Origin of the sequence: Devosia geojensis, from assembly GCF_000969415.1 — a bacterium.
GTDB classification, from domain to species: Bacteria; Pseudomonadota; Alphaproteobacteria; order Rhizobiales; family Devosiaceae; genus Devosia; species Devosia geojensis.
In genome coordinates, this window is the sequence record NZ_JZEX01000058.1 from 1 (window position 1) to 56066 (window position 56066).

The window sequence follows — 56066 nt, forward strand, 5'->3', positions numbered from 1 at the left end:
TCAATCCCTCCCCTCAAGGGGGGAGGGAGGCGAAAGAACTGCCGATTCCGCCAAAAGCCCGGCCACGCAGCCGGCATGTCCGCAAAACTGTCCCCGACGGGGCCGAGTCCGCTACAATGCTCGACAGGAAGCCGATTTGCCGCCCGAAATGGCGGACCCTCAAAAATTCACTTTATTAATCAAAATGTTAGCTGTATTCAAGGCTTGATTTCGCGTAAAATCCGGCCGAATTCAACCCACATTCGATTGAAATGTCGTCGAACTGTCGCGCTTCGGTTTAATCAGGTCGATGCGAGCAGGATGGGTCCCAGCACCACCAGCGCCGCTGCGGCCACGAAACGCAGCGCCCCCATACCGCGCAGGTTCGCATTGCGCAGCACCGTCGAGAACACGAAGAACAGGACCAGCGCGATGGCGAGCCGGTTGAGGCTCGCGAGCGAAAGCTCCGCGCCCTGGGTAAACCGCATATAGCCCCAGGTGCCGGCAAAGATGCCGAAGGCGGCCGCGATCAGTACGGTCACGGCCTTGGCGAACACCAGGAGCGCCATGTCGAGCGCCGCGCTCCAGGCGGCGAGCGCCAGTCCGCTGGCCGTGAGGAAGGTCGCGCCGACCACGACCAGCCAGCGCATGTCGACGATGACGGGAATCGCCGCCGGCGGATCGTACGCCCGCAGGTTTCCTACGACCGGCAGGCTTCCGCCATACTCGCGCAGCGCCGCCGAGACGAAGAACAGCGCCAGGGCGCCGGCCGCGAACAGCAGGAACGCCACCACCATCACCTTGACGAGATCGATGGTGTCCTGGCTCATCGCGGCTACCGGGGCAGGGGAGGGACTGAAGTGGTACGCCGGGTGGGGGTCGAACCCACGACCATTCGATTAAAAGTCGAATGCTCTACCACTGAGCTACCGGCGCCAAGGGCGGCGTGGGCCGCATTCGGATCGCGGCGGAACATAGCCAACGCGACACCCCTGTCAACCGCATTCCGCACCTAGGGCACAAGCGGGGTGCCCGTATAGGGCATGGGCTGGCAGGAAACGGAGGCGCGCTCCAGCCGGCCGCAGAGCGTCGTCGCCTCGGCAAGGTCAGCCGCCGGACCAAGAACGATGCGCTTGCCGCCGCCCATTTCGTCGGCGACGAGCGGCGCCAGTCCCAGGATCGTCGGCCCAAGCGTGCGCGCGAGATCGTCCCAGGTCGCACCGACCTGCGCGGGGGTGATGCTCGGCCCTACGGCTATGCCGAAGCGGCCTTCCCCGTTTGGAGTGAAAGCAGCCGTCTCGACGGGAGCGGGCATGGGCTGGTCGTCAGCCGTCGACGCGAAGAGCGGCGTTCGGACGACCCGCATCGCGCCGCCCTCGGCATCGATCAGTTCATCCGCCGGCGTTCCGATCGAGGCCGTCGTGGTGCGGTCTACCGCCGGGCCGGCGGAGAGGGCCTCGAGCAGATGCGGCAGGCTCGCTTCCAGCGCTCCAATGCGCCGCGTCGCCGCCGTGCCGGCCCGTTCGCTGAGCGAGAAACGCGCAACCAGCTCGCCATTCTCGCGGCGCAGCTCGGCTGTTTCCTGTCGCAGGCTGGCAAGATCCGCGCGCAACTCCTCCACCGACACGCCACCGAAGCGGGTCGCGTGCAGGCCCGAGAGGGCCGTCGCCGGCACCAGCGCCGAAATGTTGGCCGCGATCACGGCAAGCCCCATCGAGGCCAGGGCCACTACGCCCCAGCGCGTCACGTCAGACGCTCGAAACTGTTCCGCTGTCCTGGCCACCCCCGCCCCCCCGAAAGCACCCGCCGAATCGGCTCGCCTCAGTTTACACTGACTTGCCGGGCGTTATCGCTTCGCCAACGCTTGCGTGCCATAAAGCGGTGAAAATACACCGCGATGAACTAAGTCCATTTCGGAGCGCTCTTCATGACGGAACTGGTGTCGATCATCCTGGCGGCGGGCGAGGGCACGCGCATGCGCTCGCGCCTGCCGAAGGTGCTGCACCAGGTCGGCGGATTGCCGATCGTCGCGCATGTGGCGCGGGCGGCGCGGGCCGGCGGCTCGCAGGAGGTGGCGGTAGTCACCGGCCCCGGGCACGAGGCCGTGCGTGAGACGCTTGCCGCGATCGACCCGGGCATCCGTTTCTTCGAGCAGGTCGAGCGCAAGGGAACCGGCCATGCCGCCTCTATAGCGCGGGACCTCTGGAGCACTGCACAGGGTTACATCGCCGTGGTCTATGGCGATCATCCGCTGCTGCGCGCCGAGAATTTCACGGTGGTGACCGATCGGCTCGATGCCGGCATGGACGCGGCGATTCTCGGTTTTCAGCCGGCGGACCCGACAGGCTACGGCCGCTTCATCACGGATGGGGAGCGCCTGCTCGCCATCCGCGAACACAAGGACGCGAGCGAAGAAGAGCGCAAGATCGGCCTCTGCAACGCCTGCATCCTGGCCTTCCGCGCCGAGGTGTTCCGCGAGCTCATTGGCAAACTGGGCAACAATAATGCGCAGGGCGAGTATTATGCCACCGACCTCGTCGAACTGGCGAATGCCGCCGGCTACAAGGTCGGCTATGGCATCGCGCCCGAAGCAGATGTGATGGGTGTCAACGACCGGGCGCAGCTCGCCCGGGCCGAGATGCTGTTCCAGCAGCGGCGGAGGGCCGAGATGATGCGGGCGGGAGTGACCCTCATCGATCCGGCCACAGTCTACTTCTCCCACGATACGCAGATCGCCGAGGACGTCCTCATCGAGCCGAGCGTCTGGTTCGGGCCGAATGTGACCGTGGCGAGCGGCGCGGTGATCCATGCCTTCTCCCACATCGAGGGCGCGAGCATCGGCCCCGGTGTCTCGGTCGGCCCCTTCGCGCGGTTGCGGCCGGGGGCGACGCTCGAGGAGAAGGCAAAGATCGGCAACTTCGTCGAGATCAAGAAGGCCAGGGTCGGCAAAGGGACCAAGATCAGCCACCTCAGTTATGTCGGTGATGCGACGGTCGGCGCCGAGGTCAACATCGGGGCCGGGGTGATCACCGTCAACTATGACGGGTTCAACAAGCACGACACGATCATCGGAGACGGCGCGTTCATCGGATCGAACGCCTCGCTCGTCGCGCCGGTGTCCGTGGGTGCGGGCGCGTTGGTCGCAAGCGGCAGCGTCATCACGGAAGATGTGGAGGCGGACGCCCTGGCGCTCGGGCGCAGCCGCCAGACAAACAAGCCGGGGCGTGCCAGGGACGTCTTCGCACGGGCAGCGGCGGCCAAGAAGGCCAAGTCGGAAGGGAAATAGCCCATGTGCGGCATCGTCGGCATCATCGGCGTCGAGCCCGTTGCGGGGCGTCTGGTCGATGCGCTGAAGCGGCTCGAATACCGCGGTTATGACAGCGCAGGCGTCGCAACGCTGGAAGAAGGGGAGATTGCTCGCCGGCGCGCGCCGGGCAAACTGGCCAACCTTGCCGGCAGGCTTGCCGACGAGCCGCTTTCCGGCCGGATCGGCATCGGCCACACCCGCTGGGCAACGCATGGCGCGCCGACCGAGCAGAACGCCCATCCGCACGCGACGGCGCGTGTCGCCGTGGTGCACAACGGCATCATCGAGAATTTCCGGGACCTGCTCGCGGACCTCGCCAGGGACGGCTATCAGCCGCAGACGCAGACGGACACGGAATCCGTGGCGCTCTGGGCAACGCGCGAGCTCGACAACGGGGCCGATCCGGAGCTCGCCGTTTCGCGCACCCTGAAGCAGCTGCGCGGCGCCTTCGCGCTCGCCTTCCTCTTCAAGGGTGAAGAGGCGCTGCTGATCGGGGCGCGGCGCGGGGCGCCGCTCGCCATCGGGCATGGAAAGGACGAGATGTATCTCGGCTCCGACGCTATGGCGCTTGCGCCGTTCACCTCGCGCCTCACCTACCTCCAGGACGGCGACTGGGCGGTGGTGACCGCAGAGGGCGTCACCATCCGCGATGCACACGATGCGGTGGTGGCGCGCGACATGCAGGTCTCGCAGGCTTCCGCGCTCCTGGTCGACAAGGGCAACCACCGCCACTTCATGGCCAAGGAGATCTACGAACAGCCCGAGACCATCTCGCACACGCTCAGCCACTATCTCGATATGGCGAGCGGAACCGTTTCGCTGCGCGAGGACCTGCCGTTCGATTTCGATGATCTGTCACGCATGACCATCAGCGCCTGCGGCACGGCGTACTATGCCGGGTGCGTCGGCAAATACTGGTTCGAGCGGCACGCGCGGCTGCCGGTCGACATCGATGTGGCGTCCGAATTCCGCTACCGCGAGCCGCCGCTGGAGAAGAACGGGCTCTCGCTCTTCATCTCGCAATCGGGCGAGACGGCGGACACGCTGGCGGCGCTGCGCTATTGCGCGGGGCAGGGCCAGCACATCGCCTCGCTCATCAACACGCTGGAATCGACCATCGCGCGCGAAAGCCAGGTGGTGTTCCCCATCCTGTGCGGGCCGGAGATCGGGGTCGCCTCGACCAAGGCGTTCACCGCCCAACTCGTTTCGCTCGCCAGCATCGCCATCGCCGCCGGGCGCGCACGCGGCGCGCTGACGCCGCAAGTCGAGCGGGGATTGGTGGAGGCGCTGATCGGGCTGCCGAGCGCCGTCTCGCAGGCGCTCGCGGCCGAAGAGCAGATCGTCGAGATCGCCCGCCACCTCTCGCGCGCCAAGGACGTGCTCTATCTCGGGCGCGGGCCCATGTTCCCCATCGCCATGGAAGGGGCGCTGAAGCTCAAGGAAATCTCCTACATCCACGCGGAAGGCTATGCGGCGGGCGAATTGAAGCACGGGCCGATTGCGCTCATCGACGAGGACATGCCGGTGATCGTCGTCGCGCCGTCCGACGAGCTGGCGGAAAAGACGCTTTCCAACATGCAGGAGGTCGCTGCGCGCGGCGGGCGGATCATCCTCATCACCGACGAGGAGGGGGCGAGGACCGTTGGGCACGGCGTGGCCGAGACCATCCTGATGCCGAAGGTCGACAGCTTCGTTTCGCCGATCGTCGCGACGGTTCCGGTGCAGCTCCTCGCCTACCACACGGCCGTCGCCATGGGCACGGACGTCGACCAGCCGCGCAACCTGGCCAAGAGCGTGACCGTTGAATAAGCCGTTCTTCAAGCGCGAGCCGGAGCTCAACGTCTTCGGCGAACCGCTGGAGCCATGCTCGCTGCTGCCGCTGACGGGGTTCTTCCGTTCCGGCTATTGCTCGGCCGGCCCCGAGGATGTTGGCCGGCACCTCATCTGCGCCGAGATGTCAGAGGCTTTCCTCGCCTTCTCCAAGACCGTCGGCAACGACCTTTCGACGCCACACCCGGAATTCTCCTTTCCAGGCCTCAAGGCCGGCGACCGCTGGTGCATGGTTGCCGACCGCTGGGTCGAGGCGCTGGCGGCCGGCATGGCACCACGGGTGTTCCTGCGCGCAACGCACCGGGGCGCGCTGCGGCATGTGGAGCTCGAGACGCTGAAGAAATTCGCGGCGGATGTGGAGTAGGTCAAATCTTTGCTATCGGCACGCCGAATCGGTGGGCAGCCCTCTCGAAAACTTTGTCGAAGGTAGCCAAAGTGCATCCGGCCTCGGCAGCGATTGCCAAGTGGAGTGCGTCGGATGCACGTAGTCCCGTATCGGCGATGCTGGCCATCTGCGCAGCCGACTCGAAGTGTTCCGGATGGAGGGGCAGCATTTCGAGCGTTCTGTGCCTGAAAGCTGCGAACGCCGTGGCGGTTCTATCCCTCTCCTCCGACAGGAGCTTGCCGGTGCGGACCTTGCGAGAAAGCCCTGAAGCGAACTCGGTCAGGTTCCATGGGCTGATAGCTAAGACTTCGTGCGAGTTCGCCGCCAGCCACGTCAGTGCACGGTCGCTTTCCGGTTCGATAGTGTGGGCTGCAATCAGGACGGACGTATCAAGATAGATCATCAGTAGCGGTCTTCGTCGCGCATCTGGCGCACGAACTCGCCGGCACCTTTGCCTCGGCCCGAGAGGGATTCGAGATGCCGTCGCAAAGCTTCGACATTTACTGGTCTCTTACCCGGAGCCTCTGGCGGCACCAAGCGTGCCACGACCCTACCGCGGCGTGTTATCTCCACCGTTTCGCCCTGGCTAGCATTCGTTACCAACTCACTCAGCCTTGCCTTGGCATCCGCTAGGTTTACATGCTTCATCGTGGCCTCCTGACCAACTAACTAGTCATATAACAAGCGCCGCTTGTATTTCCAAGCGTCACCCCGCCCGGATCAGCGGGATGGCGAGGTCCTTCCTGAAGAGATAGAGCAGGGTCCGCACTGCTTCGCCGTCGGGCCCGGTGAGGCCCGGATTGCGCTGGAGGGTGGCGATGGCGTCGTCGTGGGCCCATTCGAGAAGGTGCCGGTGGACGTCCGGCACGGCGAGGCGGTAGCCGGGCATGCCGGACTGGCGAGTGCCGAGCAGGTCGCCTTGGCCGCGCAGCTCCAGGTCGCGCTCGGCGATGACGAAGCCGTCTTCGGTCGATTTGATGGTATCGAGCCGGGCCTTGGCGGTTTCGCTCAACGGTTCCTTGTAGAGCAGCAGGCAGGCGGAGCGGTTGAAGCCGCGCCCGACGCGGCCGCGCAGCTGGTGGAGCTGGGCGAGGCCGAAGCGCTCGGCATGCTCGACGATCATGATGGAGGCGTTGGGCACATCGACGCCGACCTCGATGACGGTGGTGGCGACGAGGAGCTTGAGCTCATTGGCCTGGAAGCGGGACATCACGTCCTGCTTGGCGGCCGCGCTCATGCGGCCGTGGACGAGCGCGACCTGATCGCCAAAGACTTTCTTCAATTCGGCGAAGCGGTCCTCGGCGGAGACGACCTCCAGGTTTTCGCTCTCCTCGACCAGCGGGCAGACCCAGAAAGCCTGCGCCCCTTCATCGAGCCGGGCCTGGAGGCGGGAAACGATCCGGTCGTAGTCGGCAATCGACATGACGGCGGTGTCGATCGGCTGGCGGCCGCGCGGCTTGTCCTTGAGGACGGAGACGGCCATGTCGCCGAAGTGGGTGAGCACGAGCGTGCGCGGAATGGGGGTCGCGGTCATGACCAGGAGGTCAGCATCGCGGCCCTTCTCGGAAAGCGCGAGGCGCTGGTGCACGCCGAAGCGGTGCTGCTCGTCGACGACGGTGAGGCCGAGGTTGTGGAAGACGACATCGGACTGGAAGAGGGCGTGGGTGCCGACGGCGATGGCGGTGCTGCCGTCGGCGAGACCGGCGAGGGCCGCGCGGCGCTCGGCGGCGGGCATTTTGCCGGTGAGGAGCACGATGCCGAGGCCGGCGGCGTCGCAGATGGGCTTCAGGGTGCGGAAATGCTGGGCGGCGAGGAGTTCGGTTGGTGCCATCAGGCTCGATTGTGCGCCGCCCTCGGCGACGGCAGCCATCGCCATCAGGGCGACGACGGTCTTGCCCGAACCGACATCGCCCTGCAGCAGGCGGGACATGCGTTCCGGGGCGGCGAGGTCCGCCTTGATCTCCTCGACCGCCTGGCGTTGGCCGTCGGTCAGGGAAAAGGGGAGGTTCGCTTCGACCTTGGCCGTCAGCTCGCCGGTGAAGCTGCGGGCGACGCCGCGGGCGGCGGTGAGGGTCGAGCGCACCAGCAGCAGCGCCAACTGGCCGGCAAGGTACTCGTCATAGGCGAGCCGCATGCGGTTGGGGCCCCAGAGCTCGACGTCGGCGGGGGTCTCGGGCAGGTGGACGGCATGCATGGCGGCGTAGAAGTCCGGCCAGTGGAACCGTGTCTTGGTCGCGGGGGGGATCCATTCGGGCAGCTCGGGCACCGTCGGAACGATCTGACGGACGAGCTTGGTTAGCGCCTTCGAATGCAGGCCATGGGTGAGGGGATATGTCGGCTCGACGAGAGGCAGGGTGGCGAACTCGCTGGGCTCCACCACATAGTCGGGGTGGGTGATCTGCTTTTCGCCGTTGAAGAAGCCGATCTGGCCGGAGACGTACCGCTCCTCGCCGACGGGCAGGGTCTTCTCGACCCAGCCGCCCTGCGCGCGGAAGTAGACGAGCTGGATGTCGCCGGTCTCGTCATGGGCGAAGACGCGGTGGGGTACGCCGGCACGGCCGCGGGGCGGTGCCTGATGCCGATCGATATGCAGCTTCAGCGTCACCACCTGGCCGAGATAGGCCTCGGCGATACCGACCATGCGGCGGCGGTCGACGGCGCCCGAGGGCATGTGCATCAGGACATCGAGCGCGATAGCGTCTTGGCCCTCGGGCGCTCCGAAGAAGCGGGCGAGGAGTGCGGCAAGCTGCGGTCCCACGCCCTTGATGGAGCGGAGGGAACGGAACAGCGGGTCGAGGGTCGCAGGGCGGGGCACGATTCGGCAAACCTCCTCTCGAGCGAACCTAAGACATCATTTTCGAAAAGCGACCACATTTCGCATCGGGATCGCCACAGGCGAACCTGCGGAACCAAATGGCAACAAGGGCGCTGACAAGCCGGAGCAATGCGCGTAAAGAGAGCGTCGATATCGAAAGGCTCCCCCGATCATGGCAGTTCCAGAAACGGCCGGTGAACACATTGCCATGCGCCGCAAGCGCTTGCGCTATCGCGCCTGGCACCGCGGCACACGCGAGATGGACCTGGTTCTCGGGCCCTTCGCCGACGCGCATGTGGACGCTTTCGACGCGGCGAAACTCGACCGGCTCGAAGCGCTGATGGAGGAGCCGGACACGGATCTCCTCAAATGGGTGCTGGGTCAGGAGCCCGTGCCGGCCCACGTCGATGGCGAATTCCTGGCGTTGGTGGTTGCCGATCACAAGAGGCGGGCGGGGGTATGAACGAACACGTTGTCAAAACGCCGGATCGCACGATCTCCAACGTGCCGGACGGCATGCAGCCGATGGTGCTGGCACGTCTCATCGAGGAGCGGATTAAGGCCGCGCCTGACGATGCGGCAAGCCTCGTCTTCGTCGCGCGGGATGGGCGGCGCATGCAGCGGCTCGCCGAGGTGCTGACGCAGATGCTGCCGGGGCACACGATCCTCACGCTGCCGGCGTGGGACTGCCTTCCCTACGATCGCGTCTCACCCAACAACGTTACGATCGCGGCGCGGATGAGCACGCTCGCGGCCCTGACCAACGCCTCGACCAAGGGCGCGGTGGTGCTGACGGCGGTCAACGCGCTGATCCAGCGCCTGCCGCCGCGGGACGTCGTTGCGGGCATGAGCTTTTCGGCAGCGGCGGGACGCGTGGTCGAGAGCGACAAGCTCGTCGCCTGGGCCGCCAACAACGGGTACCTGCGCGTGCCGACAGTACGCGAAGCCGGCGAATACGCGGTGCGCGGCGGGCTCGTCGATCTCTTTCCGGCCAGCGCCGACGCGCCGCTGCGCTTCGACTTCTTCGGCTCGCAGCTCGAGACCATCCGCACCTTCGACCCCGACAGCCAGCGCACCACCGGCAATCTCAGGCGCATCGACCTGGCGCCGATGAGCGAGGTGCTGCTCAACGAGGAGACCATCCGGCGTTTCCGGCAGAACTATACGCGCACCTTCGGCGGCAACACCGCCGATGATCCACTCTATGGCGCCGTCAGTGCCGGCTCACGGTATTCGGGCACGGAGCACTGGCTGCCATTCTTCTACGAGAGGATGGATCGGCTCGCCGACTATGTGGGCGATGCGCCCTTCGTCTATGACGACCAGGCGGCGGAGGCCTATGGCGAGCGGCGCCAGCAGATCGTCGACTACTATGAAGCGCGCGAACAGGTGCGCCAGCAACCGCCCGTAGCCGGGGGCGGAGCACCCTACAAACCCATCGAGCCGGGCCTGCTCTATGCGGTGAGCGAGCATCCCTATGCGCTCGCCGGGGCGGGCACCATCCAGCTCTCGCCATTCATGGCGCCGGGTGCAAGGGAGCAGGACGACGCCGGCGGACGCATCGCGCCGAGCTTTGCCGCCGAGCGGCAGGCGACGGACGTCAACCTCTTCGCGGCGGTGGTCGAGCGGCTGATGGCCGAGCGCCGCCGTGGCCGGCGCGCCATCATCGCGTGCTGGAGCGAGGGCACGCGCGACCGCATGACACAGGTCCTCAAGGACCATGGATTGACCAATCCGCGTCTCGCCGAGAACTGGCGGGATGCCGAGACGACGAGCCCCAATACCACGTCGCTCATCGTGCTGGGGCTCGAGACCGGGTTCGAGACCGACGACCTGCTGGTCCTTTCCGAGCAGGATATTCTGGGCGAACGCATTCTGCGGCCCCAGCGCAAGAAGAAGGCGAGCGATGCGCTTACCGAGGCGGCGAGCCTCGCGGCCGGCGACCTCGTCGTCCACGTCGACCACGGCATCGGCCGGTTCATCGGCCTCAAGGTCATCGAGGCTGGCGGAGCGCCACACGAATGCGTCGAGATCGAATACGCGGGAGACACCAAGCTCTACCTGCCGGTCGAGAACATCGAGCTTCTCTCACGCTACGGCTCTGAGGATACAGGCGCGCAGCTCGACAAGCTCGGCGGCGTCGCCTGGCAGGCCAAGAAAGGCCGCCTGAAGAAGCGCATCCGCGAGATGGCCGAGCAGCTCATCAAGATCGCGGCGGCGCGCCAGCTCACCCGGGCCGAGCCGATCGATATCCAGCCGGGCGCCTATGAAGAGTTCGCGGCGCGCTTCCCGTTCGAGGAGACCGAGGACCAGCTCACGGCCATCGAGGCGGTGTTCGACGACCTGACCGCCGGCAAGGTCATGGACAGGCTGGTGTGCGGCGACGTCGGCTTCGGCAAGACGGAGGTCGCGTTGCGCGCGGCCTTCGCCATGTCGCTCTCGGGCCGGCAGGTGGCAGTCGTCGTGCCGACGACGCTGCTGGCGCGCCAGCACTTCAAGACATTCTCGGAGCGTTTCGCAGGTCTGCCGGTGCGCGTGCGCCATGCCTCGCGGCTGGTGCCGAGCAACGAGCTCAAGGCGACCAAGGATGGCCTGGCGAACGGGCAGGTCGATATCGTCGTCGGCACCCACGCGCTGCTTTCCAAGTCGGTCAAATTCCAGGATCTGGGCCTGCTCATCATCGACGAGGAGCAGCATTTCGGCGTGGCGCACAAGGAGCGCCTCAAGGAGATGAAGGCCAACGTCCACGTGCTGACGCTGACGGCAACGCCGATCCCGCGCACGCTCCAGCTGGCGCTCACCGGCGTGCGGGACCTGTCGCTGCTGGCGACCCCTCCGGTCGATCGCCTAGCGATCCGCACCTTCATTTCGCCATTCGATCCGCTCTCCGTGCGCGAAGCGTTGCTGCGCGAGAAGTATCGCGGCGGGCAGGCCTTCTATGTCGTGCCGCGCATCAAGGACCAGCCGGATATCGCCGAGTTCCTGCGCAGCCAGGTGCCGGAGGTGTCGTTCGTCGTCGCCAACGGACAGATGGCGCCAAGTGAGCTCGACGACATCATGAACGCGTTCTACGACGGCAGGTTCGACGTGCTCGTGGCCACCACCATCGTCGAATCGGGGCTCGACATCCCCAATGCCAACACGCTGATCGTCCACCGCGCCGACAATTTCGGGCTGGCGCAGCTCTACCAGATCCGCGGACGCATCGGACGGGCCAAGCAGCGCGCCTATGCGCTCTTCACGGTGCCGCCCGACAGGAAGCTCACCGATACCGCCGAGCGACGGCTGGGTGTCCTGCAATCGCTCGAAAGTCTCGGGGCGGGCTTCCAACTCGCCAGCCACGACCTCGATATCCGCGGGGCCGGCAACCTGCTGGGCGAAGAACAGTCGGGGCACATCCGCGAAGTCGGCTACGAGCTCTACCAGGCGATGCTCGAAGAGGCGGTCGCGGCGCTCAAGACGGGCGAGGAGGAATATGTCGACGAGAACGAGTGGAGCCCGCAGATCTCGCTCGGCATGCCGGTGATGATTCCCGAGCACTACGTGCCGGATCTGACGCTGCGCATGCAGCTCTACCGGCAGCTCGGCGATTTGAAGGACGCGCGCGAGATCGATGCAGCAGGTGCGGAACTCATCGACCGCTTCGGGCCGCTGCCGGACGAGGTCGAGGCACTGCTCAAGGTCATCCTGGTCAAAGCGCTCTGCCGGGCGGCGAACGTCGAGAAGGTGGATGCAGGACCCAAGGGCGCGGTCATCACGCTGCGCAACAACGAGTTCGCGAATCCGGCGGGCCTCGTGCAACTGGTTGCCGATCCGGCCAACCAGGTGCGGATCAAGCCCGATCAGAAACTCGTGTTCGCGCGCAACTGGCCGACGCCGGAATCACGTCTGAAGGGCGCCGCCGCGATCCTCTCGCGCCTCGCCAAGCTCGCGGAAATGGCCGCCGTTCCGGCATGACATGCTTTCGGGGCAATGGCTTCGTTAAGGATTACGTGATCGTCCGCCTATAAGGGATTTGTAAGTCGTATCGGTCATGTTATTGCCCGAATTGAGCACTTGATGAACACCCAGAAAGGGTCGCCGGTGTCGCGCACCGGCCGCTGCCCAGGAAACAAGGAAAATCAATGAGCCTCAGGAACCCCTTCATCGCCGGATTCACGGCCGTCGCGCTGCTGCTGTCTCCGATGTCGGCGTTTGCCCAGGAGACCCAAACGCCTGCTGAAACCCCTGCCGAAGCTCCCGCCGAGGCCCCGCCGGCTGCTGGCGAGGCGGCTGCGGGGGCGCAGGCCGGCTTGCCGTCCCAGAACTGGCTCAAGGTCTGCGACCCGCTGCCCGACGGCCAGCGCGCCTGCATCATGCGCCAGGTCGTGCTCGCGAACGGCCAGTTCCTCGGTTCCTTCCTGCTCCGCGACGATCCGGGCCAGGAAAGCCGGCTGCTCGCCGTTGCCGCGGTTCCGCTCGGCGTGTTGCTGCCGTTCGGACTGACCTGGCAGATCGACGGGGCCAAGCCCATCCGCGTGCCCTACATGCTCTGCGACCCGACCTCGTGCGCGACTCAGCTCGTCATCAACGAGGCCTACGTCAATTCGCTGAAGCGCGGGAACACGCTGAAGCTCACCGCCAAGAATCGCCAGAATCAGGACCTGACCGTCGAGATCAGCCTTTCCGGCTTCACCGCCACCTATGATGGCGAGGCTGCCCTGACGTTCGACGAGTTCCGCCAGGAGACCACCGGCGAATCCGCTCTCGAGCAGGTTCTGCAGGACCGTGCCGAGGAGCTGCGCCGCCAGCTCAACGGGCAGGAAGGCCAGGGCGGGGAAGCCCCTGCCGAGGGCGCTCCTGCCGAGGGCGCCGCGCCGGCTCCGGAAGCTCCGGCGCCCGAAGCACCGACCCAATAAGCCTGCCGACGAACGATTTTGATCCAAGGGGCGCCCTTCGGCGCCCCTTTTTGTCAGGTGTTCAGCCCCGGCCCATTCCGACGGCGAAGGCGCGTTTGCGGATGCCGGGCAACATCTTCATGCCCCAGAGGCCGCCGGCTCGCAGAAGCTGTGCGGGCAAGAGATCGGAAATCAGGGAGCGGAAGAGCGCATCGACCATGCCGCCGGTGCGTTTGAGGTCGGCTTCTCGACGCTCGGCATAGCGGCGACTGACGATGCGGGCCCAGTCGGGGGACGTCCGCCCGACATCCCCCAGCACCAAGGCCAGATCGGCCACATCGCGCAGGCCGAGGTTGAGGCCCTGGGCCCCGATAGGCGGGAAGGCGTGTGCGGCTTCTCCGACGAGCACCACGCCGTCCTTGCCTGCCTGATCGACGGTGATGCTGCTCAGGGGAAACATGTGAGTGGGCGTCGCGAGCGAAACGCTGCCGAAGAGGTGCTGCGATTTTTCGGCAAAGAGGCGCGCGAGGGCTTCGCGGTCCATCGCCTGTGCCGCCTTGAGCACGGCGCGCTCGTCGATCCAGACCAGGTTGGCGCGACTTTCCCCCGCGGGCACCAGCGTGAACGGTCCTTGGGGATAGTGGAATTCGACCGATGTGCCGCCGAGCGGGCGGGCGAGGTCGAGATCGCAAACCAGCGCAGCCTGGGTGAAACCGCTTTCGCGAGCGCGGAAACCTGCTGCGGCACGCACCAGCGATTTCTTGCCATCGGCGCCGATCAGTAAGGGCGTACGCAGCGTTCCTCCGTCATCGAGGGTCAGGATAGCGCCGGTGTCATCGATCTCGAGGGCGGTGAGCGCGGCTTGCCTCGTCGTTAGGTTCGAAAGCTTTTCGCGCCCGGCCGCAAACGCCTCGGCCAGCCGGGTGTTGGGAAAGTTCCAGCCGAAGGCGGCTAGCCCCGCCTCGCCTGCATCGAACAACGTCTCGGGTGCGCGCATCAGCCGGGAGGTGGCATCGATGATGCGGATATGCGTCAGCGCGTGGCCGATCCGGGCCGGGTCGTCGACGAGGCCTGCCGTGCGCAGATAATCGACGCTCGGCATCATCAAGGCCGAGGTGCGCCTGTCGGGCGGGGCAGCCGGGGCGACATGGATGACGGAGAGCCCCGCCTGCGCCACGGCGATCGCGGCCGCGAGCCCCGCCAGCCCTCCACCGACGACGATTGCCTGCGAATCGAACCGGGTCATCTGCTTGCTCGCTGGAAGAGTGGGCAACGACGAGTGTTAGCATCGGGGGACATCCGGAACCAGCGGCGAGACCCGACGTCGACCATTTGTCGCAAGAGGCAGCGAGGTTGGAGCAATTCCGCACCAGCCGGCTTTTCTTGCAGTGTTTCAATGATTAAATGCTGGAGCGGTTTTTCGCCAAAGGGCTGGAGAAATGATGGAACTGTTGCTCGACCCGAATGTCTGGGTCGCCTTCGTCACGTTGACCGTGATGGAGATCGTCCTCGGCATCGACAATATCGTCTTCATTTCGGTCCTGGTGTCGCGGCTGCCGCGCGAGCAGGCCGAATTCGCACGCAAGCTCGGCATCGGCCTGGCGCTGGTGTTCCGCATCATCCTGCTGTTCCTCATCAGCCTGATCGTTCAGCTGCAGGATCCGGTGTTCTCGGCCTTCGGTCATGACTTCTCGTGGAAGGACATCATCCTTCTCGCCGGCGGCGGCTTCCTCATCTACAAGGCCACGCACGAGATGCACGCAGCCATCGAGGAGCCGCACGAGGTGGGCCTGGCCGAGGCGGCTAAGGCCAGCCTCCAGGCCATTCTGGTGCAGATCGTCGTCATCGACATGGTGTTTTCCATCGATTCGATCATCACCGCCGTCGGCATGGTGCCGGCGGATCAGGTGGCGGTCATGGTGGCCGCTGTCCTCGTCGCGGTCGGCGTGATGTTCGTTGCTTCCGGTCCGATCGCCAGGTTCGTCGCCGACCATCCGACCACCAAGATGCTGGCCCTCGCCTTCCTGCTGCTCATCGGCGTGACGCTGGTGGCCGACGGTCTCGGCTTCCACATCCCCAAGGGCTACGTCTATTCGGCCATGGCTTTCTCGGTGCTGGTCGAAGCGGTCAACATCTTCGCCAAGCACCGCAAGCTGGCGCGTGGTGGTGCCTCGGGGGGCCATGTGGAGGTGACGCCCTTTACCGGGGCCACCGGTTCCGTGGCGGCTGACGCCGCTACGGCGGCAACCGGCGGCGGGCCGAGACCGAAGCCGCGCGGCAAGTCGACGCCGGCGTCCCGTGCGCAATCGCGGCCGAAATCGGCTCCGAGGAAACCCAAGTCATGACGCAGGCGATCGTCGTCCACAGGACGGGCGGGCCAGAAGCCCTCGAGTTCGAGGAGTGGTCCACCGGAGAGCCCGGACCGGGGCAGGTGCGCATCCGGCAGACGGCCATCGGCGTCAACTTCATCGATACCTACCAGCGATCGGGCCTCTACAAGGTCGAGACGCCCTTCGTCGCCGGTGGCGAAGGGGTGGGCACGGTCGTTGCGGTGGGCGAAGGCGTGGACGGCATCTCGGTCGGGGACCGCGTTGCCTATCAGAGCGTGCTCGGCGCCTATGCCCGCGAGCGCCTGTTGCCGGCCGAAAAGGCCATTCCGGTGCCCGATGGCCTCGACGACCGGCAAGTCGCCGCGATGATGCTCAAGGGGCTCACGGCCTACTATCTCCTTTTCAAGACCTGGCCGCTGGCAGCGGGCGAGACGATCCTCTACCACGCCGCCGCCGGCGGGGTCGGGCTCATCGCCTGCCAGTGGGCCAAGGCGCTGGGCGCGCGGGTGATCGGCACCGTTGGATCGAGAGACAAGATTGAACTTGCGCTCGCCAACGGGTGCGGCGAGGTCATCAACTACCGGGAAGAGGATGTCGTCGCGCGGGTGCGTGAGCTGACTGACGGCAAAGGCGTGGACGTCGTCTATGACGGCGTCGGCAAGGATACCTTCGAGACGTCGCTCGACTGCCTGCGCCCGCGAGGGCTGATGGTGAGCTTCGGCAATGCCTCGGGCGTCGTTTCCATTCCCGACCTCGGCATCCTGGCGCGTAAGGGTTCGCTCTACCTTACCCGTCCGACGGGCGCGGCGTATTTTCCGGGGCGCAAGGAACTACTCGAAGGCGCGAATGCGCTTTTCGAGGCGGTCAAATCGGGCGAAGTCAGGATATCCGTCAACCACACCTACCGGCTGGAGGACGCCGCCGAAGCGCATAGAGCGCTCGAGGCGCGCGAGACGACGGGGTCGATCGTCCTACTCCCCTGAGGCCTTGGGCCGGTCGGCAGCGCGCGGTCCTGCGCCGAGCCGATCGGCCAACGCCTCGGCATCCGCCGGGGCACGTACCTTGGCGTCGTTGTCGAAGAAGACGAACACATCGCGTCCGCTCTTGCGGCGCGGGGTCGGCGCCGCGACGCGCTCCGCATCTTCCGGTTCGGCGCCTCGAACCCAGGTGCGGACGCGGGCCGCCCAGCGATCGAGCGCCTTGCCGTCATAGCCGCTGGTATAGAGCACTTCGGATCCGTGCAGGCGGCAGTAGACGAAGTCGCTGGTCAGATCCATCAGCAGCGGCCACTCGACGGTATCGGCGCAGACGAGCGCCACGCGATGCCTGCGCAAGAGCCGGATGAATTCGGGTGAGCGGAAACTCTCGTGCCGGATCTCGACGGCGTGGCGCACCGGCTGATGGACATCGCTCTTCAGCCAGTTGCGGCCGTCGAGCCGTTCGTCGTGCCGGCGGGCGAGGGCGGAGGCCTCATCCGTATCGTGCGGCAGCAGGCCGAGGAACCGATCGAAGAGATCGCGGTCGAACTTCATGCGCGGCGGAAACTGCCAGAGGAAGGGGCCGAGCTTCGGTCCCAGCCGCAGAGGGCCCGAGGCCATCAAGTTGGCCAGCGGCGCCTCGATACCGCGCAGCTTGAGCATGTGCGTGATGTAACGCGAGCCCTTGATGGCGAACACGAAATCGTCCGGCGTTTCCTCGCGCCAGCGCCCGAATGCCTCGGGCCGCTGCAGGCCGTAAAAGGTCCCGTTGATCTCGATCGCGCGGAAGTGCTCGGCGGCATAGGCGAGCTCCCGCTTCTGCGGCAGGCCTTCGGGATAGAACTCTCCGCGCCATGGCTTGTAGGTCCAGCCCGAAATGCCGATGCGTATGGTTCCAGATTTGCTCATGGTCCAGCCGGTGCTGCCATCTCGTGATTCTCAACGAGGGCGGGGCGGCACGGGTTGCGCGGTCGGGCTGCGCTCAATCCACGGGCAGGAAATCGGGGTTGTAGACCACTTCCCAGAGATGGCCGTCCGGATCCTGGAACTGTCCGGCGTAGCCGCCATAGAACGTCTTCCGGGCGGGTCTGATCACCGTGGCGCCGGCGGAAGCAGCCTGGCGCATGACGGCGTCCACGTCATCGACGCTGGTGACGTTGTGGCCGAGCGTGAACTCGGTCGGGCTGCGCTGCGATTTCTCGATGCCGGCGTCGTGGGCGATGTTGTCGCGCGAGAACAGGGCAAGCCGCAGGCCGCTCTGCAGATCGAAGAAGACCACCGCGCCATGCTCGAACTCGGTGCCGACAATACCTTCGGCCGGAAATCCCAGTCCCTCGCGATAGAACTTGAGCGATGCTTCGAGGTCGTCGACGCCGAGCGTGATCACGGTTATCCGAGGCTTCATAGGGTGTCTCCTCGTTGGATTGCAGGTCCAACGAGGCCTCAGTCGACATGGTTGCGCTTCGATTTGCAACGGCAGGTCAGCAATGGCGGACGAAACCGAGGACTACATCCTTCCAGCATCAAACCGCTCTTGGGCGGCCCTGATATCCGTCATTCGATCGCCTATCCAATCCGAAATCGCCCGCATGGGCGTCGACACTTCCTTCCCGAGCGGCGTGGCCCTCGATTGCCTCGCCAAGCACTTCCTCGGAAGCGCCATCGGAATAGACATCGGCGGTATCGAACAGGTTGACGCCTGCCTCCAGGCATATGTCCACCAAGCGACGGGCCTCCTTTGCATCGGAGGTGCCCCAATTGCCGAAGAGCGGGCCGCCGAATGTGCCTGCGCCAAAACTGAGGACCGGAACCTTGAGGCCGGATTTTCCGAGTGATCGATAGTCCAGGGGAATGCTCCTTACAAAATCAGACTGCGTGTGGAGGCGTAAGAGCCATGCGCCTGCCGGAACGGACCGCAATCAGCGCGGTGGCAATGGCAAGGGCAGGGAAAATCGCGGCAATGAAGGGCACTAGGGCAAGGCCGGGGCCGTGGTCGATCACCATGCCGCCTGTCCACGCCCCGATGGCGTTGCCGAGATTGAACGCACCGATGTTGAAGCTCGATGCAAGGCTCTGGCCGGCGCCCTCGGCCTTCGAAAGCACCCACATCTGCAAGGGCGCGACGGTGGCAAAGCCCGCAGCGCCGAGCAAAGCCGTGAAAAGCACCGCGGCGATCTGGTTGTTGAAGGCGAAGGTCATCAGCCCCAACACAAGGCCAAGCACCGCCAACGTGCTGAAAATGGCGTGTATGAGGTTACGGTCGGCAAGCCTTCCGCCCAAGAGGTTGCCCGCCACGAGACCGCCGCCGAAAACCAAGAGGATGGGCGAGACGGCGCTGTCGGAAAAGCCGCTCATCCCGGTCAGCAGCGGTGCGATATAGGTGAAGACGGCAAAGACACCGGCATAGCCGAGGACCGTCGTCAAAAGGCCGAGCAGTACGGGCCGGCGGGTGATGGCACGCAGATCGGCCCGCCAGTCGGAGGCACCGGGCGGCGTGCGGTCCGGCGGCACGAAGGTAGCCAGGACGAGCAGGGCAACCAGCCCCACAAGCGCCACGGCCCAGAAGGTCGAACGCCAGCCGTAATGCTGTCCGAGCCAGGTGCCGAACGGCACACCTAGTACGGTCGCCAATGTTACCCCGGTAAACATGATGGCAATAGCGGAGGCACGCCTGTCCTCGGCAACGAGGCTGGTGGCCACCACGGCTCCAACGCCAAAGAAGGTTCCATGCGTCAGGGCCGTCAGCACACGGGCGGCCATCAGCCAGCCATAACCTGGAGCCAGCGCGCAGGCGGCGTTACCGATGACGAAGATGACCATAAGGCCGACAAGGACATGCTTACGCGGCCAACGGGCGGTGAACGCGGTGAGGACCGGCGCCCCAACAGTCACGCCGAGCGCGTAACCGGAGATCAGCAGGCCGGCAGCGGCGATCGTGACGTTCAACTCGCGGCTGACCTCCAGCAGAAGGCCCATGATGACGAATTCGGTAACGCCGATGCCGAAGGCACCGGCCGTCAGGGCGTAAAGAGCGAGCGGCATGTCCTGTCCCGTAATTTTGAAATCCGGGGCGAGAGATAGAACCTGCAAGCAAGGTGATGTAGTATGCCGATTGGAATATCATCTATGAATTCAAGGACCAATGGCCCATTCCGAGACCAATCGCTCCCGTGAAATGGAAGTGTTCGCTCAGGTTGTCGATCAGGGTGGCTTTTCCGCTGCCGCACGCGTTTGCCGCATGACGCCTTCCGCTGTCAGCAAGCTGATTGCGCGACTGGAGGTGCGGCTTGGCGCACGGCTCGTCAACCGCTCGACGCGTGCCTTGCAGCTCACCCCGGAGGGCTGTGCCTTCTATGAGCGCGTGACACGCATTCTGGCAGATATCGAAGATGCCGAGCGCGGCGCCGGGGCTGGGGAACAGCCGGTCGGCCGCATCCGGCTCAACACCAGCGCCTCCTATGCGACGCACATCCTGGCTCCTATCCTGCCGGAATTCCTCGACCGTCACCCTGGAATCACGCTCGATCTCGTCCAGACCGACATGGTCGTCGACCTTCTTGCCGAACGCGCGGACGTTGCCGTGCGCGCCGGACCGCTGAAGACATCGAGCCTTGTTGCGCGCAAGCTCGGGGATACAGCCATGATCGTCGTCGGCGCACCGGAATATCTCAGCCGCTTCGGCGAACCGAAGAGCATTGACGATCTCGACCGGCACAATCGCCTGGGATTCGGTTATGTCCGCAAGGTCGACGGCTGGCCGATGAAGAAGAATAACGACATTGTCGTCATTCCGGCAGTCGGCCGCGTTCAGGCTAGCGATGGTGAGGGGCTGCGGCAACTTGCGCTGGGCGGGAGCGGGCTTGCACGCCTCGCCGCCTTCACCGTGCGTGACGATATTGCCGCTGGGCGTCTCGTTCCGGTGCTCGAGCATCTCAACCCGGGAGATCGGGAAACCTTCCACGCCATCCATATCGGCCAGGGCGGCCCGCTGCCGTCGCGCATCAGGGCGCTTCTCGATTTCCTTGCCGAACACGGAAAGGTGCGTTGATCAGCGGCAATATCGCAGAATGGCGCGCAATCGGCGGCGAATGGCGGGTAGGGAGGGATTCGAACCCCCGGAACGCTTGCACGTTCGCCGGTTTTCAAGACCGGAGCAATCAACCGCTCTGCCACCTACCCGGTGTGCAGCCGTTTAGCTTGTTCGATATGGGGGTGTCCAGCTTCACGTGCCACGCGGCTTGGCCCGGTTGGTGGCGGTGGCTGCAAGTGGGTCATCGGGCCAATGGTGGCGCGGATAGCGGCCCTTGAGGTCGCGGGCGACGTCCTTCCATGAGCCGCGCCAGAAGCCGGGCAGGTCACGGGTCGTCTGGATGGGACGGTGGGCTGGCGAGAGGAGGATGAGAAGCAGCGGGATCCGGCCATCGGCGATTGCGGGATGGGTGGCGAGGCCGAAGAGCTCCTGCACGCGGATTTCGAGCGCCGGGCCGTTCTCGGCTTCATAGTCGATGGGAAGGCGTGACCCGGAGGGCGCGTCGAAATGGCTTGGCAGCATGCGCTCGATCTCGGCGCGACGTTCCCAGGGCAGCAGGTCGAAAAGGGCGCCGGAGAGGTCCTCGGTGGTGATCGCGGACGCCTGGGTCTTGCCGTGAATGTGCGGCACAAGCCAGGCTGCGCCGTCCCGGGCCAGGGCATTGTCCGACAGGTCCGGCCATTGGTCCCCCATCTGGCCGCGCAGATATGTGGCGCGCGAGCGCAGGGCGAGTTGATCCCTGGTCCAGGGCAATTTGCCGATACCGCGCTCGGCAATGCCGGCAGCGAGCGCTTCTGAGGCCGCGTCGGGATCGTCGATGGCGGCCGCCACCTCTTCGAGCCGCAAAGCGCCGAGACGGCGCACCCGCCGCGCGCGGACGCTGCCGCTCGGTCTGTCGAAGGCGAGGGTTGTTTCCTCCTCGATATGGGAAGCGAAGAGGTCTTGGATGGTCTCGCGGTCGATACGCGCAGCGGCGCGGATGCGCCCGTTGGCGGCGGTGCCGGTGATGTCGGTAACAACGAGGAAGCGTTCGCGCGCCAACGCATCGGTTTCCTCGAGGATGGCGGCACGGCCATTGGCGAGGCGGAAGCGGCCGGGCGCACCGGCGGCCTGCGCGACCCGGTCGGGATAGGCGCGGGCCAGATGGCGGCCGAGTTCCGCTGGCGGCTCCCTTGCTTCCTTCGCTCCGGCGAGACGGGTCCAGCGCTGCGCCAGCGAGCGGGCCTCGCGCGCCCGCGGACCGGCATCGGCGCGGAAGCGCTCGAGGCGCCGTTCGAGATCGGTCGCATCTCCGCCGAGCCCGCGCTCGGTGAGGAGCACGGCGATCGCGGCGGCGGTCGCGGCCGTGCCTTCATCGGCGGCGGCATGGATCATGTGGGCAAATCGCGGGTGTAACGGCAGGCGGGCGAGCGCCCTGCCGTGGGCGGTGATGCGTCCTGCCTCGTCAAGCGCATCGAGCGCCTGGAGCAGCGCGACTGCCTCCACCCATGCGGGGGTAGGCGGCGGATCGAGGAATGCAAGGGTGCCCGGATCGTGGATGCCCCAGGAGGCGAGATCCAGGACGAGGGAACTGAGGTCGGCGGCGAGGATTTCGGGCGTATCGAACGGTGCGAGGCCTGCCGTCTGGCCCTCGCTCCATAGCCGATAGCAGACGCCCGGCTCGATGCGACCGGCGCGGCCCCGCCGCTGGTCTGCGCTGGCGCGCGAGACGCGGCGCGTTTCGAGGGTCGTCAGCCCTGTCGCCGGTTCATACGCCGGTACGCGCGAGAACCCGCTGTCGACGACGACGCGTACGCCCTCGATGGTCAGCGAGGTTTCGGCGATGGATGTTGCGAGCACGACCTTGCGGCGACCTGGAAGGGCCGATTGCACCGCGCGGTCCTGATCGGCAGGTGACAGCTGACCATAGAGGGGGGCGATATCCACATCGGTTGGAACCCGGCCGCCGAGACGTTCGGCGACGCGGGCGATCTCGGCCTGGCCGGGAAGGAAGACGAGCGCCGAGCCGACTTCGGAGCGCAACGCGCCAAGGACGGCGGCGGTGACCTGATCCTCCATGCGCTGCAGCGGGTCGTTGCCGAGATAGCGTGTTTCGACCGGGAACGCGCGGCCTCGGCTTTCGATGACCGGTGCGCTGCCCAGAAGGCTGGCCACCCGGGAGCCGTCCATAGTGGCGGACATGACCAGGATGCGCAGGTCCTCGCGCAGCACCGAGCCGTCGATGGCGAGCGCGAGACCGAGATCACCGTCAAGGCTGCGTTCGTGGAACTCGTCGAAGATGACGGCCGCTATGCCGTCGAGGGCCGGATCGCCGAGGATCTGGCGAGTGAAGACACCTTCGGTAACCACCTCGATACGGGTTCTGGCGGAGATGCGGGAGTCGAGACGAACGCGGTAGCCCACAGTCTCGCCGACCTCCTCGCCGAGCAACCGGGCCATCTGCCGTGCGGCGGCGCGGGCGGCAAGGCGACGTGGTTCAAGCACGATGATGCGGCCATCGGCACGCCAGACGGCGTCGAGCAGCGCCAGGGGAACTCGCGTCGTCTTTCCCGCACCGGGTGGGGCGACGAGTACGGCGCGGGTTCCGGCCTCGAGCGCCGCCAGAAGGCGGGGCAGGGCTTCATCGATCGGCAGGGGAGGGAGCGCGTGCATAAGCGGGTTTTGGCCAAGTTCGCGTTCGCCCGCAAGGGGCGGCTCGCTTGCCATGGACCGGCAAATCAGCGAGACCTTGGCGGGCAACCGTGGGGGCACAAGATGCGCGCAGCCGAGGGCGGCGACATGGTGGACACGCCTCTGGTCCTGCCGCTCGGTGAGGACGCGATGCTGGTGCGCTTCGGCGCGACGCTTTCGCAGGATGCCAATCTCGCCGCGCTGCGCTTTACCCGCCGGCTCGATGCGCGCCCGATCACCGGGGTCGTCGAGGTGGTGCCGAATCTCGTGTCGGTGCTGCTGCGCTACGACCGGCACCAGATCGGTTTCCAGCGGCTTGCCGGCGAAGTCGGGCTTCTGCTGACGGCGCGCATGGACGAGACGGATCTTGCCGGCCGCGAGCACAGGGTCCAGGTGTCGTTTGGCGGCGAGACGGGTCCCGATCTCGACGAGGTCGCCGAGCGGCTATCGCTCTCTGTCGAAGCTTTCGTTGCCGCGCACAACGCCTCGCGTCTACGGGTACTGGCGACCGGATTCGCGCCGGGTTTCGTCTACTGCGGCTTTCATCCGGAAGCGTTGCATGTGCCGCGACGCCGGGAGGTGCGCCCGCACATTCCGGCCGGCAGCGTGCTGTTCGCGGCAGGCCAGACGGCCATTGCGGCGACGGATATTCCGACCGGCTGGCACGTGATCGGACGCACGCAACTGCGCAATTTCGATCCCTTGCGCGAGCCGCCGACGCTCATCGAGGCAGGCGACGGGATCGTTTTCGAGGCCGAGCGATGAGCGCGCGTCTCGTCATCCGCCGAGCGGGGCCGTTGACCACCATCCAGGACGAGGGCCGCTTCGGCATGCTGCGCCACGGCGTCAGCGCTTCGGGGCCGATGGATAGAGGAGCCTTTGCGAGCGCAGCACATACGCTCGGCCGAGCGGGACCTGCAGGCATCGAATTCACGTCGACAGGCATCGAGGTCGAGGTGGTCGCCGGTCAATGCAGCACCGGTTTCGCCGGGGGCGCTTTCGCTGCGAGGCTTGGCGGCAGGCAGGTCGAGTGGCCGGGCGCGGTACCCCTGCACGAGGGTGAAGTACTGGCCATAAACCCCGGTCGGGCCGGTAATTTCGGATATCTGCGCTTCGACAAGACCATAGATGTTCCGCCGGTACTTGGGAGCCGCGCGACCAATCTGCGCGCGGGGATCGGCGGGCTCGAAGGGCGGGCGTTGCGGGCGGGGGACAGCCTCGAACTCATCGAATCCGAAGACGCCGACCCCGACGGCAGCCGGGTTTCGACCGGTGCGGGGGCGATCCGTTTTATCTGGGGCTTACACGCTGAGGTTTTCCCGCCGGCCGTCCGCGAGCGGTTCCTGTCGGAGAACTTCCGTATCACCGCCCGCATGGATCGCATGGGCGTCTGGCTCGATGATCCGGGCGGGGTTTTCCGAGGCGCGAGCGGGCTTTCACTCGTTTCCGACGCGGTGGTGGCCGGCGACATCCAGATCGTCGGTGACGGCACGCCGGTCGTGCTGATGCGCGACCACCAGCCGACCGGGGGTTACCCGCGCATCGGCACGATCATCGCGGCGGACCTCGATCGTTTTGCCCAGATGCGACCCGGCACGCATGTGCGGTTTGAATCTGTTAGCCTTGCGCACGCACGCAGTCTGACAGCCGAAAGGAGCGTTTGACATGACCTCGATCGACCTCAATGCCGACCTTGGAGAAGGCATGGGCACCGACGAGGACCTTTTGGCTATCGTCTCCAGCGCCTCCATCGCCTGCGGGGGGCATGCCGGCGATGCCCAGACCATGCGGCACATCCTCAAGATCTGCAAGAACAACGGGATACGAGCGGGCGCTCATCCGGGGTATGCCGATGTCAAACGTTTCGGACGTTTCCGGGTGGTGATGCCGCTCGACCAGCTCCTCGGCCAGATCCGCTCGCAGCTTTTCCTCATCCGCTGGATCGCCGACGAGGTCGGCGTGCCGATCTCCTACGTCAAGCTGCATGGGGCGCTGGCCAACCAGACCGCCGAGGAGCTGCCGCTGGCAGTCGGCATCTTCGCGACCGTTCAGGCCATGGACCCCAAGGTCGCGGTGCTGGCCCTCGACAACAGCCAGCAGGTGCGCGCGGCCAAGGCCGTCGGTACGCCGCTGATCCGCGAAGCCTATGCCGACCGCGCCTATACGCGCGAAGGTCTGCTGGTGCCGCGAAGCGAGGAGGGATCGGTCATCGACGATACCGATCTCGTCATCGAGCGCTGCCTGCGGCTCGCACGGGACGGCGAGATCGTGGCGCAGGATGGCACGGTGTTCAAATCCGCTGCCCGTTCGATCTGCCTGCACGGCGACACACCGGGAGCGGTGGACCTGGCGCGCGAGCTGCGCGAGGCGCTGGAGGCCGAGGGCATCCTGATCGCGCCGGTGGAGCCCGAACAGGAAGCTCAACTGGCCGAAATCTAGCGGCCCTCGTCCGGAATATTGAGCACGTGGCCGCATGCCTTGCAGTGCACGGCGTCCGGATCGTGCTTCCTCAGGCCGCACTGCGGGCAGGGGAAGTTGACCTTGTGCGGGCGGAAGATCGCCTGGGCGAGGCGCACGAACAGCGAAATGCCGACGATCATGACGATGATCGAGGTCAGCTTGCCGAAGGTGCCGGGAAGGATGATGTCGCCGAAGCCGGTGGTGGTGACCGCCGTGACGGTGAAGTAGAGCGCATCGACATAGCCCTCGATGCCGGTCTCCTCGCCGGCGAAGAATGTGTAGACGAAGCCGGTGACGATGAAGAGGAAGACCAGGAGGTTGATGACCGCCTGCGCCGACTCGCGCCAAAGGCCGAGCCCCCGCTTTTCTAGCGGTTTCCAAAGAACGGAACGTCGGGTGAGGGTCCAGAGGCGCAGGATGCGCAGGAACCCGAGGTTGGCCAGCATCGTCGGGAACAGCAGGGTCGCCAGAATGAAGATGTCGACAACGACCGGCAGCTGGCGCAGCCATTTGGGGATGTCCGAGGTCGCGAGGCCCCGGGCCGTCAAGTCCGCTAGCAGCAGGGCGGCAACCGACAGATCGATCCACAGGAACGCCGGATCGCCGCGCAGCAGGGGCGTGGCGATGAAGAAGGCGATGATCGCCAGGTCCACGAGAAGGACGGCGAACTGGAAGCGCAGCGCCTGAACCGACTGTCCGTGGTAGAGCAGGCGCAGGCGGGCGCGGAACCGGTCGAAGGAGGAGCCTTCGTTACTCGATTGGTCTTCGGTCTTATCGGTCATCTCGGACTGCCGCAGCCTTGTTCGGCGCAACTATAGGTCCGCAATGGCTTTCAAACCATTGCGGTTGCCTAAGGACCGATAGCCCCGTCAGGGAACTGTGGGCGGCGTACTGCCAGGCTGACTGGGTTGGTTCGGATTATTGGCGTTACCGCCAGTAGGTGGAGGCGTTGAAGGCGGCGGATTGGAGGGAGCTGGATTCCCGCCGCTGTTGGGCGAGGGAGGCGTATAGGAATCACCCGGCTCTCCGCTCGACTCGGTGGCTGGAGCTGCCGAGCTTTCGGTACACCGGTTCGCGCCACTCACCCGGAACGGCCGCAACAGCGGCGATTGCACGATTGCGTAGCGAAAGGCCTGTGCGAGTTGGGGACGCTGCGGATCGGCGGGGGTGAAGAGCCTGGCGGAACCTGCAGCGCTGGCGATGCCGCAGCGCTCGTCGAGGTCGACGCAGCCGCTGCCGGTGCACACACGCACGGCGCCCTCGTAGAGCATCACGCGCGTTTCTGCGCGCCCGACCACGACGTCGAACTTGGTGCCGCGCACGCCGATGGTGGCTGAGGGCGTGCGGATCTCGTAGGCGGACTTGGGGCTGTTGCCGCTGATGAAGCGGAACGTGCCGCCCAGCGCATTGATCGCGAAGCGCTCGGCCGAACCGCCACCGCGCATCAGGTAGGTTTCGATGAGGAGCGAACTGCCCGGGCCGACGACGAGCCGCGTGTCGTCGAGAAAGACGAGCTGGACCTGGCCGCTCGCGCCGGTGACGACCCTCTCGCCGACCGAGACGTCAGCCCCGACGATCAGCGTGCGATCTCCCGAGCTGCCGCGGGCAAGCGCATCGGGGTCGACGCCCAGGGCCTTGCCCTCGTTCGCGGCCCATGCGGGGCCGAGCGAGAGCATGCCGGCAAAGAGCGCTGCGATAGCTGTGGTGACGCAAGTTGTGTTCATGTCCGCCAGCCTGCAGGGGGTGAGATGAACGGGGCTTGAACAGTCGAACGGCGCGCCACTTTATTCGGAGGCGCGGAATCCGGCAATCGGATACTTGCAATCTTAAGAATAGCGCTCTTCGGTCCACGGGTCACCGTGGTTATGGTAGCCACGCACCTCCCAGAAACCCGGCTTGTCCTGGGTCGAGAACTCGATGCGGCGCAGCCATTTTGCACTCTTCCAGAAGTAGAGATGCGGTACGACGAGCCGCACGGGGCCGCCATGCTCGCGCGTCAGCGGCTCGCCCTGCCAGCTATGGGCGAGCAGGGCGTCGGGGCTAAGGAAATCTTCGATGGTCAGGTTGGTCGTATAGCCGTCGTAGCTGTGGAGGATCACGAAGCGGGCCTGCGGCAGGATACCCGCCGCCTCGGCGATATGCATGGTGGGCACGCCCGTCCACGCATTGTCGTAGCGCGACCAGCTCGTGACGCAATGGATGTCGGAGACGTTGTCGACTTGCGGCTGCTCGCTGAAGGTCTGCCAGTTCCAGGAAACGCTCGTCTCCACGGCGCCATCGACATCGAGCCGCCATTGGGTCTTGTCGATGGCGGGTTCGACGCCGAGGTCGAGCACCGGCCAATTCTTGACGAGGTGCTGGCCGGGCGGCAGGCGTTCCGTTTCCGGGCGGGCGGTTCGTCCGGTAAGAAACCGGCCCTGGTCCGCCCATGCGGCCTTGGTGCGGGTGAACTTGGAATCCGGAGGTACGATCGGATCGTCGTCGGCCATCGTAAAATGCTCCGCAGGATGGGGCACCCAGCATCGCATCTGGCACGAGCGATGGCGAGGTCCTGCAGCGAGGCTGGACACCGTCTCGTGAGGGGGAATGCGAAGCTGTCTGTTGCCCCTCGGCTGCGCGCGGGCTAATGGCTGTTCCGATTTCGGGCACAAAACTGTCATATATCCCGCGCAACGGAGAAAGCATGAAGCTGGCGTTCGTCATACCGGCCTACAACGAAGAAGCCCTGATCGGTAAATGCCTGGAATCGGTGATTGCCGAAGTCGCACGGGCCGGAATGCGCGAAGACGTCGAGATTGTGGTGGTCAACAACGCCTCGACCGACCGCACGGGGATCATCGCGCGCAGCTATGACGGGGTGAGGGTGGTGGACGAGCCGAAGAAAGGGCTCGTCAACGCGCGCGACGCAGGCTTCCAGGCTTCGAGCGGCGAGCTCGTCGCCAATATCGACTCCGACACGATCGTTCCGGCCGGCTGGCTCGATACCGTGGTGAGCGAGTTCGAGAAGGACCGGAACCTCGTCGCCCTCAGCGGGCCCTACATCTACTACGACATGTCGGGCTGGAACCGGTTCCTCGTCGGGATGTTCTACGGCCTCACCTATCTCATCTACCTGCTCAACCGGTTCGTCCTGCGGGTGGGTTCGGTGGTGCAGGGCGGCAATTTCGTCTTCAAGCGGTCCGCGTGGGAGAAGGTCGGCGGCTACGACCGCTCGATCCAGTTCTTCGGCGAGGACACGGACGTGGCCGTGCGGCTTTCCAAGGTCGGCGGCGTCAAATGGACGTTCGCGCTCAAGATGAAGACCTCGGGGCGGCGGCTGGAGAAGGAAGGCGTCTTCAAGACGGCCGGCACCTACACGCTCAATTTCTTTTGGGTCACCTTCCGCGGCAAGCCTGCAACCACCGAATACAACGACGTCCGCCGCCACTGATTGGCGGTTTCTCCCGCACCTAACCGGTTCGGAGCGCCCCAAGATCCCGGTTGCCGTCGCGCTCGACTACGAGGCTGGTTTGCACCAGGCGCCCCGAGTGGTGGCGACGGAACGCGGCGCGGTGGCGGTCGGATCGTCGCGCTTGCCGAGCAGAACGGAGTGGTGATCGAAAGCGATCCGGTGCTGGCCGAGGCGCTCTCCCGCGTGGAACTGGATGAGACCATACCCATCGAACTTTACAAGGCGGTGGCAGTGGTCATCGCGTTCGTCCTGCGGCAGGCGAAATCGTAGCCGGCGCCATTGTGCCCGGGCGCGTGCGTACCCATCTCCCGTGTCGAAATCGCACAAGGGAGTGGACCTATGCTCAATCCTGAAGACCGCCGCGCCATCGAAGGCCTCTTCGAGCGGCTGCGCGACGTTGCCGGGCGCACTGGCCCGCGCGATGCGGAGGCCGAGGCGCTCATTCATGAAAGGGTCGGCGAACAGCCCGCCGCGCCCTACTACATGGCCCAGACCATTCTGGTGCAGGAAACGGCATTGCGCGAAGCGCGCGAGCGGATCGCCATGCTGGAGGAACGCGCGGAAGAGCAGGGGGGCCGCACGCGTGGGCCCTGGGACCGGCAGGATCGATCCGAGCGTGCCGGTGGCGGATTCCTTGCGGGGGCAGCGCAGACGGCGCTCGGCGTAACCGGCGGCGTCCTGCTCGGCAGCGCCATTGCCAGCATCTTCACCGGTGGCGCGCAGGCCGAAGAGCCGGCGCCCGAGCCTGAACCGCAGCCGGAGCCTGAACCGGAGCAGGATTTCGGTGGCGACGAAGGCGGGGACTGGGGCGGGTTCGATATGGGCGGCGACTTCTGACCGTCAACGTCTGCGCGTCTTGATGTAGAACTCGTTACCGCCCGCTTCGAGCACGTAGAGCATGTTGTTGTAGGGGAAACGGAGCCCGGCGGTGTGGAAGTGCTGGGCCGGGCCGACGCCCGGATGACGTTCGCCCGCCAGGACGCGGTCGGCCATCTGCGCGGCCAGGACGACGCCGGAGTCCGTCATGCGCTTGGTAAGCACACCCTGGGCGAACTGATTTTTCTGTCCCACCACGCCGCAGATGGTCTTGGGATATTCGGAATCGTAGAGGCGGTTCATCACCACAGTGCCGACCGCCAGCATGCCGTCGGGGCTCGAGCGATTGGACTCGAAGTACATCGCCCGCATCATGCATTCCTTCTCCGACAGGCGCGCCATGCCGAACTGCATGCCGAAGAGACTGCAAGCACCGAGGCTCGAGGCGAGCACGGCACTGGCGCAAAGGCGCAGCAAGGTTTTGGCGAAAGCGGACATGGCACGGTTCCCCAGCGGCAGAACTCCCTGCAATTTGATCCATCAGCCTTAACAAAGGGCTTGGCGGAACGGTTAAGCCTTTCCTAAGGGCCAATGCGAGCCGCCGGGGCCGGCGGCTCGCATTCCAGGGCCTAGCGGTTGTCGTATTCGCTCCGCACCAGCTCGAGTCCACGCCGGGTGATGCGGTACGGTTGTCCGCTGGACGAGGCGATGGCTTTCTTGGCCTTGAGCTTGCGGAACATCTGCTCGGTAAAGCCCGCGACAAGCCATCCTTCGCGATTGTAGAACTCGTAGCCGGCGGCCTTGCCGTTGTCGTCCTTCAAGACCACGATCATGCCGCCCTGGGCGAGCGCGTGCAGCACCCGCTGTTCCTTCCGGGAAACGTCCATCTGTAGATTCCGTCAGGCGGGCGGCAAATCTGCGCACCCGCAAACACAAACGGACCGCCGCCAGCCTCACGCTTGGCAGCAGCCTGGTTCGTATTCGCCCCGCCCATCGGCATGCAGCTCGAGCATGCGCTCGACAAACGGGGCGTCAGACGGTTTCAAACAGTTTGGACATAAACACTCCAAGAGCCCGAGCTGGATAGCGCAATGCGGGCGGACGGAAAAGTCCCGATCGTTAGTCGCAGTTGCCAAGCCATGCGCGACGGTGCAAACCAGCAACAGACAGTTCAAGCCGACAGGAACGAAAGACCGTGACAGCCGCCAAATTGCCGGAAGAGTGCCAGACCAAGGATGACGTGCGCGCCGAGATCGACAGGATCGACCAGGCATTGCTCGCGCTCTTTGCCGAGCGGCATCAGTACGTCACGCGCATGGCCCAGATCAAGACGGACCCGCACGAGGCCTACGACAAAGCGCGGATCGAATCGATCATCGAAAAGCAACGCGAGCGCGCATTGGGCCTTGATCTCGACGAGGATCAGGCCGAACTTATCTGGCGCACGCTGATCGACTGGAATATCAATTACGAAAAGGGCATCATCGTCGCACGCCGCCGCAGCCAATAGCGAGGCCTATCATGTCCGCCATCGTCATCCGCAAAGCCGAACGGTCCGACGCGCCGATCCTGGCGCGGATCGGATACGATGCGTGGGAGACGGGCATCCTGCCGCTCCTCAAGGAGCGGCCGGGTATGCGGCAGACCGAGCAGCGCCGGCTGGCGCAGGCGGTCAACGAGACGCTGGAGCGGATCATCGTCGCCGAGATCGACGGCGTGCCGGTCGGCTGGTGTTCGCGGGCGCGGGGCAGGGCCTATGTTCCGTTCCTCTTCGTCATGCCGGAGTTGCAGAGCCAGGGGATCGGCTCGATCCTGCTGCGGCGCATGGAGTCGATGCTCGAGCTCGAAGGCGCCGAGCGGGTGCAGTTGGAAACCCCGGCCGACAATGTGCGCGCCGTGCGGTTCTATGAGCGTCAGGGCTATCGCATCCTCGCCCTTCGCCCCGACGGACGGGCGGCGCACGAGCCCTTCATGAGCGTCCACCTCGAAAAGCGTCTCGAACCGTTCGACGGGGATATCGAGGACGAGGAAGACTAAGGCGCACCTTTACACCGTTGAGTTCTCACCCGTTGCATCGCGGGGGCAAGATAAGTAAGGACTGACTTATCTTCCGCCCGCCTCAGGACGCTTGCCGTGACCCTTATCGATACCCGCACGCCTAACCCCAAGACCTTCATTTCGGGTTCGACGGGGGACTGGGAGGTGATCATCGGCATGGAGGTGCACGCGCAGGTCACCTCCGAGAGCAAGCTCTTTTCCGGATCCTCGACGGAGTTCGGCAATCCGCCGAACGCCAACGTCTCGTTCGTCGACGCAGCCATGCCCGGCATGTTGCCCGTCATCAATGAGGAGTGCGTGCGCCAGGCCGTGCGCACGGGGCTCGGTCTCAAGGCGCAGATCAACAAGCGCTCGATCTTCGACCGCAAGAACTATTTCTATCCGGACCTGCCGCAGGGCTACCAGATCAGCCAGTTCAAGGATCCGATCGTCGGCGAGGGCAAGGTGCTGCTCGACCTCGAGGGCGAGACCATCGAGATCGGCATCGAGCGGCTGCATCTCGAACAGGACGCGGGCAAGTCGATCCACGACCAGCACCCCAACATGAGCTTCGTCGATCTCAACCGCTCGGGCGTGGCGCTGATGGAGATCGTCTCCAAGCCCGATCTGCGTTCGTCCGAGGAAGCCAAGACCTATCTTTCGAAGCTGCGCACGATCCTGCGTTATCTCGGCACATGCGACGGCAACATGGAGCAGGGTTCCATGCGCGCCGACATCAACGTCTCGGTGCGCAAGCCGGGCGGCGCCTTCGGTACGCGCTGCGAGATCAAGAACGTCAACTCCATCCGCTTTGCCGGCCAGGCAATCGAATACGAGGCGCGCCGGCAGATCGACATTCTCGAGGATGGCGGCGTGATCGACCAGGAAACACGCCTCTTCGACCCCAAGCTCGGTGAGACACGCTCCATGCGCTCCAAGGAAGAGGCGCACGACTACCGCTATTTCCCCGATCCGGACCTGCTGCCGCTCGAGTTCGACGATGCGTTCATCGCCGATCTCGCCCAGCACCTGCCGGAGTTGCCGGACGAGAAGGCCGACCGGTTCGTCAGGGAATATGGCGTCACCCACTATGACGCGATGGTGCTGACGCTCGACCGCGAGGCTGCCGATTTCTACGAAGAGGTCGCCAAGGGCCGCGACGGCAAGCTCGCCGCCAACTGGATGATCAACGAGTTCTTCGCCCGCCTCAACAAGGAAGGCATGGACGTCACCACGAGCCCGATCACGGCCGCTCAGCTCGGCGGTATCGTCGAGCTCATCGCCAAGGGCGACATCTCCGGCAAGATCGGCAAGGACCTCTTCGAGATCGTCTGGGCCGAAGGAGGCGACCCGGCGCAGATCGTCGAGGCGCGCGGCATGAAGCAGGTGACCGACATGGGGGCGATCGAGAAGATCGTCGACGAGATCATCGCCGCCAATCCTGATCAGGTCGAGAAGGTCAAGGCCAAGCCCACAATGGTCGGCTGGTTTGTCGGCCAGGCGATGAAGGCGTCCGGCGGCAAGGCCAACCCGCAGGCGCTCAACGCGCTGATGAAGCAGAAGCTCGGCATCGAATAGTTCCCGACGGGAACTGGCAGAAGAGTCCTTCGTTCCGCAGCCAGCAGGACGGAGGATCCACATGCCCGTTATCGAGCGCGTTCTTTACAACATTCTCTCCAGCGATATCGGCAAAAGCGCGAGCTTTTACCGGCATCTCGGCAATTTCGATAAAATCTACACCAGCGATTGGTACATCGTCCTGGCGGTGCCAGAGCATGTCGGGTTCCAGCTCGGCATCATCGCGGCGAACAGCGAGTATACGCCCAAGGAGGTGCGAGGGACGCCGGCGGGCGGCTATCTCACGCTCGTTGTCGACGATGTCCATGCAGCGGTCGAGCGGGCGCGCGCAATGGACGCCGCGGTTATTCAGGAACCAGTGGCGCTCGGCTATGGGCAGACGCAGGCGCTCATTCGCGATCCCGACGGCAATGTGGTCGACGTCTCGACGCCAACCGAGAAGCTTGCACGTCAGACATAAGCCTTGCCGCGCAGGCGCCTGACGATCCGCCCGTCGATCAGCAGCAGGCCTATGAATATGCCGAGCATGCCGAAGACGTGCACCGGCTCGACCGCCTCACCCAGGAAGAAGAAGCCGAGGATGATGGCCGAGACCGGCGCGATGAAGGTGACGACCGAGAAATTGGTTGCGCCGATCCGCGGCAGGATACGGTACATGATCTGGAAGGCGAACGCGGTGGCGAGAAGCCCGATGCCGAGCATCGAGGTCCAGCCTTCGATCGTGGTCAGGTGCGGCACGCCGTGAGCGAAGAAGGCGAGGGGCACGGCGGCGATGGTGGCGCCGGTCATTGCACAGGCAGCGAAGACCGAAGCGTCGATGGTGCCGAGCATGCGCGTGTAGTTGAGGCTGACAGCGTAACAGAAGGTGGCCGTCAGGCACGCCGCGATCGCCCAGAGCTGCGAGGAGCCGCCCGCGGCGAGCGCCGGCGAGGCGAGGAGCGCGACGCCGGTGAAGCCGGCGAGCACGCCCATGGACTTGTTCCAGGTCGCTTTTTCCCCACCCGGCCAGAAGTGGGAGACGATCACGGTCATGATCGGCGTCATGGCGTTGACGATGGCGGCGACGCCTGCTGCCAGATGCTCCTGGCTGAGGGGGAAGAGCGCGAAGGGAATGGTGTAGCTGAGGATGCCGAGCAGCAGGAAGTGGAGGTAGAGCCACTTGTTGATTGGCAGGTGCTTGCCAAGGGCGATGAAGAACGCCCAGCAGCCGAGTGCGCCGATGGCGACCCGGCCGGCCGAAACCCAAAGCGGGCCGATCTCTCGAATCAGGATGCCGTTGAAGAGGAACGAGGTTCCCCAGATGGCGCCCAGAAGTATGACCCAGAGCCAGTCGCGCAGCGACATGTTCAGTCTCCTAACGTGAACGCAGGAAACTACGCCTCCGACGTCCTCGGGTCGAACCGATTTTGACGATGAGGGTCATGAATTCGCGTGATGGAAGCGCCGGAAAGCTGCCATGCACACTTTTCGATACCGCCCGCGACGAAGCGCAGCTAGCTTGCAGTGCTCAACTTTTGGAGGGAATCTCAAGGTGCACAAAAAATTCGCTCTCGTGGCTGCCGCGATGTCGCTGGTTGTACCGGTGCAAGGGGCCGAAACGCTCGATGATGCACCACGCATTGCGGTGATGTCGGCGTTCGGACCGGAATGGATAGCGTTGCAGGAGGCACTCGTCGATCGCGTCGATCATTCGCTCAACGGCATCACCTTCGCGACCGGCACCATCGAGGGCAAGCCGGTGGTCCTGTTCCTCACCGGCGTCAGCATGGTCAACGCCGCCATGACCTCGCAGCTCGCCATCGACCACTTCAACCTCGAAAGCATCGTCTTTTCAGGTATCGCCGGCGGGGTGGATCCCTCGCGGCACATCGGCGATGTCATCGTGCCGGCCCAGTGGGGGCAGTACCTTGACGTGATCCTGGCGCGCGAGGTCGACGATGCATTCGTTCCGCCGCCCTTCCTCGAGGCGCCGTTTCCGAACCATGGCATGATCTTTCCACAGAACGTAACGGTCGCCCGGGACGGGGCCGAGCCTGAGGATCGTTTCTGGTTCCCGGTCGATGCAGAGCTGCTGGCGGTTGCCGAGGCTGTGGCCGCTGAGATCGATCTGCTGGACTGCGTTCCCGACAATCAGTGTCTCACCCATGCGCCCGGTGTCTATGTGGGCGGCAACGGCGTTTCCGGCGCTGCATTCGTCGATAACGCGGCTTTTCGTGAATACGCCTTCGAGACATTCGAGGCGGCGGTGCTCGATATGGAGAGCGCCGCGGTCGCGCATGTGGCCTATGCCAACGAGGTGCCGTTCATCGCCTTCCGCTCGCTTTCAGACCTTGCAGGCGGTGGGGAGGGCGCGAACGAGATGGGCACCTTCATGGGGTTGGCCTCGGATAACTCGGCGGCTGTGGTGAAGGCGTTCCTCGCCGCGTTGCCTTAGTCCTGAAGCCGCGCCACGATCTCATTCACCGCGGCGTCGATTGTGGTCGACGCCGTATCGATGACGAGGTCGGCGCTGGTCCAAGGCTCGTATTCGCGCCCGACGACCTCGGCCCACACCGGCTGGACATGGCCCGGAATATCTGCGGTTCGCGTTTCCACGCGGCGGCGGTGTTCGGCCGGGTCGGAGCAGACGACCTCGATTTCCAAGGCACGTCTTCCGGTGTCGGCGGCAACTGCCCGCCACGCGTCGCGTGTCAAGGCAATGGGATTGACGGAGTCGGCGATGACGGTCGCGCCGGCCCTGAGGCAATCGGCGGCGACCGCCCAGGCGATGGCGTAGCCCGCGGTTTCGACTTTCTCGGTCTCGCCAGAGTGCAAGAGGGCCTGCTCGATGCTGTCGATGCGGATGTGGGCTGCGGCGAGGCGACGAGCCAATGCCTTGGCGATGGTGGTCTTTCCGCTGCCCGGCAATCCACCGAGAATGAGCAGCATCAGAGGCTCACTTCGCCAGCGGCAAGCAATCGAAGGGCCTCGGGGTAGAGACGGTGCTCCTCGACGAGCACGCGGGCAGCGAGGGTTTCAGGCGTGTCATCCGGCAAAACCGGCACTTTGGCCTGGAGGATCACCGGCCCTTCATCGAGCCCTGTGGTGACGAAGTGCACGCTGCAGCCGTGCTCGGCGACCTTGTCAGCCAGCGCCCGCGCGTGCGTATCGAGCCCGCGATAAAGCGGCAGCAGCGAGGGGTGGACGTTGATCATCCGGCCCTGCCAGCGCGCGATGAAGGCAGGCGAGAGGATGCGCATGAAGCCGGCAAGGCAGACGATCTCGGCGCCCCAGCTCTCCAGTACCTCGTTGATCGCCATATCGAACGCCTCACGGCTTTCATAGGCCGATTGCGCCAGCGACCTGGTGGCGATGCCTTCGGCGGCGGCGATCTCGAGCCCTTGGGCAGCGGCGCGATTGGAGAAGACGCCGACGATCTCGGCCGGATAGTGCGGCGCCCTGGCGGCCGCGATCAGGGCGGACATGTTGGAGCCGCGCCCGGAGATCAGGATGGCGACGCGCTTACGCCTCATAGGGCGAGCTTGCCGCGGAAGGTGACCGGCTCGCCCACGCGCTCGACGAGCGAGCCGACGACGGCCGCGGTCTCGCCGGCGGCGGCCAGATGTTCGACCAGCCGGTTGGCATCGTCGGCGGCGACAGCTGCGAGCATGCCGACGCCGCAGTTGAAGGTGCGCAGCATCTCGCGCTCGTCCATACCGCCGACATGGGCGAGCCAGCCGAAGACCCTCGGAACGGTCACCTTGCCGAGGTCGATATCGGCGGCGAGCGTCTCGGGCAGGACGCGCGGGATATTGTCGATGAAGCCGCCGCCGGTGATGTGGGCGAGGGCCTTGATGCCGATGCCGGCCTTCAGGGCCGAGAGGATCGGCTTCACATAGATGCGCGTTGGCGTCAGCAGCGCTTCGGCGAGCGACTGGCCAGGCGCGAAAGGCGCGTCCATGTACCAGTCGGTATCGGCGACCTCGACGATCCTGCGCACCAGCGAATAGCCGTTGGAATGAACGCCCGAAGAGGCAATGGCGACGAGCACGTCGCCGGCGGCGATGTCGGCGCGCGGCAGAAGCGTGCCGCGCTCGGCTGCACCCACGGCGAAGCCGGCAAGATCGTAGTCCTTGCCATGATACATGCCGGGCATCTCGGCCGTCTCGCCGCCGATGAGCGCGCAGCCAGCGATGCGGCAGCCTTCGGCGATGCCTTCGACGATGGCCGTGCCCTGGGCGACGTCGAGCCGGCCAGTCGCCAGGTAGTCGAGGAAGAAGAGGGGCTCGGCGCCCTGCACGACGATATCGTTGACGCACATGGCGACGAGATCGATGCCGATGGTCGTGTGATTGCCGGTGTCGATGGCAATCTTGAGCTTGGTGCCCACCCCATCATTGGCGGCGACCAGCACCGGATCGGTGAAGCCTGCGGCTTTCAGGTCGAAGATGCCGCCGAACCCGCCGATTTCGCCGTCCGCGCCCGGCCGTCGAGTGGAGCGCACCGCCGGCTTGATCGCCTCGACCAGCGCGTTGCCAGCATCGATGTCCACGCCCGCCTGCTTGTACGAAAGACCGTTTGATGGCAGGTTTTGCGGGTCGGACATGTGTGCATGAGCCAGTTGGAAAAAGGGCGGTCGAACGCGGTGGCGTGCGTCAAAGACCGTTGCACTTTCCAAGGCCGACCGCTAACAGCGCTGATAGCTTCTCCACCACAGCGACGCAAGGGTCGGCCGGCCGATGACACTGCGAAATCAAGTGCTGATCTGGATCGCGTTCTTCATCGTGTTGATGCTGGCGCTCTGGATATTCCGGGGCATCCTGTTGCCCTTCGTCGTCGGCGCAACACTCGCCTACCTCCTCAATCCGCTGGTCAACCAATTGCAGAAGTGGCGGTTCAGCCGGGGCTGGGCGACGGCCGTCGTGCTCCTCAGCGTCGTTGCCATCATTCTTGGCCTCTTCTTCATGCTGGTGCCGCTTGCGGGCCAGCAGGTGGGTGGCCTGATCCAGCGGCTGCCGGGCTACGCCAGCGACCTGCAGGAGCTGGCGCGGCGCTGGGCGCCGGAACTCAACGCCTGGCTCGGACCCGAGCAGGCCGCGCGGCTCGAAGCGACGATCAGCGATCTGCTGGGGCGCATCGTCGGGTTTGCCGGCGGGATAACGGGAGAAATCCTCGCGAGCGGCTGGGGCGTGATCACCACCATCGGCATCGTCGTCTTCACACCCGTCGTCGCCTTCTACATCCTGCTCGACTGGGAGGGCATGGTGCGGGGCGTCAACAACCTGTTGCCCGTCCAGTACAAGGATGAGATCCGCGGGATTCTCGCCGAAATCGACAGCTCCATGGCGGGCGTCATTCGCGGGCAGGGGAGCGTCATCCTGATCCTCGCCGTCTTCTATGCAACAGCGCTCAGCCTGGCGGGCCTGAATTTCGGGCTGGCAATCGGGCTCATCGGCGGGCTCTTCAGCTTCGTGCCCTATGTGGGTTTCGCTATCGGCTTCCTGCTCTCGATGGGGGTTGCCATCGTTCAGTTCTGGCCGAATTGGTGGATGGTGGCTGTGATCTTCGCGATTTACATGGTCGGACAGTTCCTGGAGGGCAATATCCTCTATCCCAAGCTCGTCGGATCGAGCATCAACATCAACCCGGTGTGGTTGATGTTCGCGCTCCTGGCGTTCAGCCTCTTGTTCGGGTTTGTCGGGCTGCTGTTGGCGGTGCCATTGGCGGCGATCGGCGGGGTGCTGGTGCGCTACGGCGTGCGCAAGTACAAGGCGAGTGCGCTTTATCTCGGGGAGAACGGTGACAAGGGTGGTGACCAGACCGCAGTCTGATCGGACGGAGCCGACCCAAGAGCAGCTCGGATCTGTCGAGCAGCTCGTTCTCGACTTCGGCCATACGCCCTCTCACGCCGAGGACGACTTCATCGTGGGCGAGGGCAATCGTCTCGCCCACGGCCGCATCGCAGCCTTTCCGAACTGGCCGGATCCGATGACGCTGCTCGTTGGGCCAGCGAAAGCCGGGAAGTCGCATCTGGCGCGCATCTTCGCCGACCGGAGCGGCGCGCTGCTGGCGCGACCGTCCGAGATCGCCGCGCTGGCGGCGGCGGGGGGCGTCGAGCCGCTGGTCATCGAGGACATCGATCAGGCAGGGTATGAGGAAGACGCGCTCTTTCATCTGCTCAACCAGAGCATGCGCGATCATCGTCCCTTGCTGATGACGGCGCGTGAGCCGATCGAGGCCTGGCCCTACCGCACCAACGACGTGCGATCGCGCGCGCGGCGCGCCGCCGCATTCGCCGTCGAGATGACCGACGACATTCAATTGTCACAGATGTTCGTGAAATTGTTCGGGGATCGCCAGGTAACCGTCGATCCCAGGATCATCGCCTATCTGGTGGCGCGCATGGAACGGTCCACCGAGGAGGCGGTCGCGCTCTGCGACCTGATGGATCGCCTGGCGTTGACCAGAGGAACCGCGATAACCCGCAAAATTGCTGCAGAAGCCCTCGAACTGCGCCGCGCCGCGCGCGGCGAAGCGAACGAGGACCACCCGGAAAGCGATACCGATGAATGAGATGAGCGAAATCAGCGAGGCGGAAGCCGGCATGCCGGATGCACAGGCGCTGCGGGAAAGTCCCGCGCGCTTCGTCAACCGCGAAGTGAGCTGGCTGCAGTTCAACATGCGCGTGCTGGAGGAGGCTGGCAACGAGAACCATCCTCTGCTCGAGCGCCTGCGGTTCGTCTCGATCTCGGCCAACAACCTCGACGAATTCTACATGGTTCGCGTCGCGGGCCTCAAAGGCCAGATCCGGGCGGGGCTGACCAAGCAGAGTGCCGACGGGCTGACGCCGGGCGAGCAGATCGAGGAGATCACCATGCTCGCCAAGCACCTGCAGCTCGAGCAGCAGGAGCACTGGCAGACCCTGCGCGAGGAGCTTTTCGCCCAGAACGTCGTCATTCATGAATCCGACGATCTCTCGTCCGAGCAGGTGGCATATCTCGAAAAGCTCTTCCGAGAAGAGATTTTTCCTGTTCTCACCCCAATCGCTGTCGACCCGGCGCACCCGTTTCCGTTCATTCCCAATCTCGGCATAGCGCTCGCCTTCGAACTGAAGCGCCCGAACGACGACCTGCCGCTGACGGCGCTGGTGCGCATCCCGTCCAATCTCGACCGGTTCATCAACCTGCCGGGGAGCCTTGCGTCCGACGGCCGCAGCGAGGTCGTGACCATCGACACGCTGGTCAAGCTCTTCTTCCACAAGATGTTCCCGGGCCATGAAGTGGTCGGCTCCGGCGCCTTCCGGCTGATCCGCGACAGCGAGATCGAAATCGACGACGAGGCGGCGGACCTGGTCGTGGAGTTCGAATCGGCGCTCCGGCAGCGGCGGCGTGGGCAGGTCATCCGGCTCGAGATCGAGAAATCGATGCCCCGCGCCCTCAAGCGCCAGATAAGCGAACAGTTGGGAGTCGCAGAATCCGACATCTTCGAGGTCCAGGGTTTCCTCGGGCTCGCCGACGCGCGCAAGATCTGCGACCTTGAGCGGCCAGACCTCAAGTTTCCGCCTTACCATGCGCGCTTTCCCGAGCGCATCCGCGACTACAACGGAGACAGCTTCGCCGCCATCCGGGCCAAGGACATTCTGGTCCATCATCCGTTCGAGAGCTTCGATGTGGTGGCGCAGTTCCTGATGCAAGCGGCGCGCGATCCGGATGTGGTTGCGATCAAGCAGACGCTCTATCGCACCTCGGCCGACAGCCCCATCGTCAAGGCCCTCATCCTGGCGGCGGAGGCGGGCAAGTCGGTCACGTGCCTGGTCGAACTAAAGGCGCGGTTCGACGAGGAGGCCAACATCCGCTGGGCGCGGGACCTGGAGCGGGCAGGGGCACAGGTGGTCTTCGGCTTCATCGAATTGAAGACCCACGCCAAGCTCAGCCAGGTGGTGCGGCGCGAGAAGGGCAAGCTCGTCAGCTACTGCCATATCGGCACGGGCAACTACCACCCGATCACCGCCAAGATCTACACGGACCTCAGTTACTTCACCATCGACCCGGCGATCACGCGGGATGTGGCGCGGGTGTTCAACTTCATTACCGGTTATGCGCGTCCGACGGAGCTCGAGAGCATCGCGGTCTCGCCGGTCACCCTGCGGCAAACGCTGCTCGACAACATCTCGCGCGAGGTGGAGTATGCACAGCGCGGCGAGCCCGCGAGCATCATCTTCAAGATGAACTCGCTCGTCGATCCGCAGATCATCGATGCCCTCTATGATGCCAGTCGGGCGGGCGTCTCCATCGATCTCATCGTGCGCGGCATCTGCTGCCTGCGGCCCGGCATCCCTGGCTTCTCGGACAATATCCGGGTCAAGTCGGTGGTCGGGCGCTTCCTCGAGCATTCCCGCATCTACTGTTTCGGCAACGGTGCGGCGATGCCCTCACCGCAGGCGCGCGTCTACATGTCCTCGGCAGACATCATGCAGCGCAACCTCGACGGGCGCGTCGAGGTCATGGTGCCCATTTTCAACAAGACGGTGCATAAACAAATCCTCGACAGGATCATCATTGCATATCTGCGCGACAACCAGCAAAGCTGGGAAGTGTTGCCGGACGGCAGCTCGCACCGCATACGCGCGAAGGAAGGCGATGAGCCTTTCAATGCGCACGACTATTTCATGACCAATCCCTCGCTATCCGGGCGCGGGAGTGCCGGTGTACGTGAGGGCGACGAGGTCATCGAGTGAACCAATACTGGGGCGTAGACGCCGATCCGACCGCTCAAGGCCGCATCAAGGGCGCCCGCCCCGTTGCCGTGCTCGATATCGGGTCGAACTCGGTTCGTCTCGTCGTCTACGAACGCCATGCGCGCTCGCTGACACCGCTTTACAACGAGAAGTCCGCATGCGCGCTCGGTCGCGGTATGGCGGCCAACGGTCGGCTGGCTGACGAGAACGTCGAGCGGGCGCTGACTGCCATCAAGCGGTTCGCCCTCGTCGCACGGCTGATGCGCGCCGGCCAGGTGCATATTCTTGCGACCTCCGCCGTGCGGGATGCCTCCAACCGCGATGAGTTCGTCGCGGCGGTGGAGGCGATCATGGACGCGCCGGTCAATGTCCTCAGCGGCGAGCAGGAAGCGCACTATGCGGCGCTTGGCGTCGTAGCCGGCTACCCCGAGTTCTCGGGGATGGTCGGCGACCTCGGCGGAGGAAGCCTCGAGCTTTCCACCATTGCCGACGGCGTCGACACCAATGGAGAGACCTACGAACTCGGTGTCATCCGCCTTCAGGACGACAGCGGCGGCTCACCGGTCAAGGCGGCCTCGATCGTCAGAAGCCGTCTGAAGAGCGCCTCGCTCGATGCCAATCTGCGCGACGGCACCTTCTGCGCCATCGGCGGGACCTGGCGGACGCTGGCCAAGATCCACCAGAGCCTTGCCGACTATCCATTGCACATGGTGCAGCACTATACCGTGCCCGCCGAGTCGATGATCAAGCTGTGCAACGAGATCGTTTCTGCCGGCGGAAGCAACAAATCCTATCCCGGTTCCGATCACGCCAGTTCCTCACGTCGCGAACTGGTGCCGTTCGGTGCGGCGGTGATGGGCGAGGTGCTGAAAGCCGGCAAGTTCCGGCAGGTGGCGTTCTCGGCGCTTGGCGTGCGCGAAGGCTACCTCTACAGCCTTCTCGATCGCAGCGAGCAGAAGATCGATCCGTTGCTGCAGGGCGCGGAGGAGATGTCGGTCCTGCGCTCGCGATCGCCCGCCCACGCGCGCGACCTCATCGAGTTCACCGGCAAGTACGTCGCCGTAGCCGGGCTTGCCGAGACGGCCGAGGAAGCTCGGTTGCGGCACGTTGCCTGCCTCCTTGCCGATATCGGCTGGCGGGCGCATCCCGACTACCGGGCCGAGCAGAGCATCGATACTGTTGCCTACAGCTCACTGAGCGGCATCGATCATCCGGGCCGGGCCTTTCTTTCGGAAGTGCTTGCCGTCCGCTACGCCGGGATCAAGCGCAAGGGCGTCGACCGGCCGCTCTTCAGCCTTTCGAGCAGCGAAGATGGAAACCGGGCGCGGCTGATCGGAGCGCTGTTCCGCGTCGCTTACCCGATGTCGGCGGCCATGCCCGGCGTGCTGCCGCGGGTCGGCTTCCGCGTTGACGATGAAACGATCGTGCTCGATCTGCCGCGCGATCTGGCTTTCCTCGATGGCGAGCATCTGCGCGGGCGCCTCGAGCAGTTTGCAGGCGTTGCAGGGTTCAAGGCCTCGGTGGTGAACGTCGCCTGACGTGGCGCTTGCCAATCAGTTCGCGCCAGCGGATTCCACCGGGAACTCGACAATCCCCTTTCGTGTCGCCACCAGTCCGATGCGGCCATGCTTGATGGCGAGCGCCTTTTCGCCGAAGAGCTTGCGCCGCCAGCCTCGCAGGGCGGGAACGTCCGCCTCGTCGTCAAGAACGAGCGCATCGATCTCCTCGGATGTGGCGATGATGCGCGCGGCGACGCCATGCTCCTCGGCCACCGATTTCAGCAGCACGCGAATCAGGTCGCCGACGGCGCCCTTTGGCGAAGGGCCGCGATAGCGTTCGGGAAGGGCCGGCAGTTCCTTCTTGTCCAGCGCTTCGACCGCCTTGAGGGTCGCCATGATCTCGGCGGCTGCTGCGCTGCGCCCGAAGCCGCGCGGCACGGCGCGCAGGTTCTCGAACGCCTCTGGGGTCAGCGGGCGCTGAACGGCAAGCTCGTAGAGCACATCGTCCTTGAAGATGCGGCTGCGGGGTTGGTCGAGCTCCTGCGCGCGACGCTCGCGCCACTCGGCGAGGCGCTGCAGCGCAGCGAGATCGCGCGGGCGGTTGATGCGCAGCTTCAGCCGCTCCCAGGCTTTCGTCGGCTCGATGACATAGGTGTCGACGCGGCGCAGGAGCTCCAGTTCGTCGTCGACCCACTCGCCGCGATGGGTTGCCTCCACCTGAGCCGTCAGCGAACGATAGATCTCACGCAGATGCGTGACGTCGGCGAGGGCGTAGGTGCGCTGCTTCTCGCTCAGCGGGCGCGCGGACCAATCGGTGAAGCGGGAGGACTTGTCGAGCGAGACATTGGTGATGGCGCGCACGAGGCTGTCATAGGAGGCGCTGTCGCCGAAGCCGCAGACGCTGGCGGCGATCTGGGTGTCGTAGATATTGGCCGGCACACGCCCGGTCATCTTGACGAAGATCTCGATATCCTGGCGCGCGGCGTGGAAAACCTTGACGACGTCCGGGTTGTCGAGCAGGGCAATGAACGACTTGAGATCGAGCTTGGCGGCGAGGGGATCGATCAGCACCGCCTCCTCGTCGGTCGCAGCCTGGATCAGACAGAGCTTGGGCCAGTAAGTCGTCTCGCGCAGGAACTCGGTGTCGACGGTCACGAAGTCGAATTTGGCGGCACGCTGGCAGAAGGCTGCCAAGGCCTCGCTCGTAGTGATCAGATCCATACCTACCAATCCAGAAAGTCAGGGTGCCTTTCCTAACAGGTCAGGCGCATGCACTCCAGAACGGATTCTGGCAAGAGTATGGCAAAGTCGCCCGCGTCGCGAAAGCCGAAGGGGCAGGGACGGCTCAACTTGACAACCGGGCGCGCGCATGCGCTTTTCCGCGCCAAGATTTCCGGCCTTTTCTGGTTCTGTCATGACATTGCATCGCTACCGCTCGCACACCTGTGCCGCTTTGACCGCTGCCGATGCGGGGGGCTCCGTCCGCCTCAGCGGCTGGGTCCATCGTATCCGCGACCATGGCGGCCTGCTCTTCATCGACCTGCGCGACCACTACGGCATCACCCAATGCGTGGTCGATCCCGATTCGCCCGCCTTTTCGGACGCCGAGAAGGTGCGCGCCGAATGGGTCATCCGTGTGGATGGCGAGGTGAAACTGCGTGGCGCGGATGCGGTCAATCCTAACCTGCCGACGGGCGAGATCGAGGTGTTCATCCGCGAGATCGAGGTGCTCTCGAGCGCCAAGGAGCTGCCGCTGCCGGTGTTCGGCGAGCCGGACTATCCGGAAGACGTGCGCCTGCGCTACCGGTTCCTGGACCTGCGCCGCGAGACGCTGCACGCCAACATCGTCAAGCGTAGCCAGATCATCGCCGAGATGCGCCGCCGCATGACGGACTCCGGTTTCGCCGAGTACTCGACGCCGATTCTCACGGCCTCCTCGCCGGAAGGCGCGCGCGACTTCCTGGTGCCGAGCCGCATTCATCCCGGCAAGTTCTTCGCCCTTCCGCAGGCGCCGCAGCAGTATAAGCAACTGCTGATGGTCGCCGGGTTCGACCGCTACTTCCAGATCGCGCCGTGCTTCCGCGACGAGGACCCGCGCGCCGACCGGCTGCCCGGCGAGTTCTACCAGCTCGACCTGGAAATGAGTTTCGTGACCCAGGAGGACGTCTGGGACACGATGGAGCCGATCATCACCGGCGTCTTCGAGGCCTTCGCCGACGGCAAGGCCGTGACCAAGCAATGGCCGCGCATTCCCTATGACGTGGCGATCCGCAAGTACGGCTCGGACAAGCCGGACCTACGCAACCCAATCGAGATGCAGGCCGTGACCGAGCATTTCGCCGGCTCGGGTTTCAAGGTCTTCGCCAACCTCATTGCCGCCGATCCCAAGACCGAGGTCTGGGCGATTCCGGCCAAGACGGGCGGCTCGCGCGCGTTCTGCGACCGCATGAACGCCTGGGCCCAGCAGCAAGGGCAGCCGGGCCTCGGCTACATCTTCTGGCGCAAGGAAGGCGACGTGCTCGAAGGGGCGGGCCCCATCGCCAAGAACATCGGGCCGGAGCGCACCGAGGCGATCCGCACCCAACTCGGGCTGGACGATGGTGATGCGGCGTTCTTCGTCGCCGGCGACCCGACCAAGTTCTACAAGTTCGCGGGTGAAGCCCGCACCAAGGCGGGCACCGATCTGGAACTGGTCGACACCGAGCGGTTCGAGCTCTGCTGGATCGTCGACTTCCCGTTCTACGAGTGGAACGAGGACGAGAAGCGCATCGATTTCGCTCACAATCCGTTCTCGATGCCGCAGGGCGGGCTCGAAACGCTGCGCACGACCAACGATCCGCTGACCATCAAGGCCTACCAGTACGATGCCGTCTGCAACGGCTTCGAGATCGCTTCCGGCTCGGTGCGCAACCAGGAGCCCGACACCATGGTCGCGGCCTTCGAGCTGACGGGTACCGGGCGCGAGGAGGTCGAGGAGCGGTTCGGCGGACTTTACCGGGCTTTCCAGTATGGCGCGCCGCCGCATGGCGGGGCCGCGTTCGGGCTCGACCGCATCGTGATGCTGCTCTGCGGGGTGCAGAACCTGCGCGAGATCACGCTCTTCCCGATGAACCAGCAGGCCGAAGACCTGCTGATGGGCGCCCCGTCGACGGCGAGCGCCAAGCAACTGCGCGAGTTGCACATCCGGCTCAATCTATCGGACAAGAAATAAAACAAGAGGCGCCGCAAGCTGTTGCGGCGCCTTTCTCAGATCTCGTCGGAGTTCCGGATCAGTGCGTCCAGGGCGTTTTGCGGTCGGCACGGAAGTTGTCCGGATAGCTGACGCGCTTGGGCGTCGGCACGTGCGACGGCTGGACGGCATAGGGGATACCATTGCGCTGGGCATAGGCCTCGGCGGCTTCGAGCGACTCGAAGGAGAGGCGCACCTGCTGGCGCATGTCGGTGGAGGAGGTGTAGCCCATGAGGGGATCGATGGTGCGCGCTACCTCGGGCTCGTAAACCAGTACCCATTGCTTGGATTTGCCCTTGCCCGACTGCATGGCATTGGGGGCGGGGCGATAGATGCGGGCGGTCATTTTACGCGTTGATCCTCAACACCTTGCGCTCAAAACGATCCTCATCAGGCTGCGGCGGGCAGCCTGGGCGATGGTCGGGGCAGAGTGATTCGAACACTCGACCCCCGGTTCCCAAAACCGGTGCTCTACCAGGCTGAGCTATACCCCGAAATCGCTTCATCCCGTTACAGGGTTCGCCCGGAAAGGGCAAGTGCAGTGCGGGATTTGCCCGGTTAGCATATGCTAGGAACGAGGTGCGATACGCTAACCGAAGGGTAACGCCGGAGGCGCAAAGTTTGCCCCTGGGCGACGATATGCGCAACGCCCCGCTGCGGCCAGATTGTTGAAATTCAATCCTCTGGGCCGCAAATGTAGCGCTTGGCGCGAAACCGCACGCAAACCGGGGTGTCGATGACGCATTTTAGACCGTCCGCGAGGCAGGGGGACAAGAACCGGGGCGGGGTCGCCGGCGAGGTGACGCGCGTCCCGCGCGAGACGCCACCGCCGGCCTTCATGGACCTGACGCAACCGTGGCCGCTGGGTCTCAGCCGCACCTCTTGGATACCGCACGTCAAGGTCGCGGTGCTGATGCTCTTCATCGTCGTCTGGTTCGACGTCTGGGCCTCGCAGAGCGCCATGGCCTGGCCGGACATGTGGCGAGAGCCGTTCTTCTTCATCACCGACTTCGGGCTCGCCGACTGGGTGCTGATCCCGACGCTCATCATGTTCATCGCGGTGATGGTCATCATGCTGCCGTTGCGGCGGGGGCGCTACCGGCGCGCGTTCTACGAAGCGGTGCTGGTCTCGGGCTATCTCTTCATCGCGGTCGGGCTGCCGGGGCTGGCATCCAACATCCTCAAGCGCATCATCGGACGCGCGCGGCCTGTTATCTACGAGGACGCCGGAGCATTCGAGTTCCGGCATCTCTTCAACAACTGGACATTCCAGAGTTTTCCCTCCGGCCATACGACGACGTCGCTCGCCATCGCGTTCGCGGTCGGGTTCCTCGCTCCGCGGTTCTTCTCGATCCTGCTGCTCATCGCCGTCGCGGCCTCGTTCTCGCGCGTGCCGGTCGGCATGCACTACCCCACCGATGTCGTCGGCGGCTTCATCGTCGGTACGCTTGGGGCCTACTTCGTGCGCAACGAATTCGCGCGCCGCCGCTGGCTTTTCCTGCGCCATCCGGACGGAACCGTGCATTTCCGCGGCCTGCCGGGGCTGCGGCGCCTCGTGCGGGGCTGGAGGCGGAAGGCAAGCGCTACGAGCGCTTCGGGCTAAAGCAGGACTTCGGTCCGCACCGCTCTGCGTTCGCGCCTCAGGCTCTGCCGCCGGATGGGGCCGCCATGGCCGCAAGGAGTGCGGAGCCGAGGAGCAGGACAGCGGCCAGCACAAAGGGGCTCCGCCTCCCAAGCTTTTCTCTAGCATGGGGCGACGGCGTGCATTAGCCGACGCAATTGGCATGTACTTATTGATCTGTGATATTAATCGCTGGGAGGTAAGCCCATGCAGCGTGAAGATCTGAACGACCTGCTCTGGTTCGTGGCGGTGGCCAACGAACGCAGTTTCACCAGGGCGGCAGCGAAACTGGGCACGTCTCAGTCGACTCTCAGCCACACGATCAAGCGGCTCGAGGCACGCATGGGGCTGCGATTGCTGACGCGCACCACACGCAGCGTCGCGCCGACCGAAGCGGGAGAACGTGTGCTTCGCTCGTTCGCTCCTCGCATCGAGGAAATCGAGGCCGACATTTCCCAGCTCATGGCGCTGCGCGACAAGCCCTCGGGCACGGTGCGGATCACCGTTTCCGACCACGCTTTCCAAACCCTGGTCTGGCCGAGGCTGAAGCGCGTCCTGGACGACTATCCCGATATCCGGCTCGAATTCAGCATCGACAACGGCTTGCGCAATATCGTCGAGGAGCGCTTCGATGCCGGCGTGCGATTGGGCGAAAGCCTGGACAAGGACATGATCGCGGTGCGCATCGGCCCCGATTGGCGGCTGGTCGTCGTGGCGTCGCCCGATTACTTCGCCCGTCACCCGATGCCCGAGGCACCACAGGACCTGGTCCACCATAGCTGCATCAACCACCGTCAACTGAGGGGCGGCGGACTTTATGCCTGGGAGTTCGCCAAGGATGGCCGCGAACTTCGAGTGCGGGTCGAAGGACAACTGACCTTCAACACGACCTTCGCGATGGTTGACGCCGTCCTTGACGGCTATGGAGTCGCCTACGTTCCCGAGGATCTGGTGGGCGGACTCATCGCCGAGGGCCGACTCAAGCAAGTTCTCGATGACTGGACCCCGACGTTCGCCGGGTATCACCTCTACTATCCGAGCCGCAGGCAGATATCGCCGGCAATGGCCGTCGTCGTCGGCGCCCTCCGGTATCGCTCATAGGTTTACCCCGTCATCGTGCCCTGGCGTACCGCTCGAGGGCGTCGGCGAGGTCCGCCTTGAGGTCCTCGATACCCTCGAAGCCGATATGGAGGCGCAGGAGGTTGCCCTCCTCGGTCCACGGCACGGCGGTGCGCATGCGCTCCGGCTTGACCGGTATGCAGAGGCTTTCGTAGCCGCCCCAGGAATAGCCGAGCGAAAACAGCCGCAGGTGATCGAGGAACGCAGCTGCGCTCTCTCGCGGAGCAGGCCTCAGCAAGACGCTGAAGAGACTGCCCGAGCCGGTGAAATCGCGTTTCCAGACGGCATGGTCGGGATGGCTCGGCAGGGCGGGATGCAGCACGCGCGAAACCTCCGGCTGGCTCTCCAGCCACTGGGCGACCTCGAGGGCGCGCTTGCGGTGCTCGGCCATGCGGATGGAAAGGGTGCGCAATCCGCGCGCGACGAGGAACGCCTCGTCGCCAGCGGTGAAAAAACCGAGCAGCCGGCGGGTCTTCTCGATCGCGGCCGACGTTTCCTCATCGACGCTCGAGACGGTGCCGGCGAAGGCATCGGAGTGGCCCACGAACATCTTAGTGCCGGCATGGACGACGATGTCGGCACCGAGCGCCAGCGGCTTGTAGAAGAGGGGGGTCGCCCAACTGTTGTCGACGATGACCTTGGCGCCGCGGGCATGTGTGGCGGCGGCAATGGCCGGCAGGTCCTGCACCTCGAAGGTGCCGGAGCCGGGACTTTCGACGAAAACGGCCCTGGTGTTCTCGCCGATGAGGTCGGCGATGCCCGCGCCGATGCGCGGATCGTAGTAGCGGGCGCCGGCGCCCATGCGCTTCAGGAACCCGTCGGCGAAGCTGCGGGTCGGCTCATAGGCGCTGTCGGTGATGAGGATGTCGTCACCGGCCGAAACGCAGCTCAGTATCGCAATCGTGACCGCCGCGAGTCCGGAGGGGGCGAGGATCGTATCGTGAGCGCCTTCGAGCAGGGTGACCACCTGCGTCACCTGCTCGGTCGTGGGGTTGCCGGCGCGCCCGTAGAGGAATCGCTGCTGCTGGCCTTCGAGGTCGTCCAGGGTTTTGAAAAGAACAGTGGAGCCGCGATAAACGGGGGTATTGACGAAGCCGAACTGCTCGTCGGGCACCCGGCCGTGATGGGTCAGCACCGTTTCCACAGAAAATTCGAGGCCGCTTTCCGGCGCATTTTCGCTCATACCAACGTCCTGCACAAATTCAATTCACTTCCATACTGCGCCCAAAAAAGCGACAGTATTGCTGGCCAAAGCGGCTTTCCGCCCTTGACGGCTGTTCCAATAGCCGCTTCGATGCTTAGCAGCATCACGATCGCCACACAAAGGCGACGGGTTGCGCCGGCAGCGCCAAAGGCGCGACCGGCCCCTTCAGGGTCAGGAAACAAAAAAGGCAATAAGATGCAAAACAAGGTCCTTACGATCGCGCTGGCGGCCGGACTCGGCCTCACAGCCACGGCTGCGCACGCGCAGACGCTCGATGCGGTAAAGGCAAAAGGCTACATCCAGTGTGGTGTGACCGGCGGCGTCCCCGGGTTCTCGGCGCCGGATGCGAACAACGTCTGGGCGGGGCTCGAGGTCGATTTCTGCCGCGCGGTCGCAGCCGCGATCTTCGATGATCCGGATGCCGTGCGTTATACGCCGCTCACCTCCCAGGAGCGCTTCGCGGCCCTTTCGGCCGGCGAGATCGACATCCTTTCGCGCACGACCACCTGGACGATGAGCCGCGACACCGACCTCGGCATCTCGTTCGTCGGCACCATGTACTATGACGGCCAGGGCTTCATGGTTCGCGTCGAGGACGGCATCGAATCGGCGCTGGATCTCTCGGGCGCCGCTGTCTGCATCGAATCGGGCACGACCACCGAGCTCAACGCGGCCGACTATTTCGCCGCCAACGGCATGGACTTCACCCCGGTCGTCTTCACCGACCAGGACGAAGTGGTGAAGGCCTTCGAGGACGGACGTTGCGACGTCTATACGACGGACGCTTCCGCGCTTGCTGCCGAACGCTCGAAGTTCGGCACCCCCGACGACTACGTCATCCTGCCCGAGATCATCTCCAAGGAGCCGCTCGGCCCCGTGGTGCGCCAGGGCGACGACCAGTGGTTCAAGATCAACCGCTGGGCCTATTACGCGCTCGTTGAAGCCGAAGAGCTGGGCGTGACGCAGGCCAATGTCGACGAGATGCTGGGCTCGGACAATCCGGCCGTGCGGCGTCTGCTGGGCGTCGAGGGCGAATTCGGCACGCCGCTCGGGCTCACCAACGACTGGGCCTATCGGATCGTCAAGCACATCGGCAACTACGGCGAGTCCTATGACCGCCATGTCGGTCCGAACACCGAAATCGGTCTCGAGCGCGGCCTGAACGCGCTCTGGACCGACGGCGGCCTGCAATACGCGATGCCGATCCGCTAAGGAAACGAGATCCGGCGCCCTCGATCCCCGAGGGCGCCGGATCGTTTTTGCTGGCACCTTTCGTGACACATCGAGGACGAGCCAAGTCCACTGGCATTTGTGCGCTGCCGGCCAGCGCCGGAGCCGGTTGCGTCGGGCTTTTCCCGTCATCCACGAGCACGCGCCGCATCGTCCGCTGAGAGGACCCTTCGCTCTATGGCCGTCCAAAGCAATACCCGAAGCGCTCCGCCCAGAGTCGCTTTCTACAACGATCCCGTCATCCGCGGGATCATCTACCAGATCATCGTGGCGGGCCTCGTCATCGCCTTCTTCGTCTGGATCATCGCCAACACCGCCCAGAACCTGGCCGCGCAGAACAAGACGACGGGCTTCGACTTCCTGTTCCAGACGTCGGGCTTCGGCATCAGTTTCACGCTCATTCCGTTCGACCGCGCCTCGTACTACTGGGAAGCGTTCCTGGTGGGCCTGCTCAATACGCTGCTGGTGGCGGCCATCGGCATCGTCTTCGCCACCGTCATCGGCTTCATCCTTGGTATCGCGCGCCTGTCGTCCAACTGGCTGATCGCGCGTTTCGCCACCGTCTATATCGAAGTGATCCGCAACGTGCCGCTGCTGCTGCAGCTCTTCTTCTGGTACTTCGCGGTGTTGAAGGCCATGCCGGCGGTGCGCGACAGCCTGGCGCTGCCGCTCGGCGTCTTCATCAACCAGCGCGGGCTCTACGTGCCGCGGCCGATCCCGGACGAGCAGTTCGGGTGGGTCTATGTCGCCATCGCCCTCGCCATCGCCGCAACCATCGGCGTCACCATCTGGGCGCGCCGGCGGCTGGAGGCGACGGGCGAGCGGTTCCCGGTGGTGGCTGTCAACATCGCCATCCTCATCGTGGTCATGGTCCTCGGCTTCATCGTCAGCGGAGCGAGCGTCGCCTTCGAGATGCCGGAGCTGCAGCGTTTCAACTTCCGGGGCGGACTGGAGCTGCCGCCGGAGTTCGTCGCGCTCGCCTTCGGGCTGACCATCTATACGGCCGCGTTCATCGCCGAGAACGTCAGGAGCGGCATCCAGGCGGTGAACAAGGGCCAGACCGAAGCGGCGCAGTCGCTGGGACTGCGCGAAGGCGATCGGCTGCGGCTCGTCATCATCCCGCAGGCGATGCGGGTGATCATCCCGCCGCTGACCAGCCAATACCTCAACCTGACCAAGAATTCCTCGCTCGGGGCGGCCATCGGCTATCCCGAACTCGTCAACGTGTTCATGGGCACAACGCTCAACCAGACCGGCAAGGCCATCGAGGTCATCGCCATCACCATGGCGGTCTACCTCACGCTCTCGCTGGCGACGTCGGCGTTCATGAACTGGTACAACGCGCGCGTGGCGCTGGTCGAACGGTAGGAGCACGGCATGTCTCTCTCTTACGTTCGCGAGGAAATGGTGCCGCCGCAACCGGCACCGGTGCGTACCACCGGTGTCATCGCCTGGGCGCGGCAGAATCTCTTCGCCACGCCCTTCGATGCGGTCATGACCGTCATCGGCGTCGCGTTCCTCATCTGGGCGATCCCGCCGATCTACAACTTCATCTTCCCCACTTTCCTCGGGGGAGACGCGGTGCCGCCCGGCGGCACGGTCGAGGACTGCCGCGCGGCGGGGGCAGGGGCCTGCTGGGCCTATATCTCGGCGCGCATGTCGTTCTTCATCTACGGGTTCTACCCGCCCGCAGAATACTGGCGGCCGAACCTGGTGTTCCTGCTCGGGGCGCTGCTGATCGTGCCGCTGCTCTGGCCGCGGGCGCCGTTCAAGCGCATCAACGCGCTGCTGTTCTTCGTCGTTTACCCGATCATCTGCTATTACCTGCTCAACGGCGGCGTCTTCGGGTTGCGGCGGGTGCCGACGGAACAGTGGGGCGGCCTGCTGGTCACCCTCATCATCTCGCTCGTCGGCATCATCTGCTCGATGCCGATCGGCATCCTGCTGGCGCTCGGGCGGCAATCGAAGCTGCCGATCATCAAGACGCTCTGTGTGATGTTCATCGAGCTGTGGCGGGCGGTGCCGCTGATCACCATCCTCTTCATGGCCTCGATCATGCTGCCGCTGTTCATGCCCCAGGGCACGACGGTCGACAAGCTGCTGCGCGCGCTCGTCGGGGTGACGCTGTTCTCGTCGGCCTATCTTGCCGAGGTGATCCGCGGCGGGCTGCAGGCGCTGCCGCGCGGCCAGTACGAAGCGGCGAGCTCGCTCGGCCTCAGCTACTGGAAATCGATGGGGCTCATCATCCTGCCGCAGGCCTTGAAGCACGTCATTCCCGGCATCGTGAACAGCTTCATCGCACTCTTCAAGGATACGTCGCTGGTGTCGATCGTCGGCATCTTCGACCTGCTCAACACCGTCCAGGCGGCGAGCTCGGACATCAACTGGTCATCGCCGACGCAGGCGGTGACGGGATATCTGTTCGCAGCGTTCGTGTTCTGGATTTTCTGTTTCGCCATGTCCCGCTACTCCATCTGGATGGAGCGACGCCTGGACACGGGCCACAAGAGGTAACGCCATGAGCGAAATTTCCGAAACCACGGTCGACCGGGAAATCGACACCTCGCAGATGAAGATCTCGTCCACCGAGGTCGCGATCGACATCGTCGGGATGCACAAGTGGTTTGGCGACTTCCATGTGCTGCGTGACATCAACCTGCGCGTGATGAAGGGCGAACGCATCGTCATCGCCGGACCTTCCGGGTCGGGCAAGTCGACGCTCATCCGTTGCATCAACCGCCTCGAGGAGCATCAGCAGGGCGACGTCGTCGTCAACGGCGTGGAGCTGACCAACGATCTCAAGCGCATCGACGAGGTGCGGCGGGAAGTCGGCATGGTGTTCCAGCACTTCAATCTTTTCCCGCACCTGACGATCCTGCAGAACCTGACGCTCGCTCCGATCTGGGTACGCGGCATTCCCAAGGCCGAGGCCGAGGAGGCCGCCATGCATTATCTGGAGCGCGTCAAGATCCCGGAGCAGGCCGCCAAGTATCCGGGCCAGCTTTCGGGCGGGCAGCAGCAGCGCGTCGCCATCGCGCGTTCGCTCTGCATGCAACCCAGGATCATGCTCTTCGACGAGCCGACTTCGGCGCTCGATCCGGAGATGGTCAAGGAGGTGCTGGAAGTGATGATCTCACTGGCCGAGGACGGCATGACCATGCTCTGCGTCACCCACGAAATGGGTTTCGCCCGGCAGGTGGCCAATCGGGTGATCTTCATGGACCAGGGCCAGATCATCGAGCAGAACGACCCGGAGAACTTCTTCTCCAATCCGCATCACGAACGCACCAAGCTTTTCCTCAGCCAAATCCTGCACTGAGCCAAATGTCGGGGCGCGGCGAGCTGTCCAAAACCGCCGCCGCGCCTTGACCCTGCGGAGCGGGCTGTCGATAGTGCTGGCGAGTAGGGAGCGTTCCGGTCGTCTGGCAGTGTCGAAACTCTTTGCAAATTCGCCATTGCGGGCGATGTGCCTGGTCGTTCTCGTCCTGGCGACGACGTTTGCCGCCGGTCGTGCGCACGCACAGACGCTGGAGGCGGTCCGCGAACGCGGGTTTCTCATCTGCGGGGCGGTCGGGCCTCTTGCCGGCTTCTCGCAGGTCGATGCCGAAGGGCGCTGGAGCGGGTTCGATATCGACATCTGCCGGGCGATCGCGGCCGCTGTGCTGGGAGATCCCAATCTTCTCGAATTCCGGCCGCTGCGCGGGGCGAGCCGTTTCGCCACGCTCCAGACCGGCGACCTCGACGTCATCGTGCGCAATGCGCCGTGGACCGAGCGGCGCGACACCGTCTATGACGCGCGCTACGTGGCGCCGACGTTCTTTGACGGGCAGGCGTTCATGGTGCCGCAATCGGAGGGGGTCGTCTCGGCGTTCGAGCTCGATGATCTGACCATCTGCGTTGCCGACA

The 56066-nt window shown here is 64.9% G+C and carries 53 protein-coding genes, 3 tRNA genes and 2 pseudogenes (1 of these 58 running past the window's edge); 32 read left to right on the top strand and 26 right to left on the bottom strand.

What is annotated here, in order from left to right; all coding sequences use genetic code 11:
* Window positions 1-281: 281 nt before the first annotated feature.
* The 3 genes from VE25_RS05295 to VE25_RS05305 form a co-directional block, all read right to left on the bottom strand.
* Complete coding sequence (locus VE25_RS05295) at window positions 282-809, bottom strand: hypothetical protein (protein ID WP_046107561.1); 528 nt, start codon at window positions 807-809, stop codon at window positions 282-284.
* Between the two features lie 31 nt (window positions 810-840).
* A tRNA-Lys gene (locus tag VE25_RS05300) sits at window positions 841-915 on the bottom strand.
* 76 nt (window positions 916-991) lie between these two features.
* Window positions 992-1726: a coiled-coil domain-containing protein gene (locus tag VE25_RS05305; RefSeq protein WP_046107562.1), complete on the bottom strand. Its 735-nt coding sequence runs from the start codon at window positions 1724-1726 to the stop codon at window positions 992-994.
* Between the two features lie 180 nt (window positions 1727-1906).
* Between VE25_RS05305 and glmU the strand changes: the two genes are divergently transcribed.
* The 3 genes from glmU to VE25_RS05320 are packed head-to-tail and all read left to right on the top strand — an operon-like array spanning window position 1907 to window position 5480.
* Window positions 1907-3265, top strand: coding sequence for a bifunctional UDP-N-acetylglucosamine diphosphorylase/glucosamine-1-phosphate N-acetyltransferase GlmU (gene glmU, locus VE25_RS05310; protein WP_046107563.1), 1359 nt, complete (start codon window positions 1907-1909; stop codon window positions 3263-3265).
* A gap of 3 nt (window positions 3266-3268) precedes the next feature.
* A complete protein-coding gene (glmS, locus tag VE25_RS05315; RefSeq protein WP_046107564.1) occupies window positions 3269-5095 on the top strand; it encodes a glutamine--fructose-6-phosphate transaminase (isomerizing) in 1827 nt (608 codons plus the stop codon).
* Window positions 5088-5480: a DUF2237 family protein gene (locus VE25_RS05320; RefSeq protein ID WP_046107565.1), complete on the top strand. Its 393-nt coding sequence runs from the start codon at window positions 5088-5090 to the stop codon at window positions 5478-5480. The genes glmS and VE25_RS05320 overlap by 8 nt, the downstream gene beginning before the upstream one ends.
* 1 nt (window position 5481) lies before the next feature.
* Here VE25_RS05320 and VE25_RS05325 read toward each other — a convergent pair whose 3' ends face one another.
* From VE25_RS05325 to recG, 3 genes are read right to left on the bottom strand one after another with little or no spacing between them, the layout of a single operon-like run.
* A complete protein-coding gene (locus tag VE25_RS05325) occupies window positions 5482-5904 on the bottom strand; it encodes a type II toxin-antitoxin system VapC family toxin (protein ID WP_046107566.1) in 423 nt (140 codons plus the stop codon).
* Entirely contained in the window at window positions 5904-6149 is a 246-nt protein-coding gene (locus VE25_RS22210; protein ID WP_083988736.1) for a type II toxin-antitoxin system Phd/YefM family antitoxin, read from the bottom strand. The genes VE25_RS05325 and VE25_RS22210 overlap by 1 nt, the downstream gene beginning before the upstream one ends.
* A 58-nt stretch (window positions 6150-6207) precedes the next feature.
* Window positions 6208-8316: an ATP-dependent DNA helicase RecG gene (recG, locus tag VE25_RS05330; protein ID WP_046107567.1), complete on the bottom strand. Its 2109-nt coding sequence runs from the start codon at window positions 8314-8316 to the stop codon at window positions 6208-6210.
* 172 nt (window positions 8317-8488) lie between these two features.
* Between recG and VE25_RS05335 the strand changes: the two genes are divergently transcribed.
* The 3 genes from VE25_RS05335 to VE25_RS05345 all read left to right on the top strand — a co-directional run bounded on the left by VE25_RS05335 (window position 8489) and on the right by VE25_RS05345 (window position 13214).
* Window positions 8489-8779, top strand: a complete 291-nt coding sequence (locus VE25_RS05335; protein ID WP_046107568.1) for an FAD assembly factor SdhE — start codon at window positions 8489-8491, stop codon at window positions 8777-8779.
* A complete protein-coding gene (gene mfd / locus VE25_RS05340) occupies window positions 8776-12273 on the top strand; it encodes a transcription-repair coupling factor (RefSeq protein WP_046107569.1) in 3498 nt (1165 codons plus the stop codon). The genes VE25_RS05335 and mfd overlap by 4 nt, the downstream gene beginning before the upstream one ends.
* Window positions 12274-12440: 167 nt before the next feature.
* Window positions 12441-13214 carry an invasion associated locus B family protein gene (locus VE25_RS05345; protein ID WP_046107570.1) on the top strand — a complete coding sequence of 258 codons (774 nt, stop codon included), beginning with the start codon at window positions 12441-12443 and terminating at the stop codon, window positions 13212-13214.
* Between the two features lie 61 nt (window positions 13215-13275).
* Here VE25_RS05345 and VE25_RS05350 read toward each other — a convergent pair whose 3' ends face one another.
* Window positions 13276-14439, bottom strand: a complete 1164-nt coding sequence (locus tag VE25_RS05350) for an FAD-dependent monooxygenase (protein WP_046107571.1) — start codon at window positions 14437-14439, stop codon at window positions 13276-13278.
* A 196-nt stretch (window positions 14440-14635) separates the two neighbouring features.
* Between VE25_RS05350 and VE25_RS05355 the strand changes: the two genes are divergently transcribed.
* Both VE25_RS05355 and VE25_RS05360 read left to right on the top strand, forming a co-directional pair.
* Window positions 14636-15538 (top strand): TerC family protein, encoded by a 903-nt coding sequence (locus VE25_RS05355; RefSeq protein WP_342018767.1) that lies wholly within the window; start codon window positions 14636-14638, stop codon window positions 15536-15538.
* Complete coding sequence (locus VE25_RS05360) at window positions 15535-16506, top strand: quinone oxidoreductase family protein (RefSeq protein ID WP_046107572.1); 972 nt, start codon at window positions 15535-15537, stop codon at window positions 16504-16506. Before VE25_RS05355 ends, VE25_RS05360 begins: the two co-directional genes overlap by 4 nt.
* Here the strand turns inward: VE25_RS05360 and VE25_RS05365 are convergent.
* The 4 genes and pseudogenes from VE25_RS05365 to VE25_RS05380 form a co-directional block, all read right to left on the bottom strand.
* Window positions 16495-17409 (bottom strand): DUF72 domain-containing protein, encoded by a 915-nt coding sequence (locus tag VE25_RS05365; protein ID WP_046107573.1) that lies wholly within the window; start codon window positions 17407-17409, stop codon window positions 16495-16497. The genes VE25_RS05360 and VE25_RS05365 overlap by 12 nt on opposite strands.
* Window positions 17410-17482: 73 nt before the next feature.
* Complete coding sequence (locus tag VE25_RS05370; protein WP_046107574.1) at window positions 17483-17905, bottom strand: VOC family protein; 423 nt, start codon at window positions 17903-17905, stop codon at window positions 17483-17485.
* Window positions 17906-18122: 217 nt separating this feature from the next.
* Window positions 18123-18347: pseudogene (locus VE25_RS22215) on the bottom strand (aldo/keto reductase); the annotation flags it as partial.
* A 19-nt stretch (window positions 18348-18366) separates the two neighbouring features.
* Window positions 18367-19542: an MFS transporter gene (locus tag VE25_RS05380; RefSeq protein ID WP_046107576.1), complete on the bottom strand. Its 1176-nt coding sequence runs from the start codon at window positions 19540-19542 to the stop codon at window positions 18367-18369.
* A 100-nt stretch (window positions 19543-19642) separates the two neighbouring features.
* Here VE25_RS05380 and VE25_RS05385 point away from each other — a divergent pair, with 100 nt between their 5' ends.
* Window positions 19643-20548, top strand: coding sequence for a LysR family transcriptional regulator (locus tag VE25_RS05385; RefSeq protein ID WP_046107577.1), 906 nt, complete (start codon window positions 19643-19645; stop codon window positions 20546-20548).
* 41 nt (window positions 20549-20589) lie between these two features.
* Here the strand turns inward: VE25_RS05385 and VE25_RS05390 are convergent.
* Window positions 20590-20679 (bottom strand) — tRNA-Ser (locus VE25_RS05390).
* Between the two features lie 43 nt (window positions 20680-20722).
* Window positions 20723-23182, bottom strand: coding sequence for an ATP-dependent helicase HrpB (gene hrpB / locus VE25_RS05395; RefSeq protein WP_046107604.1), 2460 nt, complete (start codon window positions 23180-23182; stop codon window positions 20723-20725).
* 102 nt (window positions 23183-23284) lie between these two features.
* On the opposite strand from hrpB, the gene VE25_RS05400 reads away from it, so the two are divergent.
* Genes VE25_RS05400 through VE25_RS05410 form a run of 3 tightly spaced genes read left to right on the top strand, consistent with a single transcriptional unit; the run spans window position 23285 to window position 25639 of the window.
* Window positions 23285-23965, top strand: coding sequence for a 5-oxoprolinase subunit B family protein (locus VE25_RS05400; protein ID WP_052731739.1), 681 nt, complete (start codon window positions 23285-23287; stop codon window positions 23963-23965).
* Window positions 23962-24864, top strand: a complete 903-nt coding sequence (locus tag VE25_RS05405) for a 5-oxoprolinase subunit C family protein (RefSeq protein ID WP_052731740.1) — start codon at window positions 23962-23964, stop codon at window positions 24862-24864. The genes VE25_RS05400 and VE25_RS05405 overlap by 4 nt, the downstream gene beginning before the upstream one ends.
* A gap of 1 nt (window position 24865) precedes the next feature.
* Window positions 24866-25639, top strand: a complete 774-nt coding sequence (locus tag VE25_RS05410; protein WP_046107578.1) for a 5-oxoprolinase subunit PxpA — start codon at window positions 24866-24868, stop codon at window positions 25637-25639.
* Here the strand turns inward: VE25_RS05410 and VE25_RS05415 are convergent.
* The 3 genes from VE25_RS05415 to VE25_RS05425 all read right to left on the bottom strand — a co-directional run bounded on the left by VE25_RS05415 (window position 25636) and on the right by VE25_RS05425 (window position 28149).
* Window positions 25636-26442, bottom strand: coding sequence for an ion channel (locus VE25_RS05415; protein WP_046107579.1), 807 nt, complete (start codon window positions 26440-26442; stop codon window positions 25636-25638). The genes VE25_RS05410 and VE25_RS05415 overlap by 4 nt on opposite strands.
* Before the next feature lie 87 nt (window positions 26443-26529).
* Window positions 26530-27384: a FecR family protein gene (locus VE25_RS21700; RefSeq protein WP_052731741.1), complete on the bottom strand. Its 855-nt coding sequence runs from the start codon at window positions 27382-27384 to the stop codon at window positions 26530-26532.
* 102 nt (window positions 27385-27486) lie between these two features.
* Entirely contained in the window at window positions 27487-28149 is a 663-nt protein-coding gene (locus tag VE25_RS05425) for a sulfite oxidase-like oxidoreductase (RefSeq protein WP_046107580.1), read from the bottom strand.
* Window positions 28150-28343: 194 nt separating this feature from the next.
* On the opposite strand from VE25_RS05425, the gene VE25_RS05430 reads away from it, so the two are divergent.
* The 3 genes from VE25_RS05430 (at window position 28344) to VE25_RS05440 (ending at window position 29948) form a co-directional block, all read left to right on the top strand.
* Complete coding sequence (locus tag VE25_RS05430; RefSeq protein WP_046107581.1) at window positions 28344-29090, top strand: glycosyltransferase family 2 protein; 747 nt, start codon at window positions 28344-28346, stop codon at window positions 29088-29090.
* Window positions 29091-29381: an EscU/YscU/HrcU family type III secretion system export apparatus switch protein gene (locus VE25_RS23740; RefSeq protein ID WP_439328895.1), complete on the top strand. Its 291-nt coding sequence runs from the start codon at window positions 29091-29093 to the stop codon at window positions 29379-29381.
* Between the two features lie 69 nt (window positions 29382-29450).
* Complete coding sequence (locus VE25_RS05440; RefSeq protein ID WP_046107582.1) at window positions 29451-29948, top strand: DUF2076 domain-containing protein; 498 nt, start codon at window positions 29451-29453, stop codon at window positions 29946-29948.
* Window positions 29949-29957: 9 nt separating this feature from the next.
* Here VE25_RS05440 and VE25_RS05445 read toward each other — a convergent pair.
* Window positions 29958-30341: pseudogene (locus tag VE25_RS05445) on the bottom strand (cell wall hydrolase); the annotation flags it as partial.
* A gap of 215 nt (window positions 30342-30556) precedes the next feature.
* On the bottom strand, window positions 30557-30814 hold the full coding sequence (locus tag VE25_RS05450; RefSeq protein WP_046107583.1) for a YjhX family toxin: 258 nt from the start codon (window positions 30812-30814) through the stop codon (window positions 30557-30559).
* A 308-nt stretch (window positions 30815-31122) separates the two neighbouring features.
* Here VE25_RS05450 and VE25_RS05455 point away from each other — a divergent pair, with 308 nt between their 5' ends.
* From VE25_RS05455 to VE25_RS05470, 4 genes are all read left to right on the top strand, one after another.
* Window positions 31123-31437 (top strand): chorismate mutase, encoded by a 315-nt coding sequence (locus VE25_RS05455; protein WP_046107584.1) that lies wholly within the window; start codon window positions 31123-31125, stop codon window positions 31435-31437.
* Between the two features lie 11 nt (window positions 31438-31448).
* Entirely contained in the window at window positions 31449-31964 is a 516-nt protein-coding gene (locus VE25_RS05460) for a GNAT family N-acetyltransferase (RefSeq protein WP_046107585.1), read from the top strand.
* 96 nt (window positions 31965-32060) lie between these two features.
* Window positions 32061-33542, top strand: a complete 1482-nt coding sequence (gatB, locus tag VE25_RS05465) for an Asp-tRNA(Asn)/Glu-tRNA(Gln) amidotransferase subunit GatB (protein ID WP_046107586.1) — start codon at window positions 32061-32063, stop codon at window positions 33540-33542.
* 61 nt (window positions 33543-33603) lie between these two features.
* The gene (locus tag VE25_RS05470; protein ID WP_046107587.1) at window positions 33604-34002 is read left to right on the top strand and encodes a VOC family protein; all 399 of its coding nucleotides are present in this window, start codon (window positions 33604-33606) and stop codon (window positions 34000-34002) included.
* On the opposite strand, the gene VE25_RS05475 is transcribed toward VE25_RS05470, so the two are convergent.
* The gene (locus tag VE25_RS05475) at window positions 33993-34886 is read right to left on the bottom strand and encodes a DMT family transporter (RefSeq protein WP_046107588.1); all 894 of its coding nucleotides are present in this window, start codon (window positions 34884-34886) and stop codon (window positions 33993-33995) included. The genes VE25_RS05470 and VE25_RS05475 overlap by 10 nt on opposite strands.
* Window positions 34887-34998: 112 nt before the next feature.
* On the opposite strand from VE25_RS05475, the gene VE25_RS05480 reads away from it, so the two are divergent.
* Window positions 34999-35976, top strand: coding sequence for a 5'-methylthioadenosine/S-adenosylhomocysteine nucleosidase (locus tag VE25_RS05480; protein ID WP_083988738.1), 978 nt, complete (start codon window positions 34999-35001; stop codon window positions 35974-35976).
* Here VE25_RS05480 and VE25_RS05485 read toward each other — a convergent pair.
* The 3 genes from VE25_RS05485 to purM are packed head-to-tail and all read right to left on the bottom strand — an operon-like array spanning window position 35973 to window position 38127.
* Window positions 35973-36470 carry a P-loop nucleotide/nucleoside kinase family protein gene (locus VE25_RS05485; RefSeq protein WP_046107589.1) on the bottom strand — a complete coding sequence of 166 codons (498 nt, stop codon included), beginning with the start codon at window positions 36468-36470 and terminating at the stop codon, window positions 35973-35975. The two genes, VE25_RS05480 and VE25_RS05485, sit on opposite strands and share 4 nt — an antisense overlap.
* Window positions 36470-37054, bottom strand: a complete 585-nt coding sequence (purN, locus tag VE25_RS05490; protein WP_046107590.1) for a phosphoribosylglycinamide formyltransferase — start codon at window positions 37052-37054, stop codon at window positions 36470-36472. The genes VE25_RS05485 and purN overlap by 1 nt, the downstream gene beginning before the upstream one ends.
* Window positions 37051-38127, bottom strand: coding sequence for a phosphoribosylformylglycinamidine cyclo-ligase (gene purM / locus VE25_RS05495; protein WP_046107591.1), 1077 nt, complete (start codon window positions 38125-38127; stop codon window positions 37051-37053). Before purM ends, purN begins: the two co-directional genes overlap by 4 nt.
* 133 nt (window positions 38128-38260) lie before the next feature.
* Between purM and VE25_RS05500 the strand changes: the two genes are divergently transcribed.
* The 4 genes from VE25_RS05500 to VE25_RS05515 are packed head-to-tail and all read left to right on the top strand — an operon-like array spanning window position 38261 to window position 43796.
* On the top strand, window positions 38261-39352 hold the full coding sequence (locus VE25_RS05500; RefSeq protein WP_046107592.1) for an AI-2E family transporter: 1092 nt from the start codon (window positions 38261-38263) through the stop codon (window positions 39350-39352).
* Window positions 39333-40094 (top strand): P-loop NTPase family protein, encoded by a 762-nt coding sequence (locus VE25_RS05505; RefSeq protein ID WP_046107610.1) that lies wholly within the window; start codon window positions 39333-39335, stop codon window positions 40092-40094. The genes VE25_RS05500 and VE25_RS05505 overlap by 20 nt, the downstream gene beginning before the upstream one ends.
* On the top strand, window positions 40087-42258 hold the full coding sequence (locus VE25_RS05510; RefSeq protein ID WP_052731744.1) for an RNA degradosome polyphosphate kinase: 2172 nt from the start codon (window positions 40087-40089) through the stop codon (window positions 42256-42258). Before VE25_RS05505 ends, VE25_RS05510 begins: the two co-directional genes overlap by 8 nt.
* A complete protein-coding gene (locus VE25_RS05515; protein ID WP_046107593.1) occupies window positions 42255-43796 on the top strand; it encodes a Ppx/GppA phosphatase family protein in 1542 nt (513 codons plus the stop codon). Before VE25_RS05510 ends, VE25_RS05515 begins: the two co-directional genes overlap by 4 nt.
* A 15-nt stretch (window positions 43797-43811) precedes the next feature.
* Here the strand turns inward: VE25_RS05515 and rnd are convergent, their stop codons facing one another.
* Entirely contained in the window at window positions 43812-44978 is a 1167-nt protein-coding gene (rnd, locus tag VE25_RS05520) for a ribonuclease D (RefSeq protein WP_046107594.1), read from the bottom strand.
* Between the two features lie 199 nt (window positions 44979-45177).
* On the opposite strand from rnd, the gene aspS reads away from it, so the two are divergent.
* A complete protein-coding gene (aspS, locus tag VE25_RS05525; protein WP_046107612.1) occupies window positions 45178-46968 on the top strand; it encodes an aspartate--tRNA ligase in 1791 nt (596 codons plus the stop codon).
* Between the two features lie 58 nt (window positions 46969-47026).
* Here aspS and VE25_RS05530 read toward each other — a convergent pair whose 3' ends face one another.
* Together VE25_RS05530 and VE25_RS05535 are read right to left on the bottom strand one after the other, a co-directional pair.
* Window positions 47027-47332 carry an ETC complex I subunit gene (locus VE25_RS05530; RefSeq protein ID WP_046107595.1) on the bottom strand — a complete coding sequence of 102 codons (306 nt, stop codon included), beginning with the start codon at window positions 47330-47332 and terminating at the stop codon, window positions 47027-47029.
* Window positions 47333-47403: 71 nt separating this feature from the next.
* Window positions 47404-47480: transfer RNA gene (locus VE25_RS05535), tRNA-Pro, on the bottom strand.
* A 242-nt stretch (window positions 47481-47722) separates the two neighbouring features.
* Between VE25_RS05535 and VE25_RS21705 the strand changes: the two genes are divergently transcribed.
* Together VE25_RS21705 and VE25_RS05545 are read left to right on the top strand one after the other, a co-directional pair.
* Entirely contained in the window at window positions 47723-48589 is an 867-nt protein-coding gene (locus tag VE25_RS21705) for a phosphatase PAP2 family protein (RefSeq protein WP_083988739.1), read from the top strand.
* Window positions 48590-48814: 225 nt separating this feature from the next.
* Window positions 48815-49708 (top strand): LysR family transcriptional regulator, encoded by an 894-nt coding sequence (locus VE25_RS05545; RefSeq protein WP_046107596.1) that lies wholly within the window; start codon window positions 48815-48817, stop codon window positions 49706-49708.
* Between the two features lie 10 nt (window positions 49709-49718).
* Here VE25_RS05545 and metC read toward each other — a convergent pair whose 3' ends face one another.
* A complete protein-coding gene (gene metC, locus VE25_RS05550) occupies window positions 49719-50909 on the bottom strand; it encodes a cystathionine beta-lyase (RefSeq protein ID WP_046107597.1) in 1191 nt (396 codons plus the stop codon).
* Window positions 50910-51125: 216 nt separating this feature from the next.
* Here metC and VE25_RS05555 point away from each other — a divergent pair, with 216 nt between their 5' ends.
* The 5 genes from VE25_RS05555 to VE25_RS05575 all read left to right on the top strand — a co-directional run.
* Window positions 51126-52142 carry an amino acid ABC transporter substrate-binding protein gene (locus tag VE25_RS05555; RefSeq protein ID WP_046107598.1) on the top strand — a complete coding sequence of 339 codons (1017 nt, stop codon included), beginning with the start codon at window positions 51126-51128 and terminating at the stop codon, window positions 52140-52142.
* 195 nt (window positions 52143-52337) lie between these two features.
* Complete coding sequence (locus tag VE25_RS05560) at window positions 52338-53528, top strand: amino acid ABC transporter permease (protein WP_046107599.1); 1191 nt, start codon at window positions 52338-52340, stop codon at window positions 53526-53528.
* A gap of 9 nt (window positions 53529-53537) precedes the next feature.
* Complete coding sequence (locus tag VE25_RS05565; RefSeq protein ID WP_046107600.1) at window positions 53538-54674, top strand: amino acid ABC transporter permease; 1137 nt, start codon at window positions 53538-53540, stop codon at window positions 54672-54674.
* Between the two features lie 4 nt (window positions 54675-54678).
* Window positions 54679-55479 (top strand): amino acid ABC transporter ATP-binding protein, encoded by an 801-nt coding sequence (locus VE25_RS05570; protein ID WP_046107601.1) that lies wholly within the window; start codon window positions 54679-54681, stop codon window positions 55477-55479.
* A gap of 145 nt (window positions 55480-55624) precedes the next feature.
* Window positions 55625-56066: the 5' end (the start) of an amino acid ABC transporter substrate-binding protein gene (locus VE25_RS05575; protein WP_046107602.1), read on the top strand. 563 nt of this gene lie beyond the right edge of the window; 442 of the gene's 1005 nt are visible here — the first part of the coding sequence; its start codon is at window positions 55625-55627; its stop codon lies beyond the right edge, outside the window.

Bases quoted from the DNA above. Each gene is read 5' to 3' on its own strand.
- VE25_RS05430 (WP_046107581.1), top strand. From the start codon at position 28,344: ATGAAGCTGGCGTTCGTCATACCGGCCTACAACGAAGAAGCCCTGATC.
- VE25_RS05345 (WP_046107570.1), top strand. From the start codon at position 12,441: ATGAGCCTCAGGAACCCCTTCATCGCCGGATTCACGGCCGTCGCGCTG.
- VE25_RS05370 (WP_046107574.1), bottom strand. From the start codon at position 17,905: ATGAAGCCTCGGATAACCGTGATCACGCTCGGCGTCGACGACCTCGAA.
- VE25_RS05450 (WP_046107583.1), bottom strand. From the start codon at position 30,814: ATGGACGTTTCCCGGAAGGAACAGCGGGTGCTGCACGCGCTCGCCCAG.
- VE25_RS05415 (WP_046107579.1), bottom strand. From the start codon at position 26,442: ATGACCGATAAGACCGAAGACCAATCGAGTAACGAAGGCTCCTCCTTC.
- VE25_RS05355 (WP_342018767.1), top strand. From the start codon at position 14,636: ATGGAACTGTTGCTCGACCCGAATGTCTGGGTCGCCTTCGTCACGTTG.
- VE25_RS05295 (WP_046107561.1), bottom strand. From the start codon at position 809: ATGAGCCAGGACACCATCGATCTCGTCAAGGTGATGGTGGTGGCGTTC.
- VE25_RS05485 (WP_046107589.1), bottom strand. From the start codon at position 36,470: ATGCTGCTCATTCTCGGTGGATTGCCGGGCAGCGGAAAGACCACCATC.
- VE25_RS05530 (WP_046107595.1), bottom strand. From the start codon at position 47,332: ATGACCGCCCGCATCTATCGCCCCGCCCCCAATGCCATGCAGTCGGGC.
- VE25_RS05350 (WP_046107571.1), bottom strand. From the start codon at position 14,439: ATGACCCGGTTCGATTCGCAGGCAATCGTCGTCGGTGGAGGGCTGGCG.
- VE25_RS21705 (WP_083988739.1), top strand. From the start codon at position 47,723: ATGACGCATTTTAGACCGTCCGCGAGGCAGGGGGACAAGAACCGGGGC.
- VE25_RS05565 (WP_046107600.1), top strand. From the start codon at position 53,538: ATGTCTCTCTCTTACGTTCGCGAGGAAATGGTGCCGCCGCAACCGGCA.
- VE25_RS05460 (WP_046107585.1), top strand. From the start codon at position 31,449: ATGTCCGCCATCGTCATCCGCAAAGCCGAACGGTCCGACGCGCCGATC.
- VE25_RS05405 (WP_052731740.1), top strand. From the start codon at position 23,962: ATGAGCGCGCGTCTCGTCATCCGCCGAGCGGGGCCGTTGACCACCATC.
- purN (WP_046107590.1), bottom strand. From the start codon at position 37,054: ATGAGGCGTAAGCGCGTCGCCATCCTGATCTCCGGGCGCGGCTCCAAC.
- VE25_RS05425 (WP_046107580.1), bottom strand. From the start codon at position 28,149: ATGGCCGACGACGATCCGATCGTACCTCCGGATTCCAAGTTCACCCGC.
- VE25_RS05365 (WP_046107573.1), bottom strand. From the start codon at position 17,409: ATGAGCAAATCTGGAACCATACGCATCGGCATTTCGGGCTGGACCTAC.
- VE25_RS21700 (WP_052731741.1), bottom strand. From the start codon at position 27,384: ATGAACACAACTTGCGTCACCACAGCTATCGCAGCGCTCTTTGCCGGC.
- VE25_RS05335 (WP_046107568.1), top strand. From the start codon at position 8,489: ATGGCAGTTCCAGAAACGGCCGGTGAACACATTGCCATGCGCCGCAAG.
- VE25_RS05510 (WP_052731744.1), top strand. From the start codon at position 40,087: ATGAATGAGATGAGCGAAATCAGCGAGGCGGAAGCCGGCATGCCGGAT.
- mfd (WP_046107569.1), top strand. From the start codon at position 8,776: ATGAACGAACACGTTGTCAAAACGCCGGATCGCACGATCTCCAACGTG.
- glmU (WP_046107563.1), top strand. From the start codon at position 1,907: ATGACGGAACTGGTGTCGATCATCCTGGCGGCGGGCGAGGGCACGCGC.
- VE25_RS05440 (WP_046107582.1), top strand. From the start codon at position 29,451: ATGCTCAATCCTGAAGACCGCCGCGCCATCGAAGGCCTCTTCGAGCGG.
- VE25_RS05470 (WP_046107587.1), top strand. From the start codon at position 33,604: ATGCCCGTTATCGAGCGCGTTCTTTACAACATTCTCTCCAGCGATATC.
- VE25_RS05475 (WP_046107588.1), bottom strand. From the start codon at position 34,886: ATGTCGCTGCGCGACTGGCTCTGGGTCATACTTCTGGGCGCCATCTGG.
- VE25_RS05545 (WP_046107596.1), top strand. From the start codon at position 48,815: ATGCAGCGTGAAGATCTGAACGACCTGCTCTGGTTCGTGGCGGTGGCC.
- VE25_RS22210 (WP_083988736.1), bottom strand. From the start codon at position 6,149: ATGAAGCATGTAAACCTAGCGGATGCCAAGGCAAGGCTGAGTGAGTTG.
- rnd (WP_046107594.1), bottom strand. From the start codon at position 44,978: ATGGATCTGATCACTACGAGCGAGGCCTTGGCAGCCTTCTGCCAGCGT.
- hrpB (WP_046107604.1), bottom strand. From the start codon at position 23,182: ATGCACGCGCTCCCTCCCCTGCCGATCGATGAAGCCCTGCCCCGCCTT.
- VE25_RS05400 (WP_052731739.1), top strand. From the start codon at position 23,285: ATGCGCGCAGCCGAGGGCGGCGACATGGTGGACACGCCTCTGGTCCTG.
- VE25_RS05570 (WP_046107601.1), top strand. From the start codon at position 54,679: ATGAGCGAAATTTCCGAAACCACGGTCGACCGGGAAATCGACACCTCG.
- VE25_RS05410 (WP_046107578.1), top strand. From the start codon at position 24,866: ATGACCTCGATCGACCTCAATGCCGACCTTGGAGAAGGCATGGGCACC.
- VE25_RS05500 (WP_046107592.1), top strand. From the start codon at position 38,261: ATGACACTGCGAAATCAAGTGCTGATCTGGATCGCGTTCTTCATCGTG.
- VE25_RS05560 (WP_046107599.1), top strand. From the start codon at position 52,338: ATGGCCGTCCAAAGCAATACCCGAAGCGCTCCGCCCAGAGTCGCTTTC.
- VE25_RS05480 (WP_083988738.1), top strand. From the start codon at position 34,999: ATGCACACTTTTCGATACCGCCCGCGACGAAGCGCAGCTAGCTTGCAG.
- VE25_RS05380 (WP_046107576.1), bottom strand. From the start codon at position 19,542: ATGCCGCTCGCTCTTTACGCCCTGACGGCCGGTGCCTTCGGCATCGGC.
- VE25_RS05555 (WP_046107598.1), top strand. From the start codon at position 51,126: ATGCAAAACAAGGTCCTTACGATCGCGCTGGCGGCCGGACTCGGCCTC.
- metC (WP_046107597.1), bottom strand. From the start codon at position 50,909: ATGAGCGAAAATGCGCCGGAAAGCGGCCTCGAATTTTCTGTGGAAACG.
- VE25_RS05385 (WP_046107577.1), top strand. From the start codon at position 19,643: ATGGCCCATTCCGAGACCAATCGCTCCCGTGAAATGGAAGTGTTCGCT.
- VE25_RS05360 (WP_046107572.1), top strand. From the start codon at position 15,535: ATGACGCAGGCGATCGTCGTCCACAGGACGGGCGGGCCAGAAGCCCTC.
- VE25_RS05325 (WP_046107566.1), bottom strand. From the start codon at position 5,904: ATGATCTATCTTGATACGTCCGTCCTGATTGCAGCCCACACTATCGAA.
- purM (WP_046107591.1), bottom strand. From the start codon at position 38,127: ATGTCCGACCCGCAAAACCTGCCATCAAACGGTCTTTCGTACAAGCAG.
- glmS (WP_046107564.1), top strand. From the start codon at position 3,269: ATGTGCGGCATCGTCGGCATCATCGGCGTCGAGCCCGTTGCGGGGCGT.